The 45,303-nt window shown below is 65.4% G+C and carries 55 protein-coding genes and 1 tRNA gene (1 of these 56 cut by a window edge); 23 read left to right on the top strand and 33 right to left on the bottom strand.

What is annotated here, in order from left to right; translation table 11 throughout:
- Window positions 1-142 precede the first annotated feature (142 nt).
- The gene (locus J2754_RS16440; RefSeq protein ID WP_281063867.1) at window positions 143-271 is read left to right on the top strand and encodes a hypothetical protein; all 129 of its coding nucleotides are present in this window, start codon (window positions 143-145) and stop codon (window positions 269-271) included.
- Between the two features lie 38 nt (window positions 272-309).
- On the opposite strand, the gene J2754_RS07935 is transcribed toward J2754_RS16440, so the two are convergent.
- The 6 genes from J2754_RS07935 to J2754_RS07910 all read right to left on the bottom strand — a co-directional run bounded on the left by J2754_RS07935 (window position 310) and on the right by J2754_RS07910 (window position 4,186).
- Window positions 310-861 (bottom strand): metal-dependent hydrolase, encoded by a 552-nt coding sequence (locus tag J2754_RS07935; protein WP_211087132.1) that lies wholly within the window; start codon window positions 859-861, stop codon window positions 310-312.
- A gap of 28 nt (window positions 862-889) precedes the next feature.
- On the bottom strand, window positions 890-2,242 hold the full coding sequence (gene cofH / locus J2754_RS07930; RefSeq protein WP_211087131.1) for a 7,8-didemethyl-8-hydroxy-5-deazariboflavin synthase subunit CofH: 1,353 nt from the start codon (window positions 2,240-2,242) through the stop codon (window positions 890-892).
- A gap of 78 nt (window positions 2,243-2,320) precedes the next feature.
- Window positions 2,321-2,659: a hypothetical protein gene (locus J2754_RS07925; RefSeq protein ID WP_211087130.1), complete on the bottom strand. Its 339-nt coding sequence runs from the start codon at window positions 2,657-2,659 to the stop codon at window positions 2,321-2,323.
- A 50-nt stretch (window positions 2,660-2,709) separates the two neighbouring features.
- Window positions 2,710-3,024, bottom strand: a complete 315-nt coding sequence (locus tag J2754_RS07920) for a hypothetical protein (RefSeq protein WP_211087129.1) — start codon at window positions 3,022-3,024, stop codon at window positions 2,710-2,712.
- A gap of 67 nt (window positions 3,025-3,091) precedes the next feature.
- Window positions 3,092-3,427, bottom strand: coding sequence for a hypothetical protein (locus tag J2754_RS07915; protein ID WP_211087128.1), 336 nt, complete (start codon window positions 3,425-3,427; stop codon window positions 3,092-3,094).
- Window positions 3,428-3,535: 108 nt separating this feature from the next.
- Entirely contained in the window at window positions 3,536-4,186 is a 651-nt protein-coding gene (locus J2754_RS07910; RefSeq protein ID WP_188876652.1) for a bifunctional 4-hydroxy-2-oxoglutarate aldolase/2-dehydro-3-deoxy-phosphogluconate aldolase, read from the bottom strand.
- 137 nt (window positions 4,187-4,323) lie between these two features.
- Here J2754_RS07910 and J2754_RS07905 point away from each other — a divergent pair, with 137 nt between their 5' ends.
- The 5 genes from J2754_RS07905 to J2754_RS07885 all read left to right on the top strand — a co-directional run bounded on the left by J2754_RS07905 (window position 4,324) and on the right by J2754_RS07885 (window position 8,899).
- Window positions 4,324-5,352, top strand: coding sequence for a phosphoribosylaminoimidazolesuccinocarboxamide synthase (locus tag J2754_RS07905; protein WP_188876650.1), 1,029 nt, complete (start codon window positions 4,324-4,326; stop codon window positions 5,350-5,352).
- A gap of 243 nt (window positions 5,353-5,595) precedes the next feature.
- The gene (locus J2754_RS07900) at window positions 5,596-6,414 is read left to right on the top strand and encodes a DUF3891 family protein (RefSeq protein WP_211087127.1); all 819 of its coding nucleotides are present in this window, start codon (window positions 5,596-5,598) and stop codon (window positions 6,412-6,414) included.
- Window positions 6,415-6,628: 214 nt separating this feature from the next.
- Window positions 6,629-6,883 (top strand): phosphoribosylformylglycinamidine synthase subunit PurS, encoded by a 255-nt coding sequence (gene purS / locus J2754_RS07895; protein WP_188876646.1) that lies wholly within the window; start codon window positions 6,629-6,631, stop codon window positions 6,881-6,883.
- Window positions 6,880-7,551, top strand: coding sequence for a phosphoribosylformylglycinamidine synthase I (gene purQ, locus J2754_RS07890; RefSeq protein WP_188876644.1), 672 nt, complete (start codon window positions 6,880-6,882; stop codon window positions 7,549-7,551). The genes purS and purQ overlap by 4 nt, the downstream gene beginning before the upstream one ends.
- 139 nt (window positions 7,552-7,690) lie before the next feature.
- Window positions 7,691-8,899, top strand: a complete 1,209-nt coding sequence (locus J2754_RS07885) for an outer membrane protein assembly factor BamB family protein (RefSeq protein WP_188876642.1) — start codon at window positions 7,691-7,693, stop codon at window positions 8,897-8,899.
- 177 nt (window positions 8,900-9,076) lie between these two features.
- Here J2754_RS07885 and J2754_RS07880 read toward each other — a convergent pair whose 3' ends face one another.
- Window positions 9,077-10,156 (bottom strand): archaeosine biosynthesis radical SAM protein RaSEA, encoded by a 1,080-nt coding sequence (locus tag J2754_RS07880; protein ID WP_211087126.1) that lies wholly within the window; start codon window positions 10,154-10,156, stop codon window positions 9,077-9,079.
- Between the two features lie 112 nt (window positions 10,157-10,268).
- Here J2754_RS07880 and J2754_RS07875 point away from each other — a divergent pair, with 112 nt between their 5' ends.
- Window positions 10,269-10,847: an SRPBCC family protein gene (locus J2754_RS07875; RefSeq protein WP_211087125.1), complete on the top strand. Its 579-nt coding sequence runs from the start codon at window positions 10,269-10,271 to the stop codon at window positions 10,845-10,847.
- Window positions 10,848-11,076: 229 nt separating this feature from the next.
- On the opposite strand, the gene J2754_RS07870 is transcribed toward J2754_RS07875, so the two are convergent.
- Window positions 11,077-11,424 carry an AzlD domain-containing protein gene (locus J2754_RS07870; protein WP_188876636.1) on the bottom strand — a complete coding sequence of 116 codons (348 nt, stop codon included), beginning with the start codon at window positions 11,422-11,424 and terminating at the stop codon, window positions 11,077-11,079.
- Entirely contained in the window at window positions 11,421-12,095 is a 675-nt protein-coding gene (locus J2754_RS07865; RefSeq protein ID WP_188876634.1) for an AzlC family ABC transporter permease, read from the bottom strand. Before J2754_RS07865 ends, J2754_RS07870 begins: the two co-directional genes overlap by 4 nt.
- Before the next feature lie 250 nt (window positions 12,096-12,345).
- Here J2754_RS07865 and J2754_RS07860 point away from each other — a divergent pair, with 250 nt between their 5' ends.
- Both J2754_RS07860 and J2754_RS07855 read left to right on the top strand, forming a co-directional pair.
- Window positions 12,346-12,843, top strand: coding sequence for a cation:proton antiporter regulatory subunit (locus J2754_RS07860; protein WP_211087124.1), 498 nt, complete (start codon window positions 12,346-12,348; stop codon window positions 12,841-12,843).
- A gap of 1 nt (window position 12,844) precedes the next feature.
- Window positions 12,845-14,020, top strand: a complete 1,176-nt coding sequence (locus J2754_RS07855) for a cation:proton antiporter (RefSeq protein WP_211087123.1) — start codon at window positions 12,845-12,847, stop codon at window positions 14,018-14,020.
- On the opposite strand, the gene J2754_RS07850 is transcribed toward J2754_RS07855, so the two are convergent.
- The 4 genes from J2754_RS07850 to J2754_RS07835 all read right to left on the bottom strand — a co-directional run bounded on the left by J2754_RS07850 (window position 14,017) and on the right by J2754_RS07835 (window position 18,459).
- Window positions 14,017-14,358, bottom strand: a complete 342-nt coding sequence (locus J2754_RS07850; RefSeq protein ID WP_211087122.1) for a DUF8048 family protein — start codon at window positions 14,356-14,358, stop codon at window positions 14,017-14,019. The genes J2754_RS07855 and J2754_RS07850 overlap by 4 nt on opposite strands.
- Before the next feature lie 4 nt (window positions 14,359-14,362).
- The gene (arcS, locus tag J2754_RS07845; protein ID WP_211087121.1) at window positions 14,363-16,123 is read right to left on the bottom strand and encodes an archaeosine synthase subunit alpha; all 1,761 of its coding nucleotides are present in this window, start codon (window positions 16,121-16,123) and stop codon (window positions 14,363-14,365) included.
- A 147-nt stretch (window positions 16,124-16,270) separates the two neighbouring features.
- On the bottom strand, window positions 16,271-17,764 hold the full coding sequence (tgtA, locus tag J2754_RS07840) for a tRNA guanosine(15) transglycosylase TgtA (RefSeq protein ID WP_211087120.1): 1,494 nt from the start codon (window positions 17,762-17,764) through the stop codon (window positions 16,271-16,273).
- 113 nt (window positions 17,765-17,877) lie between these two features.
- Window positions 17,878-18,459, bottom strand: coding sequence for an NUDIX hydrolase (locus J2754_RS07835; RefSeq protein ID WP_211087119.1), 582 nt, complete (start codon window positions 18,457-18,459; stop codon window positions 17,878-17,880).
- A gap of 115 nt (window positions 18,460-18,574) precedes the next feature.
- Here J2754_RS07835 and J2754_RS07830 point away from each other — a divergent pair, with 115 nt between their 5' ends.
- Window positions 18,575-18,787: a hypothetical protein gene (locus J2754_RS07830; RefSeq protein ID WP_211087118.1), complete on the top strand. Its 213-nt coding sequence runs from the start codon at window positions 18,575-18,577 to the stop codon at window positions 18,785-18,787.
- Window positions 18,788-18,796: 9 nt separating this feature from the next.
- Here J2754_RS07830 and J2754_RS07825 read toward each other — a convergent pair whose 3' ends face one another.
- The gene (locus tag J2754_RS07825) at window positions 18,797-19,543 is read right to left on the bottom strand and encodes a profilin-fold protein (protein WP_211087117.1); all 747 of its coding nucleotides are present in this window, start codon (window positions 19,541-19,543) and stop codon (window positions 18,797-18,799) included.
- 370 nt (window positions 19,544-19,913) lie between these two features.
- On the opposite strand from J2754_RS07825, the gene J2754_RS07820 reads away from it, so the two are divergent.
- A complete protein-coding gene (locus J2754_RS07820) occupies window positions 19,914-20,657 on the top strand; it encodes a PaeR7I family type II restriction endonuclease (RefSeq protein WP_211087116.1) in 744 nt (247 codons plus the stop codon).
- 1 nt (window position 20,658) lies between these two features.
- On the opposite strand, the gene J2754_RS07815 is transcribed toward J2754_RS07820, so the two are convergent.
- Window positions 20,659-22,029: an Eco57I restriction-modification methylase domain-containing protein gene (locus J2754_RS07815; RefSeq protein ID WP_211087115.1), complete on the bottom strand. Its 1,371-nt coding sequence runs from the start codon at window positions 22,027-22,029 to the stop codon at window positions 20,659-20,661.
- A 568-nt stretch (window positions 22,030-22,597) separates the two neighbouring features.
- Between J2754_RS07815 and J2754_RS07810 the strand changes: the two genes are divergently transcribed.
- Window positions 22,598-23,629, top strand: a complete 1,032-nt coding sequence (locus J2754_RS07810) for a tyrosine-type recombinase/integrase (RefSeq protein WP_211087114.1) — start codon at window positions 22,598-22,600, stop codon at window positions 23,627-23,629.
- A 783-nt stretch (window positions 23,630-24,412) separates the two neighbouring features.
- Here the strand turns inward: J2754_RS07810 and J2754_RS07805 are convergent.
- Both J2754_RS07805 and J2754_RS07800 read right to left on the bottom strand, forming a co-directional pair.
- Window positions 24,413-24,640 carry a DUF8139 family protein gene (locus J2754_RS07805; protein ID WP_211087113.1) on the bottom strand — a complete coding sequence of 76 codons (228 nt, stop codon included), beginning with the start codon at window positions 24,638-24,640 and terminating at the stop codon, window positions 24,413-24,415.
- Between the two features lie 9 nt (window positions 24,641-24,649).
- Window positions 24,650-27,394, bottom strand: a complete 2,745-nt coding sequence (locus J2754_RS07800) for an N-6 DNA methylase (RefSeq protein ID WP_211087112.1) — start codon at window positions 27,392-27,394, stop codon at window positions 24,650-24,652.
- Window positions 27,395-27,654: 260 nt separating this feature from the next.
- On the opposite strand from J2754_RS07800, the gene J2754_RS07795 reads away from it, so the two are divergent.
- Window positions 27,655-28,059 carry a hypothetical protein gene (locus J2754_RS07795; RefSeq protein ID WP_211087111.1) on the top strand — a complete coding sequence of 135 codons (405 nt, stop codon included), beginning with the start codon at window positions 27,655-27,657 and terminating at the stop codon, window positions 28,057-28,059.
- A gap of 23 nt (window positions 28,060-28,082) precedes the next feature.
- Here J2754_RS07795 and J2754_RS07790 read toward each other — a convergent pair whose 3' ends face one another.
- The 5 genes from J2754_RS07790 to J2754_RS07770 form a co-directional block, all read right to left on the bottom strand.
- The gene (locus J2754_RS07790) at window positions 28,083-28,541 is read right to left on the bottom strand and encodes a hypothetical protein (protein WP_211087110.1); all 459 of its coding nucleotides are present in this window, start codon (window positions 28,539-28,541) and stop codon (window positions 28,083-28,085) included.
- Window positions 28,538-31,780 (bottom strand): phage/plasmid primase, P4 family, encoded by a 3,243-nt coding sequence (locus tag J2754_RS07785; RefSeq protein ID WP_211087109.1) that lies wholly within the window; start codon window positions 31,778-31,780, stop codon window positions 28,538-28,540. Before J2754_RS07785 ends, J2754_RS07790 begins: the two co-directional genes overlap by 4 nt.
- Before the next feature lie 857 nt (window positions 31,781-32,637).
- Complete coding sequence (locus J2754_RS07780) at window positions 32,638-33,180, bottom strand: hypothetical protein (protein ID WP_211087108.1); 543 nt, start codon at window positions 33,178-33,180, stop codon at window positions 32,638-32,640.
- Between the two features lie 169 nt (window positions 33,181-33,349).
- Complete coding sequence (locus J2754_RS07775; protein ID WP_211087107.1) at window positions 33,350-33,643, bottom strand: hypothetical protein; 294 nt, start codon at window positions 33,641-33,643, stop codon at window positions 33,350-33,352.
- Window positions 33,640-34,032, bottom strand: a complete 393-nt coding sequence (locus J2754_RS07770; protein WP_211087106.1) for a hypothetical protein — start codon at window positions 34,030-34,032, stop codon at window positions 33,640-33,642. The genes J2754_RS07775 and J2754_RS07770 overlap by 4 nt, the downstream gene beginning before the upstream one ends.
- 934 nt (window positions 34,033-34,966) lie before the next feature.
- Between J2754_RS07770 and J2754_RS07765 the strand changes: the two genes are divergently transcribed.
- From J2754_RS07765 to J2754_RS07755, 4 genes are all read left to right on the top strand, one after another.
- Entirely contained in the window at window positions 34,967-35,701 is a 735-nt protein-coding gene (locus J2754_RS07765; protein ID WP_211087105.1) for a hypothetical protein, read from the top strand.
- On the top strand, window positions 35,698-36,444 hold the full coding sequence (locus J2754_RS07760; RefSeq protein ID WP_211087104.1) for a DNA cytosine methyltransferase: 747 nt from the start codon (window positions 35,698-35,700) through the stop codon (window positions 36,442-36,444). Before J2754_RS07765 ends, J2754_RS07760 begins: the two co-directional genes overlap by 4 nt.
- An 85-nt stretch (window positions 36,445-36,529) precedes the next feature.
- Window positions 36,530-36,661, top strand: coding sequence for a hypothetical protein (locus J2754_RS16435; protein ID WP_281063866.1), 132 nt, complete (start codon window positions 36,530-36,532; stop codon window positions 36,659-36,661).
- Window positions 36,651-36,851: a hypothetical protein gene (locus J2754_RS07755; protein WP_211087103.1), complete on the top strand. Its 201-nt coding sequence runs from the start codon at window positions 36,651-36,653 to the stop codon at window positions 36,849-36,851. The genes J2754_RS16435 and J2754_RS07755 overlap by 11 nt, the downstream gene beginning before the upstream one ends.
- Before the next feature lie 86 nt (window positions 36,852-36,937).
- Here the strand turns inward: J2754_RS07755 and J2754_RS07750 are convergent, their stop codons facing one another.
- From J2754_RS07750 to J2754_RS07710, 9 genes are all read right to left on the bottom strand, one after another.
- Window positions 36,938-37,402 carry a hypothetical protein gene (locus J2754_RS07750; protein ID WP_211087102.1) on the bottom strand — a complete coding sequence of 155 codons (465 nt, stop codon included), beginning with the start codon at window positions 37,400-37,402 and terminating at the stop codon, window positions 36,938-36,940.
- Window positions 37,403-37,556: 154 nt separating this feature from the next.
- Window positions 37,557-37,970 carry a hypothetical protein gene (locus J2754_RS07745; protein ID WP_211087101.1) on the bottom strand — a complete coding sequence of 138 codons (414 nt, stop codon included), beginning with the start codon at window positions 37,968-37,970 and terminating at the stop codon, window positions 37,557-37,559.
- Window positions 37,963-38,241 (bottom strand): hypothetical protein, encoded by a 279-nt coding sequence (locus J2754_RS07740; protein WP_211087100.1) that lies wholly within the window; start codon window positions 38,239-38,241, stop codon window positions 37,963-37,965. The genes J2754_RS07745 and J2754_RS07740 overlap by 8 nt, the downstream gene beginning before the upstream one ends.
- 231 nt (window positions 38,242-38,472) lie before the next feature.
- Window positions 38,473-38,582, bottom strand: a tRNA-Pro gene (locus J2754_RS07735).
- Between the two features lie 125 nt (window positions 38,583-38,707).
- A complete protein-coding gene (locus J2754_RS07730) occupies window positions 38,708-39,373 on the bottom strand; it encodes a site-specific integrase (RefSeq protein ID WP_211087099.1) in 666 nt (221 codons plus the stop codon).
- 139 nt (window positions 39,374-39,512) lie between these two features.
- Window positions 39,513-39,830 carry a hypothetical protein gene (locus tag J2754_RS07725; RefSeq protein WP_211087098.1) on the bottom strand — a complete coding sequence of 106 codons (318 nt, stop codon included), beginning with the start codon at window positions 39,828-39,830 and terminating at the stop codon, window positions 39,513-39,515.
- Between the two features lie 53 nt (window positions 39,831-39,883).
- Window positions 39,884-40,048 (bottom strand): hypothetical protein, encoded by a 165-nt coding sequence (locus J2754_RS07720; protein ID WP_211087097.1) that lies wholly within the window; start codon window positions 40,046-40,048, stop codon window positions 39,884-39,886.
- Window positions 40,048-40,245, bottom strand: a complete 198-nt coding sequence (locus tag J2754_RS07715; protein ID WP_211087096.1) for a hypothetical protein — start codon at window positions 40,243-40,245, stop codon at window positions 40,048-40,050. The genes J2754_RS07720 and J2754_RS07715 overlap by 1 nt, the downstream gene beginning before the upstream one ends.
- 50 nt (window positions 40,246-40,295) lie before the next feature.
- On the bottom strand, window positions 40,296-40,943 hold the full coding sequence (locus tag J2754_RS07710) for a DUF8102 family protein (RefSeq protein WP_211087095.1): 648 nt from the start codon (window positions 40,941-40,943) through the stop codon (window positions 40,296-40,298).
- A 336-nt stretch (window positions 40,944-41,279) separates the two neighbouring features.
- Here J2754_RS07710 and J2754_RS07705 point away from each other — a divergent pair, with 336 nt between their 5' ends.
- The 4 genes from J2754_RS07705 to J2754_RS07690 all read left to right on the top strand — a co-directional run bounded on the left by J2754_RS07705 (window position 41,280) and on the right by J2754_RS07690 (window position 43,918).
- On the top strand, window positions 41,280-41,489 hold the full coding sequence (locus J2754_RS07705; protein WP_211087094.1) for a hypothetical protein: 210 nt from the start codon (window positions 41,280-41,282) through the stop codon (window positions 41,487-41,489).
- A gap of 375 nt (window positions 41,490-41,864) precedes the next feature.
- Entirely contained in the window at window positions 41,865-42,224 is a 360-nt protein-coding gene (locus J2754_RS07700; RefSeq protein ID WP_211087093.1) for a hypothetical protein, read from the top strand.
- A gap of 135 nt (window positions 42,225-42,359) precedes the next feature.
- A complete protein-coding gene (locus J2754_RS07695; RefSeq protein ID WP_211087092.1) occupies window positions 42,360-42,773 on the top strand; it encodes a hypothetical protein in 414 nt (137 codons plus the stop codon).
- Entirely contained in the window at window positions 42,770-43,918 is a 1,149-nt protein-coding gene (locus J2754_RS07690; RefSeq protein ID WP_211087091.1) for an SWIM zinc finger family protein, read from the top strand. Before J2754_RS07695 ends, J2754_RS07690 begins: the two co-directional genes overlap by 4 nt.
- Before the next feature lie 290 nt (window positions 43,919-44,208).
- Here J2754_RS07690 and J2754_RS07685 read toward each other — a convergent pair whose 3' ends face one another.
- Together J2754_RS07685 and J2754_RS07680 are read right to left on the bottom strand one after the other, a co-directional pair.
- Window positions 44,209-44,403, bottom strand: a complete 195-nt coding sequence (locus tag J2754_RS07685) for a hypothetical protein (protein ID WP_211087090.1) — start codon at window positions 44,401-44,403, stop codon at window positions 44,209-44,211.
- The gene (locus J2754_RS07680; RefSeq protein ID WP_211087089.1) at window positions 44,403-44,612 is read right to left on the bottom strand and encodes a Sec-independent protein translocase subunit TatA/TatB; all 210 of its coding nucleotides are present in this window, start codon (window positions 44,610-44,612) and stop codon (window positions 44,403-44,405) included. Before J2754_RS07680 ends, J2754_RS07685 begins: the two co-directional genes overlap by 1 nt.
- 90 nt (window positions 44,613-44,702) lie before the next feature.
- On the opposite strand from J2754_RS07680, the gene J2754_RS07675 reads away from it, so the two are divergent.
- On the top strand, window positions 44,703-45,218 hold the full coding sequence (locus J2754_RS07675) for a hypothetical protein (RefSeq protein ID WP_211087088.1): 516 nt from the start codon (window positions 44,703-44,705) through the stop codon (window positions 45,216-45,218).
- A 57-nt stretch (window positions 45,219-45,275) separates the two neighbouring features.
- Window positions 45,276-45,303, top strand: the 5' end (the start) of a protein-coding gene (locus J2754_RS07670; RefSeq protein WP_211087087.1) for a hypothetical protein. It continues 494 nt past the right edge of the window; only the first 28 of its 522 coding nucleotides appear in the window; the start codon lies at window positions 45,276-45,278; the stop codon falls past the right edge of the window.

Here is a 45,303-nt window from a genome sequence, read left to right as displayed (position 1 = left end):
CCCTACGAAGAGTTCAAGCGAATCGCTCGAAACAACGAGATGATTTCACGAGCCCAGGCTGTACCCGCTGTTCCGTCCTCGGGGTAAACACGTACGGCGCGGTCGGGACGACGGGACGAAACGGGAGTTCGCGCTCGCGGTGATGGAACGCGCCCGCGAGGCCCACGGGGTACCGCCGGAGAACCTGAAGGTCGTGTTCACCGAACACGACGGCCCGTCGATGATGGGGTACGACCGCGTCGGCGCGGCGTGGACGCCCGGGGAAGGGTGAGCCGAATGGCCACCACCCACACCCCGCCACGGACGCGCTCACTCGACGAGCCACGGCGCGAGATCGGGAAGGCGCTTGCGGAGGAGCGTGTAGGCGATGGAGACGGGGAGCGTCGCAACGGCGAGCAGTCGAATCGGCCGGTCGGCTCCGAAGAGCACGACGCAGACGCAGACGCCGCAGAGCGCGAGGTCCTCGGGCGCGCCGTCCCACCGGATCCAGTGGCGCGGGTGGAGCCAGCGTCGCCCGAGACGGCAGTAGACGCCGCGGTGGTCGTCGCGGAGCCACGGCCGCGGCGCGAGACCGCCGCCGAAGGCGTCGGCGATCGAGTGGAGGGCGGCGGCTCCGACGAACGCCGCGAGGCCGACGGTGAGCGCGTGCGTGCGAAGGCCGGCGAGGCCGACGAGGGGGACGAGACAGAGCGCGTAGTAGTCGGGGTAGTGGAGCGTCCGGCGGTGCTCGCCGACGAGGAGATCGAGGTCGGGAAAGACGCCCCCGCAGAAGGCGGCGAGGGCGGCGACGCCGGCGAACCGCGGCGAGAGCGGGAGGAGCGTGACGAGCGCGGCACCCATCACCGCGTGCGTCGTGACCATCACGGCCGGGACCTCGCGTGTGCCACGCCTAATCGAGGAGCGGTGTGCCGTCGGCCGCGGGGCCGAGCCGGGGACCGAAAACGTCCGCGTCCGTGTCGATCCGGCGGCGTTCGGTGTAGTCGGTGTTCCGCTCGACCGGCGGACGGCCGATCGCCGTGAGCATCTCGACGTAGTCACGGAAGGAACGGAACTCGCCGTACTGACCGCCCGCGCGCTTCGTGATCTCCTCAGAGAGGATGGTGCCCATGAAGTCGTCCGCGCCGCAGTTGAGGAGTTTGAGGCCGAACTCGTCGCCGTACTTCACCCACGAGGACTGGATGTGCTCGACGTTGTCGAGGAAGAGGCGCGCGACGGCGATCAGCAGTTCGTCCTCGGCCTTCGAGGCCCCCGACTCGACGACGCCGTGTTCGTGGAGCGGGGTGTCCTGGTGGATGAAGGAGAGCGGGACGAACTCCGTGATGTTGTCCGTCCGATCTTGGAGGTCGCGGATGACCTTCAGGTGCTCCACGCGGTGGGCCTCGTTCTCGACGTGACCGTACATCATCGTCGCCGTCATCGGGAGGCCGACCTCGGCGGCGGCGGCCATCGAGTCCACCCACTCCTGGGTGGTGATCTTGCCCGGACAGATGATCTCGCGCACCTCGTCGACGAGGATCTCCGCCGCGGTTCCGGGCACCGTCTTCAGGCCGACGTCCGCGAGCTCGCGGTAGACGTCCGCGTACCCCCAGTCGGCTCCGCGCTGCGCGTGATCGACCTCCTCGGGGGTCATCGAGTGGACGTGCGCGCCCGTCTCGGCCATCGCGGCGATCTGTTCGCGGTACGTCGTCGGATCGGTGTCGTACGCCTCCGGCGGTTTGTAGTTCAGCTCGGGATCGTCGGGGTCGAGGAGTTCGCGGTGCTCCTCGTTCAGCCCGAAGGCGGGATGAAGCCCCGATACCGACGTGACCTCGTAGACGCCGCGATCCACGGCGTCTTGGACGACCGCACGCGACTCGGCGGGCGACTTCGTGAAGCCGCCGTGCTCCTGTTGGTACTCCGTCTCGAACTGGTGGGCGGTGTCTTTGAAGTTACAGAAGAGACAGCCGGTGTTGCACGCCGTCGTGACGTTGTTGTTGACGTTGGCGATGAACGTCACCTCCTCGCCGACGACCTCCGCGCGCCGGCGGTCCGCGGCCTCCAAGACGAGTTCCTTCCGGTACGGATCGAGCCCCTCGACGTCGGTGCCGGTCGTGATGAGCTCGATCCCGTCGTCGACGGTCAGACGAACGCCGTCGCGGGCCTTCGAGAGCGCGTTCTCGAAGGACTGGTCGGTCTCGGGGACGACGTCGAAGCCGAACTCGTCGGCGTCGAGGTCCGCCGCCCGATCGTCGATCCAAGACATACACGTCGATTTCGCGCGCACACGCAAAAGCGGGCGGGTCCCGTCAGGTGAGTGGGGGAACCGGTGACGGACGTCGCCTCACGCGATCCGCGTCGAGCGGCCCGTGATGCGCTCGTAGAGGACGACGGCGACGGCGGCGACGCCCGCGAGCGCGAAGAGCGCGTCGAGGAGTGAGGGGCCCTCTGCGGCGAGGCCGTAGACGCCGATGATCCCGATGCCGACGGCGAGCAGGCGGTCGTGCTCGGGGACGCGCTCGCGGACGGGGACGGGGATTCCCGCGAGGGACACGAGGACGAGCGGGAGGAACGAGAGCACCTCGGAGAGCGGGGGCGAACCGAGGGCGAAGGAGACGACGCCGGTGGCGACGAGCAGCGCGTACGCGGCGCTTCGGTAGTCGAGCGAATCGCGGAGGGCCATGGGCGGCGGAACGCGGGGCGGGGAGAAAAACCTTCGCCGCGGAAATCCGATCAGACCCGCGAGAGGGCGAGTTCGAGGAGGGCGACGGCGCCCACGACCGCGCACGTGACGCCGTCGAGACGCCACACGCCGGTCACGGCGAGTCGGGCGACGCCGTAGACGCCGAGGGAGACGGCGGCGATCCGGTCGTACACCGGGACGGCGTCGCGGAGCCCGATCGGGACGCCGACGCCGAAGACGACCGCGACGAGGACGTACGCGCCGGTCAGTGCGACGTGCGTGGCGAGCGCTCCGAGCGCCGCACACCCGATCGCGACGCACGCGACGACCGGGCTCCAGCGATCGAAGTGATCAGTGAGCGACACGCGGAGCGTGACGACCGACCGAGGCAAAAAAGTACCGGCGCGCGCGTCGCGTGGTCGCGCGCACGCCTCAGGCGATAGTGGGCGAGCGCCCGGTGACGCGCTCGTAGGCGAGTTCGAGGAGGGAGACGGCGCCGACCAGGAGCATCGCCGCGACGGTGAGGCTCCAGCCGTCGCTGACGAACGCGGCGATCCCGAAGACGCCGAGGTAAACGCCCAGGAGCCGCTCGTACGACGGGAGGGCCTCCCGGACGGGGAGGAGCACGCCCGCGGCGAAGGCGACGACGCCGAGCGCGAGGGCCGCCGTCACCGGGGGCGTCGGGCGTCCGAACGCGAGGAGCGCGAGAAGTACCGCGGCGCCCAGCGCGGCGATCGGGCTCCAGTAGTCGACGCGGTCGCGAGCCATACCGGAGCGTGGGGCGACGGGGACAAAAGCGTTTTCGCGAGAGCACGTCGAGTGAGGATCGCCCCCGCTCACCTCTCCGACGCTCTGGTGTTCGCGTCTTCGGGGCGCTTACGCGTCGCGTCCCGCTTTTACGGCCGCGACGAGTTCCTCGGCGTTCTCGGTGATGGCCTCGAAGTCGCCGGCCGCGATGGCGTCCTCGTCGATGAGCGAGCCGCCCGCGCCGACGGCGGCGGCGCCGGCCTCGATGTACTCGCGGGCGTTGGACGGGCCGACACCGCCCGTCGGAACGATGTCGAGTTGGCCGAGCGGGCCCTTCAGCGCCGAGACGTGCGCGGGTCCGACGCTCTTCGCCGGGAAGACCTTCACCGCGCTCGCGCCGGCTTCGATGGCCGAGACGGCCTCCGTCGGCGTCATGATCCCCGGGAAGGAGGCGACGCCGTAGCGGTTGCAGGTCTCGATGACCGACTCGTGGAGCGACGGCGAGACGACGAACTCGGCACCGGCCCGAAGGGCGGCGTTCGCCGTCTCCTCGTCGATGACGGTCCCCGCGCCGACGTGGACCTCGGTGTCCGCGAAGTGGTCGGCGAGCGCGTCGATCCCCTCGATCGCGCCCGGCGAGTCCGCCGTGACCTCGATGGTCGTGACGCCGCCCGCGCGGAGGGCCTCGCCCGTGTCGATCAGCGTCTCCGGTTCGAGGCCGCGCATGACGGCGACGACGCCGCACTCCGTGAGCTCCGACAGCGTCGGGTCTGCTACCATGTTCGACCGTGGCGCGCGCCGAGTCATAAAGACGGGTGGAACGGAGATAGCACAGACGTGCATACCTCGGGTCTGAGATCGGTTCCGGTAGGCACGTCGATGGAAACCACTTAGTCCCCGGACGACGGAGGACGCGTATGACGAGCGTCAAGGACCTCCGCGTCGCGGACGCCCCGACGCGGGAGGCCGCCGGCCGCGGTCGGTTCGCGTTCACCGACGACTACAGCGTCTTCGACTGGGGGAAGATGCCCGACCAGATCCCGCAGAAGGGCGCGGCGCTCTGCACGATGGGCGCGTACAACTTCGAACTGCTCGAAGCCGCGGGCGTCCCCACGCACTACCGGGGCGTCGTCGACGCCGGCGACGCCGAGCGCGTCGTCGACCTCGACAGCGCGGGCACCCCGCCGACCGAGATGGCCATCGACCTCGTGCGGGTGCCCGACCTCCCGTTCGCCGACGGCGACTACGACTACGACGCCTTCCACGCGGAGGCGGGATCGAACTACGTGGTGCCCCTGGAGATCGTCTTTCGCAACACCGTCCCGGTCGGCTCCAGTCTCCGCTCGCGCGCGAGCCCCGAGGAGTACGGCCTCGACGTCGCCGAGTGGCCGGCCGAACCCGTCACCCTCGCGGACCCCGTCGTCGAGTTCTCCACGAAGTTCGAGGAGCAGGACCGCTACGTCGACGACGCCGAGGCGGACCGGATCGCGGGCGACGCCGCCGTCGCCGACCTCGAATCGCTCGCGCGTCGCGTCAACGACGTCGTCACCGAGCGCGCCGAGGCGGCGGGCTTCGAGCACCAGGACGGCAAGATCGAGTGCGCGGTGATCGACGGCGAGGTCGTCGTCGCCGACGTCGTCGGGACGTTCGACGAGAACCGCTTTTCCTACCGCGGCCAGCAGGTCTCGAAGGAGGTCGTCCGGCAGTTCTACAAGAGCTACGACCCGACGTGGGTCGACGCCGTGAGCGAGGCGAAGGCCGAGGCCGACCGGGAGGGCGTCGCCGACTGGCGCGAGCTCTGCGGCACGACGCCCGAGCGCCTCCCCGAGGACGTGATCGAGACGGTGTCGGCGCTGTATCGGGCGGGGACGAACGCCTACGCCGGGAGCGAGTGGTTCGACGCGCCCGACATCGACGCGGCCGTCGACGCCGTGCGGGACCTCTAACGCGACCTCGCTCCCGTCATCGGCGCGCTCGTCGACGTCGACGGCCCCGGCGCCGTCGCGGCCCGGAAGGACGGGCACGTCGCCGTCGGCCATGAGGGCAGATGAGCGGTCCATGAGCCGCGGTTCCGACGCGTACGTGCATTTCCGACCCAACTGTGAGCACTGTCCCGCTCGCGTTCGACCGCCTCACCCGAGGCGGCGAGGCGGGCTACCTCTTTGTAGCGCCGGCACCTCTCCTTCGACATGATCGTCACCGAGGCCGGCGACCGCTATCGGTTCGTCACCCAACCCGACCACGCGGCGCTCAGCGGGCGCTTCGCGCGCCACTGGGGCGGCGGGGACACCGTCCTCCCGGGCCCGCGCGTCCCGTTCGTCGTCGCCGCCGAGACCCACGACCAGGGGTGGAGCGACTACGACTGCCGACCGCGACTCGACGACGACGGCGACCCCGTCGATTTCGTCGCGGTCGACGGCGACGACTGGACCGACTTCTACGCGCGCGGCGTCGACGTCGCCGCGGACATCGATCCCTACGCCGGCCTGCTCGTCTCGATGCACGCCGCCGGCCTCCGCCGCGGGGGCTACGGCGTCCGCACCGAGATCCTCGACCTGAGCGACGAGGCGCCGTTCGCGTCGTTCGTCGACGCGCAGGAAGCGCGCCAAGCGGAGTTCGCGGCGTCGCTCGACCTCCCCGAGCGCGACCGGGAGACGCTCGACGTCCTCCACGCCGACGGGACGGCCCCGGCGGGCGCGATCCGCGGCGACCTATGGAAACACTACCTCCTGTTGCAGGCGCTCGACTCGCTCTCGCTCTACGCCTGCCACAGTGCCCGGTTCGAGGCGACGGAGATCGGGCCCGTCCCGGTCACGGGTGACGACACGGCGACGCTCGACGTGACGCCGGTCGGCCCCGCGACGCTCCGACTCGATCCCTACCCCTTCGAGATCGACACGCTCGCCGCGACCGTCCCGCAGCGGATCGTCCCGACCGACGCCGACGACCTCGTGAGCGCCTACTACGACGCCGACGTGCGGCGCTTCGAAGTCACGTTCGTCGCCTAGTCGTTCCGGCGGGGAGGACGCCCGCGGTCGGTACGGCGTGAGTGATCGCACAGCGCCGCGACCGTACGGCGCCCGGCCCGGGCGACGGGACGCGACACGCCGGCAGACGGGAAGCGATTCGCGAGCGGGATTCGAGGGAGCGGGAGCCACACGAACGTGCAACATCCCCGCTTTTTCAGAAGTCTTTTTGACCACGGTCACGCACTCACGGGCGATGAGCGCCTACACCGCGACGGTGACCGTCCGACTGAAGCGCGGCGTCCTCGATCCCGAGGCCGAGACCACGAAACGCGCCCTCGAACGCCTCGGTTTCGAGCTGGAGGCGCTGCGCTCGACCGACCGCTTCGAGGTCGACCTCGACGCCGCGGACGCGGACGCCGCGGCCGAGCGCGCCGAGGAGATGGCCGAGCGCCTGCTCGCCAACCCGACGATCCACGACTACGACGTGGACGTCGCCGCGCGCGAATGATCGCCGTCGTGCGCTTCGGCGGGTCGAACTGCGATCGAGACGCCGTGCGCGCGCTCGACGCGGTCGGCGTCGACGCGGAAATCGTCTGGCACGAGGACGGCCTCCCCGCCGACACCGACGGCGTGGTCATTCCCGGTGGCTTCTCCTACGGCGACTACCTCCGCGCGGGCGCGATGGCGGCGCGCTCGCCCATCATGGACGACGTCCGCGCCGCCGCCGAATCGGGCACGCCCGTCCTCGGGATCTGTAACGGCGCGCAGATCGGCTGTGAGGGCGGTCTGACACCCGGGGCGTTCACGACGAACCGCTCGGCGCGCTTCCAGTGCGAGCACGTCCACCTCCGCGTCGAGAACGCCGACACCCCGTGGACGCGCGCCTACGACGAGGGCGACGTCGTCGAGTTCCCCATCGCGCACGGCGAGGGGCGCTTCGAGATCCCGGACGCCGAACTGGCGGCCGTCGAGGACGAGAACCGGGTGCTCTTCCGCTACTGCGACGCCGACGGGACCGTTACCGACAAAGCGAACCCGAACGGCTCGAAGCACAACGTCGCGGGACTCCTCGGCGCGGACGAGACGATCGCCGTCATGATGCCCCACCCGGAGCGCGCCGCGCTCCCGCTCCTCGGCAGGACGGACGGGCAGGGCGTGTTGGAAGCGTTCGCGTAACTGGCGAAGCCGGTTACGCGGACAAGTGAGCGCCCGCGCTGACCTCGCCCCCGTCGAACCGCACCCGAGCCCCGAACGACCGTCGCCGGTCTCGTGACGGAGACAACTTACTTACTCGTTCAGTCGAGACACTGACGGGATGCCCTCCAACGCACTGACGCGCCGCGGGCTGCTCGCAGCGACGGGAGCGACGGCGCTCGCCTCCCTCACGGGGTGTATGGGTCGTGTCGTCGCCGGGACCGATCGCGTTCACGAGCGGGACGCCCCCGTGGGCGACGTCACCGGGGCGTGGCCGACCTACCAACACGACTTCGCGAACACCGGCGGGACGGCCGACGGCGGTCCGTCCAGCGATCCGGCCGTTTCCAGCGTCGCGGCCGTCGGCGTCGCGACCGGCACCTCGGTAACGCTCGCCGGTGGCCGTGGTATCGTGGGGTACAGCGACGGGGACGGCGAGGCGGGTGCGTATCGTGGCTTCGGACTCGACTCGTCGAAGGCGTCGTGGTCGGTTCGGTATCCGTATGGGAAGTCGACGCCGACGGTCGCCGGAGACGCGGTCTTCGTCTCGACGGCGGAGTTCGTGGCGGCGTACGACGGCCGGAACGGCGAGCTCTGTTGGCGAACCGATCAGGGCGGCTACGGAACGGTGTCGAACGCGCCCGTTCTCGCCGCGGACGTCCTCCTCACGGACGACGGGGAGACCGTCTACGGTCGCGACCCCGCGAGCGGCGAGAAGCGCTGGCGCTACGACGCAGGCGAGTCTACGGCGTCCGTCGTCGCCCGCGACGGTGACGCGTACGCGGCCGTGGGTACGGACGGAGAGACCGGCGTCGCCGCCCTCGACCCCGCATCGGGCGAGGAGCGCTGGCGACGGCACGACCTCCCGGAGAGTACCGTCCCGCTCGTGGTCGGCGAGAACCACCTGTACTACGCGGCCCATCGCGGCGACGTGTACGCGCTCGCGCTGGACGACGGGGCGACACAGTGGCGCGCGTCCGTCCCGCTGCCGGAGAACGGGAGTCCGTACGCCGCCGTGAGTAGCGACACGCTCCACGTCCAGTCACCCGACGGCGCGCTCGCGGCGTTCGACGTGACTGACGGAGCCACGAGGTGGGCGAGGGAGCTCGACGCCGACCTCGGGCCGCGTCCGCCGGTCGTCGCCGCCGATACGCGGTTCGCGCTGGGGGAGGAGACGCTGTACGCACTCGACGCCGCGAGCGGCGAGACGACGTGGTCGCTCGGGCTGGACGTCCGACCCGCGCTCATGAGTGCGCCCTCGGTTCGCGGGAGCGCGCTCTACTACGCCGGTCACGGCCGCGACTCCGGCGTCGTGCGCGTCAGCGACTGATCGCGACCGGCCGACCGACGGGCCGAGACGACCGGAACGACACCCGAACCGCTCTATTCCTCGCGGATCGCCACGCCCGGCTCGGATGTCCGGTCGCGCGTCGCGCGACCTATTCCTCGCGGCCCCCTCCGGCCGCCGTTCGGTGAGTAGCGATTCTTCGCCGCCGCCCAGAACCGCCTACTCCGCCAGCGGGAGGTTGTAGGCCGTCTCGCGTTCGAGGACGGCGTCGTGCGTGAGTTCGCACTCACAGCTGACCTCCTCGAAGACGCTCGGGTCCTGCCGGAGGTCGAAGTCCTTGATGGCCTCGTAGACGAGGTCGTCGCACTCCCCGCAGTTGTGCGGGCCCCGGTCGGAGCCGTTCCCCACGGGGTCGGAGACGACGATGACGTCCTCGTCGGCGGTCTCCTCCAACACCTCGGCGACCGACCAGAGCCACGGCGGGCGATAGCCGCCCCGGAAGTGGAGTTGGTCGACCATCGTGTAGCGCTGGACGTTCGTCGGGTTCATCGAGACGGTGTGACAGCCCTCGACGGCCGCGCACTTCTCGACGGAGGTCTTCATGTCCGCGACGGCCTCGGACTCGGAGAGGAAGGGCGGCTTCATCAGGAGATAGGCCTTGACGCCGGCGCCGACGGAGCGTGCCTCAGCGGCGGCGTCCTCGAAGTCCGCGAAGTCGAAGTACTTGTTCACGCAGTCGTGGCGAACGCGATCGGTGGCGGTCTCCAGACCGACGGCGACGTCGGTTTCGAGACCGACGTCCGTGAAGTCGGAGACGCGCTCGGCCTCCACGAAGTCGGGGAGGCTCTCGACGACGATGCGCTCGCGGTCCGCGAAGGTGTCGGCGATCGCACTGCGAGTCTCGGCGGGGACCTCGCGCTCGTCGAGGAAGCTCCCGGAGGTGTAGATCTTCACGAGCCCGGATTCGTCGTCGGCCTCCTCGGCCTCGTGGTCGAGGCAGGCCTGAATCTGGTCCATGAGGGCGTCGTGGCCGACGCTCCCGCCCTCGACGGACTCGGCGACGTAGCCGCACATCGTGCAGCCGCCGGCGCGCGCCCAGCGACAGCCGCCCGTGTTCAGGATTATCGTCAGGCTCTGGTAGACGCCGTCGGGCGTGTTGTCCTCGTCGAGCCACACCCGCGTCGGCTCGTGCGGGTCGTACTCCTTGTTCCCCTTCTCGGCGCGGAGTTCGCGCATCACCTGATTGTGCGCGTCCATCCCGCGCCCCTGCTCGTACACCTCGGGGGACGGCTTACTCATTACCACGTAGAAGCCCGGGCGCGCGTAAAACCCCCGCGGTCGCCCCCTACCCGCGGTCGAGGGCGGGGACGGCGACGACAACGCTTAGGCGGCCGGCGGCCGGGTTGCGCGTGTGTCCGAGTCAACGTCGATCGCGGTCACGCTCGAACGCGCGTTCGCGGTCGCCCCCGAGTCCGTCTGGGTCGCCCTCTCCGATCCGGTGACGACCCGCGAGTGTCTCCCGAGGTGTACGGCGCTCGCGCCCGTCGCGGACCGCGAGCTCCCGTCGGGATCGATCGCGCGCCTGCTCGCCACGGACCCCGAGACGCGCGACGCGCGGACGGTCTCGGCGGGGGAGCGGTACGACGCGGTGATCGGTGCGGGCGTCCGCGGCGCCGACGTCGAAATCGACGTGGACGTGACGGTCACGGAGCGCGACTACCCCGACATGGTCGTCGAGGGAGCCATCGGCGACGACATCGACGCGGCGATGGAAGCGACACTCGCCCTCGACGAGCGAGAGGAGGGGTGTCTCGCGACGTGGCGCGCGGAGGCGGCGGTCGGCGGGCGACTCGCCGCGGACGACCGGCGTGCCGTCGAATCGACGATCACGCGCGTCGCCGCCGACTACTTCGACGGGCTCGACGACCGCCTCGCCGCGCTCGGCGGCCCCGAGAGCGAGCGGGCGGTGAAGGACCCCGAGTGGAGGTAGCGCGACACGAGGGCGACGAACCCGAGGAGCGCCGGCGGGTCGTCGCGGCGGACCGCCCACGCGCCGGCGACGACGATCGCCGCACAGCCCGCGGCGTGCAGGAGCGCGTCCCACGGGAGCCCACCGGCGGTCGGCGCGCCGGCACCGGGGAGAGGGTCGCGGCGGCGAACGAGACGACGAGGAGCGCGACGGGGACGCAGCGGGGACGCGGCGGGGGCGGACCGACACGTCAGGTCACGAGCGGGAGGCCGAAGCGGATCGCCCAGAAGACCCCCATCCCGACGGCGATCGTGGCGAGGACGTCCTCGGTGTAGTAGGCGACGCCGGCGGCGACGAGGCCGGCGACGACCTTCTCTTGGGCGATCGTGGCGGCGACGGTCGCGCGGATCGTCACGATGTCCGGGACGACGAGCGCGGCGAGGACGGCAGCGGGGACGAAGGCCAGTGCGCGCTCCGCCCAGTCGGGGACGCCGCCGACGCGCCCGAGGAGGCCGATGAAGGAGAAGCGGATGAGGAACGTCGGGACGGCGATCGCGGCGATGAGCGCCCACGTCGTGAGGGCGTCGTAGGTCGTCATCGCCGCCACCCCGCGACGACGAGGCCCGCGACGATGCCGGCGAGCGCGCCGACGAGCAGGCCGGCGTTGAACGGCCAGTCCGCGCCGTAGACGGCGATCGCGGCGCCGACGACCGCCGCGGCGGCGTGCGGGACGCCCTCGATGGCGGGCACGAGGAGGGCGAGGAAGACGAGCGGCACCGCGAAGCCGAGCCCCCACGAGGACGGGACGCCGGCGCCGAGGAGGACGCCGGCGGCGGTCGTGACCTGCCAGACGGCCCAGAGGGCGAACGCGACCGCGAGGTAGTACCAGCGTCGATCGACGTCGGACTCACGGTAGGTGGCGACGGAGAGCGCGAAGGCCTGATCGGTGAGCGGGTAGGCGAGGAGCGCGCGCCAGCGCGCGGCGTACCCCTCGAAGTACGGGGCGAGCGACGCCGAGTACATCGCCATCCGGAGGTTGATCGCGACGGCGGTAGCGACGACGGCGACGAACGCCGCGTGTCCCTCGACCAGCGAGAGCGCCGCGAGCTGTGACGCGCCGGCGAAGACGAAGACGGAGAGCCCCATCGCCTGCGGAAAGGTGAAGCCGGCGCGGCTGGCGGCGACGCCGGCGACGAGTCCGAACGGCACGATACCGACGAGGATCGGCAGGGCGTCGCGGAGGCCGCGAGCGAGCGCGTCGCGTTCCATGCGTGACAGTCGACCGGCCGCGAGCTAAATCCCATCGAACCCGACGCGGGCGTCGGACCGGGCCGGGCGTGGCACGGACGGACCGGCCGAGAGGGCGTGACCCCAGCGGATCAGCGGAGAGGGCTGCTACGGACGGATCGGCGCCGACGGCGCGCGCGGACGTGACGAGGCCGTACCGGAGTCGCGGGGCGTGAGGGGCGACGCGCCGAGACGGGCGGGTTTCTTTGCCGATCCGGCCGTGGGAGGACGTATGGTCATCCACGAAGTCGACGTCCCCGGCGTCGGCAAACAGTACGAGGTGGCGACGAACGGGGAGACGCGCTTCGTCGTCATCGTGCACCACGACGGCCGCCGGGAGATCTACCGGCGCGAGGGGCCGGACGCGGACGCCGAGAAGCTCTTCGATCTCGACGCGGCGACGGCTCGTGAGGCCGCGAGCGTCCTGCAGGGAACCGACTTCCGACCGCTCGATCTCGACGACGTCGAGGTCCCGCTCGGCGACGCGATCATGGAGTGGGTGGAGGTCCCCGCGGACTCCCCCGTCGCGGGTGAGACGCTGGCTGCCGCCGGCATCCGCGCGGAGACGGGGGCGACCGTCGCGGCCGTCCAGCGCGGCGCGGAGACGCTCGCCAACCCCGGCGCGGACACGGTCCTCGAACCCGGCGACATCCTCGTCGCCATCGGGTCGCGCGCGGAGCAGAAGGCCCTCCAGTCGCTCGTGGCGCCGGGCGAGGGCGAGACGGCGTAGGATGGCGGACGTCCTCTTCGAGACCGGTATCGCGTTCCTCGCGCTCGCGCTCGCCAGCGCGCTCGCGCACCGCTTCGGCCAGTCCGTCATTCCCGCGTACATCGTCGCGGGCGTCGTCGTCGGCCCGTACGCCCCCACGGAGGTCGCGGGCGTCTCGCTCGCGCTCGTGACCCACGGCGAGTTCGTCACCACCGCCGCCGAGATCGGGATCGTCCTCCTGTTGTTCTTCCTCGGACTGGAGTTCGACGTCGGCTACCTCCTCTCGCAGGGCCGGGAGCTCGCGCTCCTCGGGAGCGTCGACTTCCTCGTCAACGGCGCGGTCGGCGTCGCGCTCGCGTACGCGTTCGGCCTCGGCCCGCTCGGCGCGGTGTTCGTCGTCGGGATCGTCTTCGTCTCCTCCAGCGCCATCGTCACGAAGTCGCTGACGGACGCCGGCTGGCTGGCGAACCCGGAGAGTCGCACCATCCTCGGGACGCTCGTCGTCGAGGACATCATCGTCGCCGTCTACCTCGCGGTGCTCGCCGCCGTGGTCGGCGGCGGTACGCTCGCGGGGGCGGCGACGAGCGTCGCGGGGTCCTTCTGCTTCCTCGCGGTCCTCGCCCTCGTCGCCTACTACGGCAGCGATCACGTCGAGCGCGTCTTCGACGTCGGCCCGGACGAGCTGTTCGTCCTCCGGGTCGTCGGCGTCGCCGTCGCGGTCGGCGCGCTCGCGCTCTCCGTCGGCGTCAGCGAGGCCGTCGCCGCCTTCTTCGTCGGCACGGCATTCAGCACGACCGATCTCGTCGAGCGAATCGAACACCTCGTAACGTCGCTCCGCGACGTCTTCGCCGCCGTCTTCTTCTTCGCCATCGGCCTCGACACCGACCTCCGCGTCGTCGCGGGCGTCGCGCTCCTCGTCGCGGTCGCCGCGCTCGCCACGACCGCGAGCAAGCTAACGAGCGGCTACGCGGGCGGGCGGCTCACCGGCCTCGATCCCCGACGTTCGGCGCGCGTCGGTATCGGCCTACTCGCGCGCGGGGAGTTCTCGCTCATCGTCGCGACCCTGGCGGCGGCGAGCACCGTCCCCGCGATCCGCGAGACCGTCCCGCCGTTCGCCGTCGGCTACGTGCTCGTCATGAGCATCCTCGGGACGGTCGCCATCGCGCGCGAGGGCGTCCTCACCTCGCGTCTCGCCTAGCGCCCGAGCACGACGGCCGTCCGCACGTCGAGGGCCGTCTCGAACTCCCCGAGGCGGTCCGCGCGGTCGCCCGCGAGCAGGAGAGTGGCCTCGTGGGCGCGTTTGACCGCCGTGGTCTCCACCTCGGTGAACGCCAGCGCCGCACCCGTCCGCGCCCAGAAGTCCGCGTCCGCGAACAGCACCACGCCGTCGCGCGCGCCGATCGCGCGCTCGTACTGCCGTTCGAGGGCGCGCTCCTTCCCGCGGAGGTAGTCCGCGACGCGCCCGAGGAGCGCGTCGAGCGTCGCGGGATCGACGTCCGCGCCCTCGCACGCGGCCGCCGGGATCGGGTGCGTCATCGCGTCACCGCTCCTCGCTGTGGCGGACGTCGACGACGACGCCGCGCGTCGCGTCCGCCATCGCCGACCCGTGGACGGTCGCGCGCCCCACGGCGAACGCCGCGGGGCCCTCGACGACGACCTCGTCGCCCGGCCGGATCGACGCGTCAGCGTCGAGCACGCCCGGCGCGAGGACGTTCCCGCGGGGGACGAACGAGTCGATCTCGACTCGTTTCGTCGGCACGTCGCTCGCGTCCCACGCCCGCGCGCCCGCGAGGGAGAGCGAGAGCGTCCCGTACTGCGGGACGAGCGCCGCCAGCTGCTCGCCGTCGCCGTCGAGCGCCTGCAGTTTGGGGTAGCGTCCTTGGAGGGTGAAGTCGTCCTCGGGAAAGAGGACGTCGCCCGCGCCGTCGCCGAACTGGTAGTCCGCGACCGCGCGGAGGGTGGCGGCCTCGCGCTCTTGCACCCAGATCTGGTCCTCCCCTTGGAGGGCGGCGTTCAGTTCGCCGAGCGACTCGTCCGTCGTCGGGTGATCGACGACCGTGTACTCGACGGGGACGTCGCGCCCCGCGGTCGCGCGCTCGACGATCTCCCGGTATCCGTCGGTCGGGACGTGCGCGACGATCCGCGGGTAGTCCGTCCGGTCGAGGTAGCGTTCGAGGACCGACGTCACGAACTCGAGTTCGTTCTCCGTCCACCGACCCGTTACCACCGAGTCGTAGTGTTGGGCGGGATACGTGAGTTCGAGTTCGGTGGGGACGACGCCGATCGGTGAGGTCATCGAGACGACGTGCCCCCGATAGCTCGCGGCGTCCTGGAACTGCCGGTGGCTCTGCGAGTCCGAGTAGGGTTTGCGCGCCGAGCAGGGCACGAGGAGGAGGGGGTGGTCGTCGAGGCGGGGCGTGTACCGTTCGGTGACGCGCTCGGCGAAGCGCTGGATCTCGACGCGCCGCAGGGCGTCCTCGCTCGCCGCGAGGAGGAGGCTGTCGCGCTCGATCGGCGTGCGCTCCTCGACGTAACGCCACTGCTGGTCGAGCTCGCGGAACGCCGCGGTCGTCCACGCCTCGTGACGGGCTTGGCCCTCGATGTAGTCCCGGAGACGACCCCGCCGGATGCGCCCGCGGACGCGCGCGAGTTCGGCTTGGAGGGCGTTCACGTTGTGCGCGGCGCAGTCCTCGCGGTCGAACTCGGCGAGCGGCTGTCGGCACGCCGGGCAGGCGCACGGCAGCTCGTCGAGGTCTGCGAGGTCGTACTCGCCCTCCGTGGTGAGATAGCGCCCCTGCGTCCCGCGGACGACCGCCCGGTCGCCGTCGACGAGGTCGACGCCCGCGTAGACGAGCGTGGCGACGTTCGACGGCGTCGCCGCCCCGGAGAGGTAGAGGGCGGTGTCGTCGGGGGTCGCCTCGCGGACGTCGAGCACGGCGTCGCGGAACGAACTCGCGTGCCCGACGAACCCCGGTGCGCCCGAGACGACGTAGACGTCCGCGCCGTGATCGGCCGCCGTCTCGGGCGAGACGACGGCACCGCTCGGGTAGTCGACGTCGGGGTGCTCGACCGCGAAGGACGTCTGCACCTCCTCGGCGGTCCCGCGGGGGAACCCCCGATGCGGGAGGATCGTCACTCGGGACTCGTCGCCCTCGGGCACCTCGCGCTCGGCGTTCCAGAGGCTCCCGGCGTCCGTCACGACGTCGTCCGCGAGACACGGCGTCGTCACGGGGTCGGCGAGGCGCAGCTCGCCGATTCGGGCGGCCGCGTCCCGGCGATGAACCTCGAAGTAATCGGTCATTGGCGGGAGTCGGGGACGAGAAACAAAGGGTCTTACCTTACGCACGCCGGCGTCACGTCCGGACGCGCCGCGCCGACGACGGAGTCCGCCGCGGCTCCGCCGGTCGTTCGACCGCGCCGACTCGTCCCGCTCGCGTCCGGTCGGCCGCTACGCCTCGTCCTCGGGGCCGGTCAGTCGGTCCTCGCCGAGGTCGAGCGTTTCGACGCGCGGCGGGACGTAGTCGAGGGCGTCCGCCGGCCACGACTCGTGGGCGAGCGTGAACTCGGCGTCCGGGTGCTCGCCGGCGAGGCGGGCGACGCCCTTCGCGGCCGCCTCGTACCCCTCGCGGTCCATGTTCGCCGGCGTCTCGGCCGTGAGCGGGTAGACCTCGGAGAGCGCGGAGGGGTACGGCCCGAACGGCGGCGTCACGCGCCAGCAGTCGTCGTAGCCGTCGTGACGCGGCCCCTCGGTGAGGAGGACGCGGCCCTCGGGGGAGAGGCGCGCGAGGCGCTCGCGGTGGCGCAGTACCTCGGGGCGGCGCGCCGACTCCGCGGAGGCGTAGAAGAAGGCGTCCTTGCTCGCGGGGTCGCTCGCCTCGTACTGGCCGGCGTGATCGAGGAGCGCCCGATAGCCGTCGAGGGTGCGCGGGTGGGCGTGCGCGCGGGCCTCCACGAGTTCGAGCAGGTCGCCGTCGCGGACCGCTTGCTTCACCCGGCGGAGCTCGGTGAACGAGACGTGGAGGTTGTGCTCGGCGAGCAGCTCCTCGCGGGCCGCGTCGGGCATCCGCCGGACGTCCTCGGGCGCGTGCTCGGTGCAGATCGGACACGAGCACGGGAAGTGATGCAGGTCCGCGAGCTGTTCGGTGCCGTGGACGGTGAGGTAGCGATCGTCGCGGGCGTAGAGGGCGTACGCCGCGGAGTCGAAGAGGTCACACCCGAGGGCGACGGCGAGCGCGAACATCATCGGGTGGCCCGCACCGAAGAGGTGGACGGGCGCGTCCGCCCCCAGCCCGCGTTTCGCGCCCGCGACGGCGCGCGCCACGTCGTCGTAGCGATAGTCGTTCATCATCGGCACCGCCGCGCCGACCGGGAAGACGTCGAGGTCCGTCGCGTAGGCGTGCGCCCCGGCCTCCTCGCGGAGATCGGGGTACGTCGAGCCCTGCACGGGCGCGTTCACCAGCATGTCGCCGACGTCCACCGTCTCCGCGAGTTCGAGACGCTCTTGTGTCGTGCGCAGTTCCTCCTCCGCGCGCGCCCGGTCGACGTCCGGGGGCGTCGGGATGTCCACGGGCGTCCCGATGTCGCTCCCGATCTCGTGCTGGAACGCGAGGATCTCCTCGGTGTCGGTGTCGATCTCGCCGTACTCGGAGAGCTGGAACGACCCCGAGTCCGTCATGATCGCGCCGTCGAAGCCCAGCAGGTCGTGGAGGCCCTCCTCGCGGGCGCGCGCCGCGAGGTCGTCGTCGCGCTTGATGATGTAGGAGTTCGTGATGAGGATCTCCGCGCCGAACTCGTCGAAGCGCGCGGGGTCGACCGTGATCACGTTCGGGTTGACGACGGGGAGGAGCGCGGGCGTCTCGACGGTCACGTCGGCCCGCGGGACGTGCAGGTCGCCGACGCGGCCGCCGGCGTCCTGCGCGCGGATCTCGAAGACGTCTCTCATTGGTGGTGATGGGCGGAGGGCGTCACTAAGGGTTGCGTTCGGTGGCGGCGTTACGCGTCCGGACGCGTCGGCGCGGGCGACGGCGCGTCACGTCCCCGTCGCGGGTCGCCGGGCTACGCCTCGAAGGCCTCGTAGTAGAGCAGGGCGAGTGCGGTGCGGCCGTCCCGACACGTCCCCTCGCGGACGGCGTCGCGCAGCGCCGCGGGCGTCGTCTCGTCGACGCGGATGCTCTCGTTGAAGTCGAGGTCCCGTTCGCCCGTCGGCGTGCACCCCTCCGCGACGAAGACGTGGTGGACGGCGTTCGAGATGCCGTTCGCGGGCTCGACCGTCGTCAGCGCGTGGAGGGCGTCGGCCTCGTACCCCGTCTCCTCTTCGAGCTCGCGGCGCGCCGCGGCCGCGAGGTCGACGTCGTCGGCCTCGACGCTCCCCGCCGGGAGCCCGCGATTGACGCGTTTGACCGCCTGTCGCCACTCCTCAATGACGACCACGTCATCCTCGGGCGTGAACGGGAGGACGACGACCGCCGGGTCGTCGTCGAGGTAGTCGTAGTCGCTCTCGGTACCGTCCGGGAGGACGACCTCGTCGCGGACGATGTCGAACCCGGGGCAGGTGTACGCGACGTCGCTGTCCGTCGTCTCCCACGCGAGGTCGTCGCGTGCGTCGGTATCGTCCTCGCCGCTGGCGTCGTCGGGCATGGTGGACGGATCGACCCCGCGCCCCCTCGCCGTTTCGGTTCCGCGCGGCCGACCGGGTTCTCATCGCCCGAGACGATCGGAATGGTTTATCACGATTACGCCATGCTACGGTGGTATGACCGACGACCCGACCGAGACGATTCGGACGATACTCGAATCGCTCCTCGAAGAGACCGACGACCCGGACGTCCACTACAAACTCCGGACGTCGCTCCAACTCCTCACCATCCTCGAAGAGCGCGACGCCGCCGGCCGCGACGCGCTCGAAGACGCCGATCTCGATTCCGACGTCGTCGAGCGCCTCGAACGCCTCGGCTACATCGACTGAGCGCGAACGTCAGAGTTCGACGCCGTCCAGGGCGTCGCCGAGCTCCGCCAGCTCCTCGTTGAACGCCTCGACGAAGCCGCGGAACTCGGGCGCGTACGTGCGGACGTCACCCGGCGACGGCGGTGCGTACTGCGAGACGAGGTAGACGCCGCCCTCGCCGCCCGCACGGACGTAACTGGCCCGATCGGCTTCGCGTTTGAGTTCCCAGCGCGTCCCCGCGACCGTGGTGCCGAACGTCCCGTACTCTGTCGGTTCGACGCGGTGGAGTTCGGCCGCCATCCGGTCGGCGGCGTCGTGCATCCGCGAGACGATCCGATCGCGCTCGGCCGCCACTTCGCCCGTCGTGGCGACGTCGGGGAACGTCTCGGGGACGCCGTCGAGGACGCCGCGCAGCGAGTCGACGTGCGCGTCGAACGCCTCGGCGAACGCCTCGTAGTGGTCCATCGCCGTCGCGAGGTCGGCGGCGTCCGGGTCGGTCTTCTGCGAGACGACGTAGACGTCGAGGCCGGAGCGGCCCTCGAAGCGCAGGAAGTCGAGATCCCCCGCCTCGTACTTCAGGGTCCACTCGCCGCCGTCGACGCGGAAGGTCCGGCGACCGTAATCACCTCCTTGAAGACGGGCGAGTTCGCGCGCGAGACGACCGGCGTGCTCACGGACGCGCGCGACGACGCGATCGCGCTCCGCCACGGTGGCGTCGGCCGTCGGGACCGGAACCGTGACGCGCTCAGTGTCCGTCGTAGGCGCAGTGTCCGTCATAGGCGACGGGAGGGGGCGGAGGGGGATACGTCCCCCGCTCTCTCAGAGGGACCGGACGACATCGTACGAGCGTCGTTATTCCGACCACGCGTAGAGCGGCGGCTACGCGTCAGAGAAACCCGGAAAGGGTCATGAGGGTAGTGGGCCGGCGCGAATTCGAATCGCGTCGGAGAACCCCGGAACAAAGTTCCGGGAACCTCCGCCTTCCGCCGCTCGCTGCGCTCGCGGCGACGCGGTGACGGCCCTTTCGCGGGTCGTGCCTGCCGGGCCACAGGCCGGGCGGGCGCGCTTCCACGACGAGTTGGTGATGTCCCCGACGAGGAACGGCTTCCACCAATGGTTTTAGGCAGCCTGACTGGTGGGTGGTAATATGGCAGATATTGGGAATGAGGTCTCCGACGCCGTCGAATGGTATTGGGAGACCCTCTCTGACCAAGCAGACGATCAGCGCGACTCGGACAACACGGCACGTGGTCGCCGGGCACAGGTACTCGGTGGCGCACAGATGGACGGGTTCGCCGGCCTCATCGAGGACGCACTTGTTGAGGCCGGTCTCCCGCGAGACGACGTCCTCCACGACCACGACGCCACCCTACCGGGGTACTTCCGCGCGACGAAGCGGTGGGACATCGCCGTCGTCCACGAGGATGAGGTACTCGCTGCGATCGAACTCAAGTCCATCGCCAGCTCGTTCGGCAACAACCTCAACAACCGCGTCGAGGAAGCCGTCGGCAACAACATCGACATTCACGAGGCGTACGAGAACGGCGTCATCGAGCAGCCGAAACCGCCGTGGGTAGGCTACCTGATCCTTATGGCGGACAACGAGGACTCCAGCAGCTCCGTCAGGGTGCGCGAGCCGAACCTCGACATCGACGACGAGTACCGGGACGCGTCCTACATCGACCGCGCCAGACTACTCTGCGAGCGGCTGGTACGGCAGGGCGTCGTGGATTCGACGGCCTTCCTCACATCGGGCGAGGGCGAAGGACTCGACGGCGGCTACGAGGAACCGAACCCCGACCTCACGTTCCAGCGGTTCCTCGACGATCTCGTCGCCCACGTCGAGACGCAGATCGACAACGAGCAGACTAAGCTCGACGTCGACGACTGATTCAGACGAGCGTCGTCTGCTTCGTCTCGCCGATCTCCTCGGGGACAGGCAGCTTCTTCAGGAGCTTCGACTGCATCCGGTAGTAGTCGTTGTGCGCCTTCTGCGCGTTCGCCTCCAGCCACGCACGCGCCTTGGGGCTGTTCAGGTACTCGAGGAGCGCATCGAGGTCGTCGGGGTTCTCGGGGATGATGTAGTAGACCGAGTGACGCGGGATGACGTTCCCGTCGCGCTCGGCGTAGAACTCGGGTGGGTCGCACACGTCCTTGGCGAGGATCTTCTCCACCCCGTAGATGTCCGCCATCGGCGGATTTTCGTGCCACGAGTACCACACCTTCCCCTTCTCGACGCACGACCGGCTCTCCAACTCCTCACGGTGCAGCTCCGCCCAGTCGCCGAACGCCCCAAGCTCGTCCTCGGCGACGAGGTTCCCGTGTCCGTCGTACGGGCAGATGACGACGTCCCCGGAGTCCGGCCCGTCGTTCACGGAGAGCTGCTTGCCCGAGGTCGTCTGGTACGTCCACCCCTCCTCGACGAGTTGCTCCGGCACTTCCTCCTCGGACTGCACGTAGAGGGAGTCGCGTCCGGTCGCCAGTCCGCACGAGATCCGCTTCGTCACGTCGCCGAGCGTGACGCCGGTGTCGTAGTCGTAGGCGTCGGTGTCGCCGGCGCGAACCGTACTCGCCCAACTCGACCCGTCCCGCGGCAACTCCACCGTGTCCACGGTTCCGTCTCGGCGGACGACGCGCGTCTCCTCGCCGTCGCGGTCGTGGATGGTCGTGATCGTCGGGTAGGTGACGTGCCCGGCGAACGAGTCCTCCGGGACGTGTTCGATGCGCTCGACGTGGTACTGCGTCATCAACCGCCGCAGTTCCTCGGTCGTGTGGGTGTACTCGAACTTCTCGGGGGTGATGAACACGAGCCGACCACCGTCGGCGAGCAGGTCGAGCGAGCGCTCGAAGAACAGCATATAGAGGTCGAACCGCTGCTCGGCGGTACGGAACTCGTGCTTGTACCGCGTCTTCTCCTCCTCGCTGAGACCTTCGATGGGGACGTAGGGCGGATTCCCGACCACGTAGTCGAACTGGCCGTAGTCGCAGTCGGCTGCGAGGAAGTCCTCCTCGCGGAACTCGACGGCCGTGTCTCCGTTCTGCTCCCTGGCCTCGGCGAGCAACCCTGGATCGAGGTCGACGGCCGCGCCCTCCGGGAAGGGGTAGTCATTCTCCTCGCAGTACCGCTCCACCGCGGCAACGAACGGGCCCTTCCCCGTGCCTGGGAAGAGGATTCGGTCACCATCGGCGGGCGGATGCTCGGCGAACAGTTCGGCGACCATCTCGTCCGCGAGTTCCGGCGGGGTCGGGACGTGACCTTTCATCGCTTGACCCAGACTGACCCGCCAATAATACTTAAACATATATAATACTCGAGCGATACGAGGGATAGGATTTCAGCTCGGTCTCATCTATACCCTACTCGCTTCCCCACTCTCCGATCGCTCTACGAACTCGTCTTGGTCGTGTAGTCCGTACTGTCCGTGAGACCGGTCGGGAAGTACCCGTTGAAGGATTCCGTCCCAGACGCGACAGCTACAAAAGGAGGGGAGGGTGGTCGCTCGGAGGGGAGCGATGACGCTTCTGCACGCGTTGGATTCACGAACCACTGGAAGGCGGAATGTGGTTGTTACTTGAATTCGAATCAACGTCGCAGATACAGCTGAGAAGTTCCGAAACCGGATGTATCTCGCAATTAACTACGAAACCGAGCGGTTGCGGGAGAAGTGGGCCGGCGCGAATTGCACCTGCGCTTTGCGCAAGCGCGGTTTCGCGGTTCTCGCGCCCCTCCGGGGCGCTGCGCTTCCACCGGTAGGGCCACCAACTCCCGCGAGGGAGGTTGGCTACCCAACTCTCGTGTGCCGCCCACGACGGCGCAGTCGGACGGCAAAGATGACGGAACCCAACTCCGACCTCGAAGACCTGAACCCCAGAACCGGCGTGCAAATGTACCTCAACGACCGACACGGCGAGGTATCCGAGGCCACCCACCAATCACACGGGTACAGACTGGAACGCTTCCTCGAATGGTGCCGCGACGAGAACATCGAGAACCTGAACGATCTCACTGGACGCGACATTCAGACCTTCAAACTCGCGCGGAAAGCAGAAGGATTGGCCCCGGCAACGCTGAAGTCCCAGATGGACACCTTGCGCGTGTTCTTGCGGTTCTGCGCATCGATCAACGGCGTCCACGACGAACTCCCAGAGAGCGTCAATTCGCCTTCGCTATCGGATGATGAGAAGCGCGGGACAGACATTCTGAAAGCCGAACAAGCCGAGAAGATCCTCGCACACCGAAGCAAGTACGATTACGCATCCCGCAAACACGTCGAAATTCGCGTTCTCTGGGCCACAGGGATGCGGATGGGCGCGCTCCGAAGCATCGATCTCTCCGACACCCATCTACAGAACCAATTCATCGAACTCAAACACCGCCCAGACACCGAGACACCTCTGAAAAACAACGTCCGCGGAGAGCGAGAAGTCGCACTCGACACCACTACAACGCAGGTTCTCCGCGACTACATCGACGAGAACCGGATCGACTCGGTGGACGACTACGGTCGCAACCCACTCTTGACCACCAAGTTCGGCCGCGCATCCGATAACTCCGTGAGGGCGTGGATGTACCAGATGGCGCGCCCGTGCAAATCGGGGATGGGCTGCCCATACGACCGCGACCCCGACCGATGCGAGGCCGTCGATGGTCAGACGCGGATGAGTGCGGCGAAATGTCCAGATTCCGTCGCCCCTCACGCTGTGCGGAGGGGCGCAATCACCCATCACCTCCAACAGGACACACCACCCCGTGTGGTCAGTGACAGGATGAACGTGGGGCGAGACACGCTCTCGGAGCACTACGACTCGCGGACTCCCCGCGAGAAGATGGAGCAGAGACGGAACCACCTACCAGACATCTGACCGCCCGCGGACGGATCACGCCCTCGCGCAACCCTGAAACGGGGACTATCCACATTTTGTCGCAGTCCCAGTAGAAACACCACTAACGGAACTCTTCGACGTCGGTGCGCGCGGTCGCCGATCCGGGGCGCACCATACTCGTCACATTCACAGCCACGTTGGTAAGAGCACCGACGTGCGCGAGGAGATTGGCACTATTCGCCCCGATGCACAGTCACCACTCGACAACACCAGAGGCTAAGCTCAACAAAGTGTCAATTATAAAAGTTTTTACAAAGGTGGGGCTGCTCGAATGTCGACGAGTGCGGGACACCACCGGAGTAGGAAGGTGGACGGGAGCCAGAACTCCCGCCCGCGCTTGCCCACCAAGTGAGCAAGCAATGTCAGACCAGAATTCGACGGTTATTCAACCCACCGACGAGCAGACAGCGAATAGTGACAAAGAGGTCGATTGCCGAGACGGCAGGGATCGACTCGTGAACTTCGACTCCACGTCGGGTCGTCTCGCCAACTACCCCAGCCTCGCCCACAACAACTAACCTATGCTATCGAATCACCGACACATCCGGCTTGAAGATCGTGACTGCCCCAACTGCCAATCTGACGTCGTGACCATCTGTAAGGACAACGAGGACGGAGAGAAGTTCTGGTTCAACTGCGCAGCACCTGCTGAGGAATGCGGCTGGGGTCGTGATACACCAACCCATCGTTCGGAAGGCTCACGCGTCACTTCCGAAGAAGCCCGAAAACAATTCGATAAAAACTACCAGTAGCCGTCCGCGGCTACTGCTCTACCGGCGGCCGAAGATCCCGCCATCGAACATCGACTTCTTCGTTCCCGAGGTCGACTCTGTAGAGAGTCGAATCACGAGGATCACCCGTTTCGGCACCGGCATCATCACGGATTAGAGCAACTACCTCTCCGTGCCGATTATGGAGCCGATCATGATCGGGGTCAGTTTCGTCCGGGATGTCGATCCTAACCCGGTCGCCCTCGGTGAACCTGTTCATGATCCTTCCTCAGTCGTCGTCCATCTCGGCCAACTCCGCCTCGACCGGAGTTTCCTCGTCGGTCTCCTCCTCGATGATCTCATCGAGAGGGAGTTCACCTGTTACCGCTTTGTCAAGCTGGCTCCGAAGGTCGTCCAGCTCCTCTTCAGCCTTCTCGATCTGCTCTTGCCGCTGAGCGAACTCGGCGGCGATTTGTCGTTGTTCGCCGATCTCGGGGATGAAGATCTCGAGATCCTCGAAGTCGTCCTGTTGCGTCCGGCGACGATTGGAGTGACCAGTGACGATGGCCCGAATGGCGTTTTGGAAGTACTCGCTCCGGAGCAGGAGCTTTAGGTAGTGAGGATCTAGTTTGTCCTCGTCCTCAACCTTGTAGATCGGGAACTCGGTCGTGGAGATGGCTCCGTCGAAGTCCTCGCCGACCGTACTGATTGCACCCTTCCAGAGGTCGATCTGCGAGTAGACGATGTCGCCTTCGTACATGTAGTGCCACCGTGAGGAGCCGGTGAAGTACTGACCCTCCCACGCAACGGGATTCTTTCCCTTCCCGGCTTCGCGCTTGGTCATATCGCCGTCATGAGTCACGGTCGGGACAGTGAACTCGGTATCGGGGTGGTTAGTCGGGTCGACGCGCTCGTCGCGTTCCTCCAACGCGTCCCCGAGTCGGAGCTTCTTCGTCCCGTCGGGTGCGTCTTCCTGCGCCTTCCGCTGGAAGAGGTGGTACTTCGGGTCGATCCGGCCGTCGTCACGACGACTGAACATTTCCGACGCCATGATGGACATCGTCTCCGGATCGTCCCCTCCCTCGTAGCCCTCGGGGTCGTCGCAGAACTTGTGGTACTGAGCGAGGATGTTGTCTTCGGTGTTGAGGTCGGGGTAGCCGTCCTCGTCGGGCGTGTACAGGTCGTTCCGTTCGACGCTCTCACCCGTGGGTGCGTAGCCGATCTCTTCAGCCTCGGCGAGGAAGACCGGGTAGTCGTTCTCCGTGACCACGTCCGCCATCACGTCCCACTTCTCACTACCAGTGAGGTCGTCGAAGTCATCGATCTCTTTCTCGTCGAGAACTTGACGGAACGTCTCGTCGAACTCCTCTTTTTCCTCTTCGGTGTACTTCTCGAAGAAGAGGATCGAGGTCTTGTTCTGGGCACCGGCCTTCGTGAACGTGTGCTCCGGGAGCGAAGTGACGCCGGTGATCTTCCCATTCCGAATGAGGTGACGGCGGAGTTGCGGACAGTTAGAACGCTCGGAGTAGTTGTTCAGCAGGCCGTCGGGTACGACGAAGGCGAGCGTACCACCCGGTTTCAGGAACTCTATCCCTCGTTCGATGACGGCGATCTCCGTCTTGATCTTCGACCCCTTCTTCAGATCGAACCGCTCCAACTTGTTCGAGCCGAGCCGGTCGCGGTCACCAGCCTCGACGGAGTCACCGAAGGGCGGATTTCCAACGACGACGTCGAAGTTCTCTCCGTTGAGGCGGTCGCGGTCGAACTGGGTGTCCAGACACGAGCGGTCGCCTTCGATGTTCTTCGGCGACACCTTGTGTAGGATCATGTTGACCTTCGCGATCCGCGAGAGCTTCTCGTGGATTTCAACCCCGTACAGATGGTTTTGCGCGAAGTTGACGGACTGCTCGACCTTTTGCCGCTCCGACCCACTACCCGACATGATCTCGTTGTGGAGTTGGTAATAGGTCTCGATCAGGAACCCACCACTTCCCACGGTAGGGTCGAGGACGAAGTCCGTCGTATCCGGGTCGACGGTCGACACCATGTACCGGGTCAATTCGCGGCGGGTGAAGTACTGCCCCAACTGACCGCGGAAGATCTGGCCGAAGAACTCCTCGAAGGCACGACCGATCCCGTCGAGGTCGTGGCTGGTAATCGACTCCTCTTGGAGAATGTCGACGATGTCGGCCACCTTCTCTGCCGGCAGTTCGATTGTGGCACCATCCTCAAACACCGTCGGGTGCTCCTCCTTGGCATCCTCGAAGAGATCGTGAACGTTGTTCGCCACGCGGGAGTCAGACATCCCGACGCCCCGCTGGAACATCCGCGGCTCGCCGTCCTTCAGTCCCTCATCGTACACCTTCGCGAAGAGGAGCTTCGACCACTCGTCGAACGAGGTCAGCGGATCTCGCTTCCCACCGCTCCAAATCTCCGCGTGGGTTCGGCGAATCTTCTTCTCCAGTTCTTCAACAGGAGAAGGCGAGATGTCGTTCTCCTCACCTGCGATCAGCTCCCACTCCGGCTCTTGGTCGTACCCGACAGGAAGCTTGTCCTTGCTCCCAAGCCGATTCTCCTCGCGTTCCATACCGCCGAACCCACTAACTTTGTAGACGACGGACTGGTCGCCCTTGTCGACCAGCAGATACTCAGCACCGAGCGAGTTGGCGTAACCGTAGCCTTGCTCGATGGCCTGATCGTAGTCCGCATCTGAGGTATCGCGCGACTTGTTCTCCACCGCGATGTACGGCTCGGTCATGTCCTCGGAGTCGAACACGACGATGTCGGCGAACTTCGTCGGCACGCGGTCGGGGACGGAGAATTCAACGCCGATGCACTCCGCCGCGTACTCCATCTCGATGATCAGCCACGAATAGGTGACTGCGCGCACCTTCTCCTCTTTGACGTAGTCCTCCTCGTGGGGGTCACCACAGTGGTATTCGATCCGCTCTTTATCCTTGTCGACCTCCAGATAGCCCCGATCTTCCGCCTTCTCCACGATCGGGTCTAAGTGCAAGTTGTCGTCTTCACTCATCTTCCGTTCTACACGACATATCCCAGATCCATAAAACTATCTGTGGGAGTGCGCACTCCCACAGGACACAATTCAAGTAGTCCGCGTCGCACCTCATAGCGAAAATACGCCCTATACATAAAAAGTTCCCTCAAATCAGGGCGAATACGGCTCGATGAGGTTCGTTGGGAGTAACTACTCTGTAGAAGGGCTAAATGTGAGTTCTTGTCGATGCCGAGTGCCTACCGATTTAAGAACGCGTCTGACAGAGTAATCGCTAAATGTGGAAATTCCTCTGCGACTCGGGCACCGAGAAGGAGTGTCTTATACGGCAGTTGTTCGGCAATCACGAGATGGTCGGGGAAATCAACGAAGGCGACACGCTCTTTCTCCACAATCGCGAGTCTGACTATCTGATGGGGCCGTTCGAAGCGGCAACGGATGGCACCATGAACATCGTCGAACACGCGTGGGACGGACAGTTCCCGTATCAGGTGTACGTAGCTTGGGACGACCCGGTCTACGGCCTTCCCCTCGATCAGGTCTCCGACCCAGACCAAACCGAGAATCCAGTCCGGCTCCCCATTCGGCGTGGGTTTCAGGCACTCTCCGAGTCAAACACGGAACAGTTACTCGACGCGCTCCAGAACCACAAGTTGAGCCAAAAGATCATCACCAAACGATAGGCTAGAGTAGTTGACTCGGGACGTCAGTCGCCCCGGGCGTCTCCGAGTTCGCGGACGCGCTCCCGCACCTTCTCCGCCGTATCGTCACCGACACAGTCGGCGAGCTGTAGCCCCGACGACATCATCTCGCTCGCTTCCTCACGAACAGCGTCACCGACACGGAGCCGATCCGCGAGCAGCCTCGCGTCCAGCAGCCACTCCGCCACCACGGCGTCTCCCCCGACTTCTGCCCTCGCACGGACGGCGTTCGGCGCATCGTCCGCAGCAGCCGTCTCAACGGGATAGTTACGTTGGACGACTCGTTCAACCTTCGCAGGTGAGATTTCTCGCTCAATCCCGTTGTAGGGGCTGTCATCAACCCTGTACTGGTAGTACGCCCCATTACGCACGTACATCCAGACCGTCATCCCGCCACCACTGTAGCACGCCAACTCGCCAGCGGCGAGACGACCGCGGACGTACTCACCGTAACTCTCGCTCATTCGCTACCACCGAGGACATCGCCCTCAGGCGTTCGGAACTCAACACCACGACCATACGCGGCTTCGACAGCGATTCCGAACTCGTCGCGGGGTATGACGATGACGTCGACGTCCTCGACACCAGCGTCAACCTCGCCGTGGGCAGCCACCACGTCGCCCGGGTCGCCGATCTCCTCGGTGTCGTACTCGATGCCGTCCTCGTCCTCACCCTGCGTCGGCACGTCGGTCACGGGTGGTGTGTCAGGCTCCGGGGGTGCAGGCGGCGCGGGCTCCTCGGCGTCGTTCCCGTCGCCACGGACTTCGGCGACGATCTCGGACACCTCGTCCTCGTCTTCGCTGCGGATCAAGAGCGTCTCGGCGATCTCTTCGGCGGACTCGTTGGTGTCCTCGGCCATCGCCTCAACGGCCTCCTCCTTCTGCTCCGCCGTGTACCGGCGGTCGGGGCTGCTTGCGTCGGTATCGTCACCATCGTCACTTGTGTTGCTTTCGTCGGCGTCGTTGGTAGCAACATCAGCGTCAGGGTCGTCTCCATCGTCGGTGACCCCAGCCCCCGCATCCGGGTCGTCATCGTCGTCCTCGGAATCATCGTCGAGCGTGCCGGCGACGAGGCGCTCAACCACGTCGAACGCGTCGCCACCGAGTCGGAACTCGCGCATCACCTCGTACACGTCCGTTTCAGGGTGGTTTTCGACGTACTCGCGCACGTCGGCAACCGTCACGCCCTCGGCGAGCTGCTCGACTTGGGTGTCGTCGAGCGCGTCCTGCGCGTCGTCTGCGTCGGGATGGTCGATGCCCGCGAGTTGTGCGCCCCGGGCAGTCCACTCGACTCCAGCGAAGCACTGTTCGACGCTCGAGTCGTCGCTCAGCGCCTTCGTCTGTTTGCCTTCGATGTCGTAAGCGGCCAGTTGCTGGATTTCACCCTTCAACTTCTGACTGTTCATCCGCGGCACGTTCTCTTCTTCCGCATACTGTTCGTACGCGTCAACGACGTTCTCCTTTAGCACCTTACCGAACGCCGCCTTCTTCCCGTCCCAGTCTTCGTCGGGTTCTCCGGGACTTTCGACCTCGCGGAACACGGTCGTCGCGAAGTCACGGACGGGGTTGGCCGCGTTCATCATCTGCTCGCGGACTTCCTCGGGCTCGCCAGCGTTCGGGTAGAACTCCCGGTCGTCGTTCTGCCACCACTCACAGAGTTCATCGATGGCGCGAGCGAGCAGTCCCTTGAGCTGGTCTTCCCGGGTGAGGTTGCTGCGGAGCTTGTGTTCCGGGATTTTCTCGTCGCCCGTGAACTTGTTCGAGAACGGGATGTAGAGCCAGCGACGCCAGATGGCGTGGTTGTCCTCCGGGAGTTCCGGGACGGTATTGACAGCGGCCACGAGCGTTGCCTTGTTCCTAAACTTGATGCTGGCCTCCTGCTTGACGTCTGCAGTCACGGGGTCGCCACCGGTGAGCTTCTTCAGCGGGCCAGTGTCCTCGATTTCCTCGGGGGAAAGGTCACCTTCGAGGTTGGCGAGCTTACCCTCGAGATCGTTCTTCGCGAACCGGTAGTCCGACAAGTCGCCGAGTCCGCGGTGCGTCACGTTCTGCGCGCCGACGAGGGCGTTCAGCACGTCGATATACATCCCCTTACCGTTGTCACCCTCACCGGGGAGGAGAGCGACACGCTTGGTCGGATAACCGGGATAGATGGTGTGCGCCGCAATCCGATAGAGAGTCGTGACGTAATCCTCGTCGACCCACTCACGGAATCGCGCGTCGATGTACTCGCACTCTGCGCCCGGCTGGTAGTCCACCGGCACACGATGACGATAGAGCGTCTCGGGATCCGGTTCCTCGACTAATTCGCCCGTCTCGAGGTTTACTACACCGTTCCCGACCATAAGGTGGCTCTCTGGCGGTTCTCGGGCCTTGATTTCCTCACGACCCGTGTACGACTTCCGTGCCACCTTGTTCGTTACCTCGCGGATTGTCGCGTCAGTCGAGTGCGCACCAAGCAGATCTTCGACCATGCCCTCAACCTTCGATGCACCGTTCATCTCGTAGCGGCCAGTCTCGGGGTTGCGCCAGTAGAGAACCTCGTCGGCCCATCCCATAATAGGCTCCTCGCCACCACTTGGGTACAGCCACGTCCAATAGTACTTCAGAACGCGAGCCACGCGCTCACGAAGGCGTCGTTCGCTGATCTCAACCTCGACATCCTCACCGCCTTCGTAGTGCTTGACGATGCGCTGTATGTCTGTCTCAGCGAGCTCCCATCGCTCTTCGTGGCTGAGCGTGTAGACCTCATGCGCGTCGGCCTCGTGGTCGACGCTGATGTCGGTTTCAGGGTCGTAGTACGTCGTGACCTGTTCAGCGGCCTCCATCACGGACTCTCGGTAGCTCTCTCCGCGTTCGTCCCACTTCTTCGTCCGAGCGTCGTACTCGATGACGTCGCGGACGGCGTGCGTATCACCTTCGAGCCAGAACGCCAACCGCGACGCGAGCGACGCCTCAGCCTTGGAGCGGTCGACGCCGTTGCGGTCGCGAAACTCACTGTAGTCACCATCCATTAGCGCGTCGAGCGTCTCGTCGTGCTCGCGCGCCTTCTCGAGACGCTGGTCAACCCAGTCCTCGGTCGCCGAACCGTCCTCACGGCCGGTATCCACCTCGTGATCGTCCTCGGTTTCGCGCTCGATGTCGGGGTCAGCGGCCAGCACTTCAACGAGGGTTTCGGCGTCGATCACAGCGAGCTCCGCACCCTCGGCGATCTCGTACTGACCCTCACCGTCCTCCGAGCAGTCGTGCCAGTCCTTGTGGCACGATTCCAGCTCGTTACCGGCAGCGAGTACGTACTTGTTTGCGACTTGGATCTCGCCCCAACTCGCGGTCGGGTTCTTGACGCCGAACTCATCCTCAAGGACGGCCGCGGGCATCCGACCCTCGCTCATCTCGACACGGTAGTAATAGTGCGTGCCACCGTGCGGCGAGTGGTCGGCGAGTGTTTCCGGGAGGGCTTCGACGGCGGCGAGACCGGGGTTAATTCCGTCACCGTCGTAGTCGTCAACGTCGAGCACAACGAGGCGATCGTCGGCATCGCAGTAGACGCCGTAGTTCCCGCCGGGAGGACTGTTGTAGCGGGTGTCGTGGTCAAGGCACTTCTTCTCGCCGTCAACCACGGATACGTAGCGGTCGGTACTCAGACCTGCGTCGTCAAAGCGGGCGGCAATCACTTCGCGGGGGATGGATCGGTCAGAGCACATCTGACATATCCTTGACACCCCAGACATAAATACGAATCAGAAGACGGCCCGGACGCACTGGACGCTTAGGATGCACTGGACTGGCCGGACGCACTGGATGCACTGGACGCGGATGGTTGCGAAACGGATTTATATATCAATCTCTAATAACTAACTGGTCAGAGTCCACTTCTCCACTTTTTCATTCTGGACAGTGCTAACAGCGGATGCACTGGATGCACTGGCTGCTCCGGACGCACTGGCTGCTTAGGATACAGTGGACGTGAGTGGTTGATGTGGCTCCGAACCCCCTCGGCAGTCTAAGTCGGTGGTGCTACACTCCCGCCAAAGCGGGGTAAGTTCAGGGGTCTTACCTCCAAGAATGGACACAACAGATGTTCTAATGGTAGAAAACACGACTTTTGATCTCGGGGGTAAGGCCCGTAAGGGGGTAACGGAGGATTCGCGCTGAAACACACATCTCCTTCGCCGCCGAATCTTATAGCCAAGTTCTACTATACCCTCTTACGGGTCTTACCCCCTAAATCGAAAACCGTCATTTGTGGTTATATAGCGCCTGAGGAGCCGGTTTAGGGGGTAATACCCCCGGATCTTACCCCGGCTTACCCCTGTTGTGTCGACATCCGACTGATCCTTGGGCGTCGGTTGGTTTGACAGCGTGCCGGGTCGTTGGTAAGATGGCGCGTGGAGGAGCGGGCGTCTTCCGTCACTTGCGTGGGTTGCGTCACTTTCGTCACTGGCGTCTCTTACGTCACCCGGCGTCTCTTACGTCGCCTACGCTTCTTGCATTACCGACGTTTCTTACGCTGGTAGCGTCACCGACGACCCCTTGGTAAAGCCGCCGGCGCGGCCGGGGGTCAGTCGTCGAGGCCGTTGGGGGCGACCCGGGGCGCGATGATGACGGCCCCGACCTCGTCACGGACGAGGGGGCACGGCAGCGGCAGGCAGTCGTACAGCGTGTGTTCGTCGGCGGGGTACCGGCCCTTGCCGTTCAGCACGCGGATGGCGAGGCAGACGAGACGCGGGTCGATGACGGTGTTGCCCTCGTCGCTCTCCAGTCCGGGGCCGACGGCGATGTAGTCCTCGCGATCGGGCGTGTTGTGCGCTCCGATGTCGGGGAAGCGGCTGTAGTACTGCGGCACGTCGATGGTGCCGTGGCCGTGTTCGGCGACGTAGTCGGCGACCGTTTCGGGCCGGCTGATGACCCAGCCGACCGTGCCCGGGGCGGGACGGGCCGTGGCAGGGGAGTCGTTGCTGACGTAGTTGATGGGGTGGGCATCGACGCCGCCGTCGTCGGGGAGGGTCTCGACGCGTGGGTGCCAGCTAGCCACGTCGTGCGTCGGGGAGGGGTCGTCTGGGTAGTCGATGCTCGGTTTTCGTTGGGTGTTGGAGTTGCTCATAGAGGTTTCTACGGACTGCAGAACTGATTGGCGGGCAGTGCTGCGGCTGGGGGCAGCCTTTACGGTGGACGCACGTCGAGAATCAGGTGGAACCCCGTTGGAGGGGAACCGGCTTCATCCTGACCTCGACTCCCGTGGTCGCCGCCCTAAACGGCGACCCGGGGCACCCCTATTCGTCGTCAGCGACGCGGTACTCCTCAACCCATTCCGCTCGACCCGAGACGGCCGTGTCGGGCAGGGCGAGGATGGTCTGTGCGACCTCGGCAGTACCGCCGTCCGCGCGGAGCTGGTGGACGGGAACGGTGTGCTCGTCGCCGCGGTGATGGTCGTCCAGCGGGTCTTTGTGTTCGACGGCGGTGGAGCCGTCGTGGTACTCGTCGGGGTGGTACCGGACGGTGAGCATCCCACGGTCGAGGTTTGCGCCGAGGATCTCTGCCTTGCGGTTGTCGAGGTAGACCGTCACGCCTGACCACCCCGGATGCGGGTCTCGATCTCGGCGGCGACTTCCAGCAGCGTGCGACGCTCGTCTTCGGTGTCGGCGAGGACGTCGACCTTGCCGCGCATCCCGCCGGCGATGGCGGTCAGCATCTCGTCAGCGTCGGCGGCGTAGGCGTTGCCCTCGATTCCGCGGCGGAAGTCCCGGTCGTCGGTTTCGGCGGGGTTGGTGAGGCGGTCGTTGAATTCCTCGGAGAGTGCGGCGTTGTAAAGTGCCTTCGCGGCGTTGTCGTCGTGTTCCTCGTACGCAGCGAGCATCACGCTGTCACGGAGGGAGCTGATGATGGTGTCCGCGTTGGCGGCCGCGTTGTCGTGCGTGTCGATACAGATCTCCTGAGCGGCTTTGTCGGATTTCATAGATGTCTCTCGTGGGGAGTTCTGGATTCTGCTTGTTTCGTGGCTATTCGGCAGTCAACCGTTGGTTCTATGCTTGCTCGTGTGCTCTGGGTAGCTTACATCTTTCACCGGGAGATAGGAGGTCATTATAAAAAGTGGTTTGTGTGGGAGGACTCTAGCAGACATAATAAAAAATAATTATAATTATCTTATAAACCCCTGCCGCTGTGAACGTTTTAAGTATGGACGTTCAACTTCTGGCTGTGACTCAGACGCCGAGAGCAGAACGGAGACCGCCTGAGAGTGTGGTTAGACGAAGGTGCTTGATGCGTGGACGCGCCCGCGTGATTGGGTGTGTGCCGCCTCCTCACGGGTAGTGTGCGCGTGCCTGCACTGCGCTAGCGGTGTGCAGCACCCATACCCCGGGTCTGGAATGTAAGCTCGAGGCGCACCCCTTGGGTTCGCGTGGAGCCCCGGGTAACCGCACACACCCGTGGGTTCCGATGAACAGCGCCCGTGGTGGCTACCCAGCCTTCGGCGTCGACGTCGCCGGGGCACTCGGTCGCGTAGTCGTTGGTAAACCGTGATCGCTGCGAGGCTGGGAACCCGACGTCGACGTCGATGCCCGGAACCCTGCCCCCGCGGTGATGCTCGGGAACCCTGCTCCTCGAGGAGATCAGGGAACCCCAGCTCAGTGGCGGAGAGGCTGCTGGGGAGACGCCGCCGAGGGTGTCTCCCCCTGCGGTGTGGGCCTATGCCCCGGGAGCCCACGCGTGGACACGCACTCGAGATCCCGCTTCGCGCAGAGGGCGAGGATCGGCAGCGGAGTTGCACGGAGTAACCCTTCCTCGCCCCGGGTGGCCTATACTGGGACGCCGCCGATTGTTCCGGCCTTGTACCGGTACCCGTTCCGGGAGGTCGTTTAAGAAGATTGACAACATATGTGCGTGTGTAGATGGACGATTTCGAGGAGCGCGAGAAAATCGTGCTCCGCGTCCTTGCCGATGCTGACGACGATGTGATGCGGACATCTGAGGTACTTGACGAGGCACAGGAATACGACCGAGAGCTGGAACACAACACCCAGATCACCCGAGTCTTCGATGATCTCGAAGACGGCGGGTTGATCGATACCTTCGAGGGTGAACCAAACCCGCCGCTTGAGCCGCCGCGGGTCGCCAGTCTGACCCCACGCGGTGAGAGGGAGGCGGTGGACATCACCGTCACTCCGCTCGACGTGGACGATATTGACGACCTCGAGGAGTTGGTCTGGGAGCTGCGAGAAGAACTCGACGCAGTGCGCGACGGGCCATCGTACGACGATCTGGACGATGAAGCAGAGCAGAGGCAAGAACTCGAAAACCGCTTGGAGGCGGTGTCGCGGAGAGTAGAGGACTTAGCTAACTCCGTATCTGATGCGGAGGATGAGGTTGAGGAGACGCGCGAAAGTGTCGAAAAGCGGCTGTCTAACCGTGATGCAGAGTACAACGGTATCCAAAACCGCCTCACCAAGATCGACGAGAAGGTCGGGGAGACGCGTTCACAGCTGACTACGCTGCAAGAAGCCGTTGGTAATGCAAGCGCACTTGCTGAAAAGTACGACGAGGATTCGCTCGCCAGCGTCGTCGAAAGCAACCGTGGGTACATCAGCGACCTGTGGAATCGCCTGTTCGGCGGTGATCAGCAATGACCCGACTCGCCGAGCTGTACCGAGCCGCCAACAACCCCGACGAAGTCCTCGTCTACGACCTCTACGCCGGTGCGGGCGGCGTCGGGCTGGCACTGGAGACGCTAGACCTCGCCCACGTGGGGTTTGACATCGACGGGGGCAAGTGTGAGAAGTACCCCGGCGCGTTCTTCGAGGTGGACTGTTCGGATTCCGCGAACATCCCGGAGAAACTTCCGTCACCGGATGTCGTTTGGGCAAGTCCGCCGTGTAAGGCGTACTCAACCGTCTCCAACATCAATCACGACGACCCACGGGACGTCTACCCGACGATTGCCAACCTTGATGTCCGCGAGGTGATTAACGCGCTCGATCCCGAGGAGTACATCATCGAGAACGTCGCCACGTGCGAGGATCTCAAGGGGCCGGCGAAGGTGAACGGTCTCGCGTTCGACGCACCCTATCGGCTGGAGCGACACTTCGAGACAAGCTTCCACGTGCCCAACGCGCTCGCCGCCGGCCAGCCCGAGCAGTCGATGTGCGTGGACAATCCCACCGGTCGTCGGAAGGGGCCGCTCGCAGACGCCAAGGATGTGCCGCGAGCGTGGACGCGTGAGGAAGTCCGGTCGGCGATCCCGCAGCCCTACGTTCAGTACCTGATGTACTACTGCCCCGCCGTCGACGACGTGCCACTACCGGCCTCACTCGAAACGCGGCAGACGCTCCTCGTGGATTCGCGCACCAGCGCGGGGGATGGCGATGTATAGGGAGTTCACCGTGGGGCGTCGGAAAGTCTGGATCGGGACGAGCCGCCTGCCGAAGTGCCGTGTCTGCGACGGGGGTATCCTTCGGGTGGAAGACGAGAAGCACGGCTACCTCTGCCTGCGATGCTTCCTCGCCGCCGGGCGCATCGAGTACTACGGCGGCGACGTAGACCTCGATGGTTGTTCGCGCACCAGCGCGGGTGGGAGCGATGACGAGTGACCCGGAACCGGTTGGGGTCGTCGTGGGGTTCGCTTTCGTGGGGTTGGTTGCAGTCGGTTGTTCGGTCGTGTATCACTACGTGCTCGACTTTCCCGACCTGTACTATCCGACGACGCCGGTGGAGATGATGATGATCTACGCTGTGATTGTGGGCGCGATCGCGGTGACGGCTTTTTCAGGGACGGATTGACCCGGGGCTGTTTTTCATTCAAGAGCCGGGGTGTGTGCCCGTGGCTGGTGAACCGTTGGTAAGCGGTCAGGAAAAGGAGGAACTAGTCAGTCCGGTTGTGGCTCGTACCCGCCGGGATGAGCGCGGGCGAACTTCTCGGCGAATTCAACGGCTTCCTCGGCAGTGTCAAACGTGTCTAGATCCTCTGCTTTGAGAAGGTCGCGGCTTCCAGCGCGAACGGTGTAGCCGTCATCGTCGTCACGGATGAGGAGCTGCGAATCGTAGAAACCATTTTCGTGCTCCCACGCGGCTATGTCGCCCCCACCGCTGGAGGTGGGGCTCCACGCACCGACCTCACTGGGTGTGGCGTTGTCTTGTGAGTCGGAGTGGTCGGAGCCTTTGCCACCGACCTGAGTATCTTCATCGCCTCGGTCGGCGTTGTGCCCATCACTCGTGATGGTGTCGTCGCTGTCGGCGCGACCTAAGTACGTCCAGCGATGCTGTCCGTTTTCGTAGGTGACTTTGTACAGGTACGGGCCGTGCCCGTTCACTTTCTTCTTGATGATCGTCACTACAGGCGTTGGTAATTGTCACTTATTTTAACCCTTGGCGCGACAGAGGGGTATCCCACTTCGAGGTTTCATTGGAACCGAGGGGTGTGTGGGTTGGGACGGTTAAACCCTCTCTGTCAGGTGGTTTTTCATCGGAACCGACGCGGGGGTGCGGTTACTCCTCAGCGTCGGGCAGGTCATCGATCAGTGCGTCAACGTCCTCGAGGTTATCCTCATCGTCGAGCGCCTCGACGCGGTCAGCAGCGATCTCTCCGTCGTCACGTCGGCGATCTGCCCACAGGCGACTGTCGAAGTCCTCACGACTCCGGTAGCGCGACAGGGCGCGGGCCACGTCCTCGGGATCCACGTCGCGGCGCTCCGCCGCATCCGGGAGCGACTCCCAGCCGGTGGCGACCATCCCGACAGCCGTTGCGAAGCGTTCGCGGTGGCCATCGCGGTCAAGGTCGACGGCGAGATCCTCGGCGACCCCCTCGGTCGAGTACCGACTGTCAGCGTCCTCGAGTTCCTCGATGCGCTCCTCAATGACCTCGCGCTCGTGTTCCGTCATCTCGTCGCCGTCGTCAGTCATCGTCGTTGCCCTCGAACTCTGCGTCAAATTCCGCTGCGGTGGGCAGTCTGTCAGCTGCTTCCTCTGCACCCATGGCATCGTCACTCCAGCGAGTGTCACTGTAATCCCTGCCGCCGATCTGTTCGACCACTTCACGCGCGGTCTCAACGTCGACTCCGGCATCCTCGGCGATCTCGGAAGGGTTGTCAGGCGCGTCGTGGTCGTGGATTACGCTCTCCACGCGCTCGCGTGGTGTCCAGCCGGGTGGCCAGTCTGTTTCGTCGTCAGTCATACACGCGTGTTGGTTCTGCTCAGGTGTAGGAGTTTCCCCGTATGGCTTGTTATGGGCATTTTCGCGGCCTCTACGTGGGTTTTACAGGACTGGAGTGCGACGATGAGGATGGGCCGGTCAGGCCCGGTGGGCGACGGTGGAGTCATCCACCGACGGTTCTGGAGGGGCCATCCCCCTCTTCGCGTATGACTATGACTGGCGACACCGAGAACAGGTGAGGCCGGCGAGGAGTGAGACGGGCGGGATTCGAACCCGCGAGCCCCGTGTTATCCCGATTCTCACGGGAGAGGCTTTTACCCCAAGGCGAGGGATTCAGGCCTTGGCCACTCGGCCACCGTCTCGGCCTCGCAGTGACCCCGAGGAAGTCCCGAGGTATGCGGGACGCGACCATCGGGTTACTCGCCCGACGACCCATCTGGTAGTCGGTGGTAGAGCGGTAAAAGTCACACCCGCATCCGGGTGGGGGTCAGTCGTCAGCGTAATGGCCGCCGCTGGGAACGGTGGTGTTGGCCGTCGGCTGGGCGTCAAGGGGGTCGCCGTCGGCGTAGAACTCAACCTTCTCTCGCTCGCGTTCCAGCACCTCAGGGCTGAACTCGCCCAAGTAGTGGCGTCTGAACGTCTGCCAATCCTTCCAACCGCCCCAACTCATCACAACGCTCGGTAGGACGCCTTGGCCGAGAATGTGGGTTGCCCAACTGCGGCGCAAGTCGTGAACGTCGACTCTATCCCAGCCCTCGTCGCCGGTATCGGCTTCGAGGCGGGCGGTCGCGCGCATCAGCCAGCGGTAGACGGTTTTGTCGGTATAGTCGATGATCTGGTCGTTATCGTCAAGGTCGCCGAAGTCGGCCATCGCTTCGACTTTGTTTGCGACGCTATCGGGGACGGGCGGCTCTCGGTAATGGTCGTGTTTGGCGAAGTCCTCCCAGACACGGAGGTGGTAGTGCCCCTTTTCGTCGGTGACGAGGTCTTTCACTCGGACTCGTGCGATCTCTTTGCGTCGGAGACCACAGTTCGCACCGAGTTTGAACGCGATTTCCTGTTCGGTGTTCTCTGCTTCGTCAATCACCATCTCGATCTCGTCCTGACTGAGCCAGACTCGCTTCCCGTCCTCTCGGTCGGGGTAGGGTTTCATTCGCATCGGTTGTTCGGGAGGAGTGTCCTCCTATTCGAGAAGTAGGACGTTTTCGACCGTAAGTGCTCTCGAAGCAGGGGTGGTTCGGGGCGGTCGTGGGGTGAATCTGACCTCGAACGGGGGAATCCCGGACACCTACCTACTCGCCGAGAACCTCGAACTCCTCGACGCGACCCATCGACTCTGTGGTGTGCTCGTGAATGGTGCTGCCAGACGCTGTTAGCTCGTCGTCGACGTTGTGGGTCACCGTAACAATATCAATCAGGTAGTGGTCTGTCGACGGGGCGTAGTCCGTTTCGCCGGCGTTCTCGAGCTTCACATCGACTTCCGTCTCTTGTCCATCACAACCAAGCCCCGGCGTGATACCGATCACTTCGCCCTCGTGCGTGCCGTAGTCGCCGGCAAAGTCGATTCGAACCACGTCGCCTTCTTCGAGATCGTTGGTAATCTCGTCCATATCCAGCCGTCCCGACTCGTCTCACTTATTCGCGTCCTTCCCGGGGCGAGCGATTACGGCTCTTCCTCGACGTGCAGCACCTCGTTGCACCGCGGATCGACCGCGACTTCTGAGGAGCAGTCGGGGCATTCACGCAGTTCGCCGTCTTCGCTCACGCCAGTAAACACGATCTCTCCCGAACGGTCGCGTCGCGGGCACGTCGCCGAGACGACCGTCATCAGTCTTGCAACACCTCTTCGTCCCACTTGCGGAGTTTCTCGTGACGTTTTTCTTGGGACGGGACAGCGTGGGCACCCCGCTCGGAGACCTTGTACGACTGACCGCATTCGGGACAGGGGATGATTTCCACGGAGACGTTGGTAATCAGGCTGATCCGGTTGTCGCACGCCGAACACGTCGTTTTCACCGTCGGCATACCTGATCGATGAACGAGTTGCCAAATAAACGCCGGCCCGCGGGCTGCTACTATTCGAGACTTTGCGTTCTGACGTACTCATCAATCCACCGTGAAGCGACGCGATACGGGATTTTCCGCTGTCGTCGTAGGGTCATTATCTGCTCAGCGATATTGGATGGGTCACTAGGGAGGTCGTTGTGGATGTCTCTCAGGTAGTTGTTCCGCAGCATGGGATTCCCGTAATTGAACTCGAGCGATGCGTCGATCTCTCTGTACGTCTGCCGGTTCTCGTGTTGGTATTGACGGAATCCGCGCTCAAGTCCATTCTCGACGAGGCCCCGCATCAGTACTTGAGTTTCATTCTTGCCACCCGCATACATCCCGTAGCTGAAAAACTCGAAGAGTGACAACCAGCTCAAGAGAAAGGGGGACAAGTCGGGGTGCGTCGATGTCCGACCTTGCTCGTTCAGTCGTCGTCGCTCCCGTGACCAATCGTACGCCGGTTCGAAGAGTTGCCGGAGGTCGGGCAGTGGAAGGTGTTGTGCGAGAAGATGGAAGTCCAGCACCGAGTTTTCAATCCGATTTCGGATGCTGTAGAACCGTTGGTTCAACGCGTTCTGAGTCAGGTCTTCTCCTGATTCGCCGACGAGTATCTCCCGGTCTCTCTCAGTCAGTACGCCTCGGTCTCGATGAACCCAGTCGAACTCATCTGACATTCGTTAGTCTATGAGCTAATGAAAGGGGGAGTAATCTTAGTTCCTTGGCTTAGACGCCAAACCAGTTAATTTCAACCCCGGTCAGGTTGATTGTGTATGTCCGCAATAGGACTGCTTGCGGCGGTAGCGATGTTCGCACTAACAAATGTCGTGGCCGGGATGATTCCGACCACGTTTACGGGCGATGCGCAGCTTGCAATCTGGCTGGTGGCGTTGGTAGTCGCGATCGCTAGCTACGTCACAGTAGAGCAGGCGATGGCCGGTGTCCGCCGGTAGATTCGTAGCTGCCCGGGCACGCGGATCCTTTTGGGCGATGCTGCTTGACCGCGGCACCGAATGACGCTGAGTATCCGCGAAGTCGACCGCGAGGAATTGACGGGGGGAGAGCACGTCGAACTCCTTGTTGAGGAGTCCGGGCACCGAGTCTACATCACCGCTGTCGAGGGCCAGACTGTCGCAGTGGTTGGTAGTGGAGATGGTGAGCAAGCGTCGATCTCCCTTGACAGCAATGGATGGCGACTCAACGAGCCCGAAAAGAACGATTAGGGACGCCCCGCGTCGTCGGTGTCGCCGATTTGGTAGAGACCCTTGCAGACCTTCTCCGCGTCACCGGACGTACATAGGCGGTTTAGGACACGGTAGACGCGCTGTTTCGAGAGATCCGTGCGTTGGCGGATTAGCAGGGGGTTGGCTCGGTACTCGTCGCGGAGGACTTTGAGGACTTGTTCAGAGTCGGTTCTGTCTTCTTGGTTCTGTTCGACCATTTCCGCATTAGTTATTCAGTTCTTGATGCTTTTAGAGGCTGCGGGAGAGTAACCACTACGCAACCTGAGAGTGGGTAAAACCCTCGGATTAGGTGTTACAGCGTAGGGGGTACGCTCCCAATACACCTATAAGTGACACCCACTGAACACGAGGTGGATGAGTCAAACCGGCGACAACTCCACCGACGACCGCCCTGAAACCAGTGACGACCTTGACGTCCCCGCGCTCAGCGAGATCATCGCCGATGCTGACGACCTTGACGCCGCCATTGAGAACGCAATCCCCGACCGCGACGAATACCGCCACGTCTACTTCGACGACCCCGGCTGTGCAGTCGCGTACGCAGCACTCGAACTCGACCAGATCGAGGACGTTGAGGCCATCAGCGCCCTGTTCCTCTCCTCGCCTCGATCACGCGATGACGTGAGCGCCGCCGCCAACCGTCGGATGCACGAGATCTGCGACGACGACCTCGACCCGCTCGTCGTCACCGACGGCACTGACGGCTCCGCATAGCCCCTCACCCGCCTTGTCCGCGTAATGGTCGAAACGCGGCTTCGCGCCGCGTCGGCGTGGGATTGGCCCCTCGCGCCCTGACGACGACCGCGGCCCGCTGACGACCCGGACTTCCGGCCGACCCTCCAACCGAAGATGACAGCGAACATCGAACTCGAAACCCCCGACTGGAACGACAAGATCATCACCGAACTCGCCGACGACTTCGACCTCGAACCCGAGGAATGGCGATCGATGGTCAACGACGTGTACGCCGCCATCATTCGCAGCGTCGACCTACCCGACCACATCCGCGACGACGACTGCACAGTAACGCTGTACGCCGATGTAACCGTCGTACAAACGCAAGATCTGTGGGACAGCTACGTCGACTTCGCCCCCAACGAGATCTACGAGGAGTGGGAGATTGATGGCTACGCACCCGAGGTGTACGGCTATGTACGGCTCACGATTTGCGAGGTTGCTCGCTCCCGACTCGACTCCCAGCACGTGGACGACGAAACGGAGTCCGCATTCCTGATCGCCTCCCCGGGCAGTGATCCGCGATGACGCAGAAGCGCCTCACGGACTACGACCCTCGCGAGGAGCGCGCCCGGGAAGACGTCGAGGCGATCACGCGGTCGGGAGACCTCTGGTTGGTAATGTCGGCGAGTGGCGAGCACTACCACGTCGACCTCGACGAGGAGACGTGCGACTGTCCCGATCACGAGTACCGAGGTGCGAAATGCAAGCACATCCGCGCCGTCGAACAGCACGCAGCAGAGGACGATACACCCGCCGCGGAAGTGGTGGACGTGCAACGCAGCGGCGACGGTCGCGTCGATGTCGTCGTGGAGTACGAGGACGATCGCGGACGGACGCGGACGACGACCGCGAAGGCAGATCCCGGCGGCGACGGTGAGTGGGACGTCTGGACGGCGGATCACGTTCCCGACGACGTCCACCTTGTCGCCGAGGAGTACGCCGCCAGCCACGACCTCGAAGCGGAACTCCCGTCGCTCATCGAAGAGATGGAACCCATCGAAGCGGTGGACGCCGCGGACGTCATCCACACGAGCCACCATCACGGACTCATCGACATCGCGGTAGGTACAGACGATGGGCAGTCACGCGAGATCTGCACGGTGCAGCGCGTCCACGCGCCCGACCGTGGCGGCCTCCCTGTGTCGGCGATCTCCAGCGACCTCGCTCCACTTCTTGACCAGTTCGATGCGGATGGGGAGACGCTTCGAGAGTCGATCACCCGCGTGCCGGTCGAGGTGCAGCGTGCTGCCGTCGACGCCGCCGACGAACTGACGTGGGTGTCGCCGGCAGAGATCGGCGAGCGCGTGGAGCTGTTCGACGGCGCCGGTACCGTCGAGCGGCACGCGACCCGGGGCGGTGACGATGCCGTGGTGGCGACGCACCGTGGGGATGACGCCCGCCGGCTCTGGCGGGAGTATGTCGCCGAGGACTGCGATACGGAGACGACGTCCGTCTCCGAGGGGTTCGACCGCGAGTTCTTCGTTGACGGAGAAGTCGTCGCGCGCGTCGAAGCCCGGATGTACCGAGAGGTACAGTGGTGGGAGTCGTACGCCGACATTGAGATCAAGCCGCCGGCGGTCGTCTACGAGTGCGCTGACGGCTCATACACTGGTTTTGGCCGCGACGGTCACGAGGAGTTCACCTACTTCTTCCCCGTCGAAGGGGAGTAGTCCCATCCCTTTCTGGGAGAGCACCTAAGCCGCACGCCGCCTGACCAAATTCATGGCGCGGGGCATCCAGCCCAGACTTGGTTGTGGGCGGATGCGACCCCGCGCGGTATCGCCTGACAGCAGGCAACGGATGCGATCACGGGTGTCGTTCCAGACGCAATCCCCATCTCTCTTGTTCGCTGTTGTCGCGCCCGGGGCGTACCCTCGCCCCATCCCACCCTCTTTGATGCCCACGAGGCAGTCTTGACTGGGGAGTTGCTACCATAAAAGGATCTGCGTCGAGGCTGCCTCTATCGACTCACTGCTCCCATAACGAGCCCCGCTACCACCGCGAATACGAACATCGCGGCGAAGTAGCCGGCGACGATTCCAGCCGCCTCAATGATGGACAACGCGCCCATCAGCCAGCCGCCGACGGCAGCCGATCCCACCGTCATAGCGATGATGCCGCCGGCAGCCTGACCGGCGGCACGTGCGCGACTCACTACTCGTCACCCGCCTCGTCGGCGACTTTGTCCTCGAGTTCCTTTTGTGACTGTTCCGCACCGCGCTTGAATTCGCCAATAGATTGCCCCGCTGCGCGTGCGAGACGTGGAATCTTGTTCGCCCCGAACAGCAACACTGCGAGCAAGAGGATGACGACGACCTCGACGCCGCCGGGGATGCCAAGTTGTGCTACCGGTTCAAGTGCCATCACGACCGCGGTCGCAGCCCCGCTGGGATAAGCCGCTCCCGCGAATGGGTCTTCGGTACCGATTTGGCGGTTTGGCAACCAGAGCCGGGTATGCTTAACCTCGTGGCACAGTATTGGAACGACGTTCTCACGGTCGCTGCCTTCCTCGTCGCCGTCATCTCCGGGTACTATCAAGTCCAGCACTACCGAGCGCAGAAAGCCAGTCTCAGCATCCTCGACGTTACCGATGCCGAACACGGGAAGGTCAACGACAGGGCGCAAGGAACGGTGACTCGGTACGACCTGAAGGTTCGAGCAGAGAACACGGGTCGGGAACCTACGACGATCTTGGGCGCAACGCTATCCCTCGGCGACGAAGAACTCGAACTGGATCGTGTAGAGGGGTCAACGAAGGTTCCAATCGCCGGCGATGCACCGCCAAACATGCCGACGGTGACGGACTCTGAGATACGCGTGCCGGGGAACGGCGTACTCAAACTCAAGTACGAGGCGATGGGAAAGCCGCGCGACGCACATCCCGACGAGATTGAAGGGGCACTCCGTATCCGAACAGTCAGTGGAGACACGGCCGAGCAACGCATCACGTTCCAGCCGCACCGTCGGTAGGCTGATTCTCTGCTACAGCGTCAGACTCATGGCCCGACTCGCCGAACACCTTCCGTAATGGTCGGTTGGGTCACGATTGGAAGCA

This window comes from Halarchaeum nitratireducens, assembly GCF_017874695.1.
In the GTDB taxonomy this organism is placed as follows: domain Archaea; phylum Halobacteriota; class Halobacteria; order Halobacteriales; family Halobacteriaceae; genus Halarchaeum; species Halarchaeum nitratireducens.
The sequence above is the reverse complement of the archived record's forward strand: the minus strand, read 5'-3'. Positions and strand labels throughout refer to the sequence as shown.

Coding starts and splice junctions, on each gene's coding strand:
- J2754_RS16440 (WP_281063867.1), top strand. CDS start 143: ATGGAACGCGCCCGCGAGGCCCACGGGGTACCGCCGGAGAACCTGAAG.
- J2754_RS07935 (WP_211087132.1), bottom strand. CDS start 861: ATGGTCACGACGCACGCGGTGATGGGTGCCGCGCTCGTCACGCTCCTC.
- cofH (WP_211087131.1), bottom strand. CDS start 2,242: ATGTCTTGGATCGACGATCGGGCGGCGGACCTCGACGCCGACGAGTTC.
- J2754_RS07925 (WP_211087130.1), bottom strand. CDS start 2,659: ATGGCCCTCCGCGATTCGCTCGACTACCGAAGCGCCGCGTACGCGCTG.
- J2754_RS07915 (WP_211087128.1), bottom strand. CDS start 3,427: ATGGCTCGCGACCGCGTCGACTACTGGAGCCCGATCGCCGCGCTGGGC.
- J2754_RS07910 (WP_188876652.1), bottom strand. CDS start 4,186: ATGGTAGCAGACCCGACGCTGTCGGAGCTCACGGAGTGCGGCGTCGTC.
- J2754_RS07905 (WP_188876650.1), top strand. CDS start 4,324: ATGACGAGCGTCAAGGACCTCCGCGTCGCGGACGCCCCGACGCGGGAG.
- J2754_RS07900 (WP_211087127.1), top strand. CDS start 5,596: ATGATCGTCACCGAGGCCGGCGACCGCTATCGGTTCGTCACCCAACCC.
- purS (WP_188876646.1), top strand. CDS start 6,629: ATGAGCGCCTACACCGCGACGGTGACCGTCCGACTGAAGCGCGGCGTC.
- purQ (WP_188876644.1), top strand. CDS start 6,880: ATGATCGCCGTCGTGCGCTTCGGCGGGTCGAACTGCGATCGAGACGCC.
- J2754_RS07885 (WP_188876642.1), top strand. CDS start 7,691: ATGCCCTCCAACGCACTGACGCGCCGCGGGCTGCTCGCAGCGACGGGA.
- J2754_RS07880 (WP_211087126.1), bottom strand. CDS start 10,156: ATGAGTAAGCCGTCCCCCGAGGTGTACGAGCAGGGGCGCGGGATGGAC.
- J2754_RS07870 (WP_188876636.1), bottom strand. CDS start 11,424: ATGACGACCTACGACGCCCTCACGACGTGGGCGCTCATCGCCGCGATC.
- J2754_RS07865 (WP_188876634.1), bottom strand. CDS start 12,095: ATGGAACGCGACGCGCTCGCTCGCGGCCTCCGCGACGCCCTGCCGATC.
- J2754_RS07860 (WP_211087124.1), top strand. CDS start 12,346: ATGGTCATCCACGAAGTCGACGTCCCCGGCGTCGGCAAACAGTACGAG.
- J2754_RS07855 (WP_211087123.1), top strand. CDS start 12,845: ATGGCGGACGTCCTCTTCGAGACCGGTATCGCGTTCCTCGCGCTCGCG.
- J2754_RS07850 (WP_211087122.1), bottom strand. CDS start 14,358: ATGACGCACCCGATCCCGGCGGCCGCGTGCGAGGGCGCGGACGTCGAT.
- arcS (WP_211087121.1), bottom strand. CDS start 16,123: ATGACCGATTACTTCGAGGTTCATCGCCGGGACGCGGCCGCCCGAATC.
- tgtA (WP_211087120.1), bottom strand. CDS start 17,764: ATGAGAGACGTCTTCGAGATCCGCGCGCAGGACGCCGGCGGCCGCGTC.
- J2754_RS07835 (WP_211087119.1), bottom strand. CDS start 18,459: ATGCCCGACGACGCCAGCGGCGAGGACGATACCGACGCACGCGACGAC.
- J2754_RS07830 (WP_211087118.1), top strand. CDS start 18,575: ATGACCGACGACCCGACCGAGACGATTCGGACGATACTCGAATCGCTC.
- J2754_RS07825 (WP_211087117.1), bottom strand. CDS start 19,543: ATGACGGACACTGCGCCTACGACGGACACTGAGCGCGTCACGGTTCCG.
- J2754_RS07820 (WP_211087116.1), top strand. CDS start 19,914: ATGGCAGATATTGGGAATGAGGTCTCCGACGCCGTCGAATGGTATTGG.
- J2754_RS07815 (WP_211087115.1), bottom strand. CDS start 22,029: ATGAAAGGTCACGTCCCGACCCCGCCGGAACTCGCGGACGAGATGGTC.
- J2754_RS07810 (WP_211087114.1), top strand. CDS start 22,598: ATGACGGAACCCAACTCCGACCTCGAAGACCTGAACCCCAGAACCGGC.
- J2754_RS07805 (WP_211087113.1), bottom strand. CDS start 24,640: ATGAACAGGTTCACCGAGGGCGACCGGGTTAGGATCGACATCCCGGAC.
- J2754_RS07800 (WP_211087112.1), bottom strand. CDS start 27,394: ATGAGTGAAGACGACAACTTGCACTTAGACCCGATCGTGGAGAAGGCG.
- J2754_RS07795 (WP_211087111.1), top strand. CDS start 27,655: ATGTGGAAATTCCTCTGCGACTCGGGCACCGAGAAGGAGTGTCTTATA.
- J2754_RS07790 (WP_211087110.1), bottom strand. CDS start 28,541: ATGAGCGAGAGTTACGGTGAGTACGTCCGCGGTCGTCTCGCCGCTGGC.
- J2754_RS07785 (WP_211087109.1), bottom strand. CDS start 31,780: ATGTGCTCTGACCGATCCATCCCCCGCGAAGTGATTGCCGCCCGCTTT.
- J2754_RS07780 (WP_211087108.1), bottom strand. CDS start 33,180: ATGAGCAACTCCAACACCCAACGAAAACCGAGCATCGACTACCCAGAC.
- J2754_RS07770 (WP_211087106.1), bottom strand. CDS start 34,032: ATGAAATCCGACAAAGCCGCTCAGGAGATCTGTATCGACACGCACGAC.
- J2754_RS07765 (WP_211087105.1), top strand. CDS start 34,967: ATGGACGATTTCGAGGAGCGCGAGAAAATCGTGCTCCGCGTCCTTGCC.
- J2754_RS07760 (WP_211087104.1), top strand. CDS start 35,698: ATGACCCGACTCGCCGAGCTGTACCGAGCCGCCAACAACCCCGACGAA.
- J2754_RS07755 (WP_211087103.1), top strand. CDS start 36,651: ATGACGAGTGACCCGGAACCGGTTGGGGTCGTCGTGGGGTTCGCTTTC.
- J2754_RS07745 (WP_211087101.1), bottom strand. CDS start 37,970: ATGACTGACGACGGCGACGAGATGACGGAACACGAGCGCGAGGTCATT.
- J2754_RS07740 (WP_211087100.1), bottom strand. CDS start 38,241: ATGACTGACGACGAAACAGACTGGCCACCCGGCTGGACACCACGCGAG.
- J2754_RS07730 (WP_211087099.1), bottom strand. CDS start 39,373: ATGAAACCCTACCCCGACCGAGAGGACGGGAAGCGAGTCTGGCTCAGT.
- J2754_RS07725 (WP_211087098.1), bottom strand. CDS start 39,830: ATGGACGAGATTACCAACGATCTCGAAGAAGGCGACGTGGTTCGAATC.
- J2754_RS07720 (WP_211087097.1), bottom strand. CDS start 40,048: ATGACGGTCGTCTCGGCGACGTGCCCGCGACGCGACCGTTCGGGAGAG.
- J2754_RS07715 (WP_211087096.1), bottom strand. CDS start 40,245: ATGCCGACGGTGAAAACGACGTGTTCGGCGTGCGACAACCGGATCAGC.
- J2754_RS07710 (WP_211087095.1), bottom strand. CDS start 40,943: ATGTCAGATGAGTTCGACTGGGTTCATCGAGACCGAGGCGTACTGACT.
- J2754_RS07705 (WP_211087094.1), top strand. CDS start 41,280: ATGACGCTGAGTATCCGCGAAGTCGACCGCGAGGAATTGACGGGGGGA.
- J2754_RS07700 (WP_211087093.1), top strand. CDS start 41,865: ATGAGTCAAACCGGCGACAACTCCACCGACGACCGCCCTGAAACCAGT.
- J2754_RS07695 (WP_211087092.1), top strand. CDS start 42,360: ATGACAGCGAACATCGAACTCGAAACCCCCGACTGGAACGACAAGATC.
- J2754_RS07690 (WP_211087091.1), top strand. CDS start 42,770: ATGACGCAGAAGCGCCTCACGGACTACGACCCTCGCGAGGAGCGCGCC.
- J2754_RS07680 (WP_211087089.1), bottom strand. CDS start 44,612: ATGGCACTTGAACCGGTAGCACAACTTGGCATCCCCGGCGGCGTCGAG.
- J2754_RS07675 (WP_211087088.1), top strand. CDS start 44,703: ATGCTTAACCTCGTGGCACAGTATTGGAACGACGTTCTCACGGTCGCT.